Here is a 54,829-nt window from a genome sequence, read left to right on the forward strand (position 1 = left end):
TTGAAAATAATTTTTTCATAGTTTAGTTTAGTTAGTACAGAAACCTTCAGCTTCCCTCGCTGAAGGTTTTTGTTTTTATGAGAACTTTACCGATTTGGCTGGAGTAATTTTGGTAATAATAATTGACGGAATCAGCATCATCGCAACACAGAGTAACAACGTTCCTATATTTAAAAACAATACATGATAAAAAGTAAGATATACAGGTGCTACATGTACATAATAACTGTTAGGGTCTAAGGTTATCCACTCAAATTGATACTGTAAAAACAATAACAAAAGCCCCACTGCATTTCCAATCAACAAGCCTCTACCTACAATATAAGAAGCATTGTACAAAAATATTTTACGAATAGACCAACTGTTAGCTCCCAAAGTTTTCAACACCCCAATCAACTGTGTTCTCTCTAAAATCAAGACGAGTAAAGCCGTAATCATATTAATTCCCGCTACCACAATCATAATAATTACAATAATTGCAATGTTTCCATCAAACAAGCTCAGCCATTCAAAAATCTGAGGAAACTGCTCAAACAAGCTTCTACTATCTAAAGTAGAATCAATTTTTTGATAAATCTCTTTTGATTTAACATCTATCTGATCAAAATCTTCTATAAATACTTCAAAACCTCCTACCGCATCTGCTTCCCATTTGTTCAATCTTCTTACTTGATTGATATCTCCAATTATCAAACTTTTATCAAACTCATCAAAACCTGTATCAAAAACACCTACAACTTTAAAAATTCTTCTACTTGGCAACGCATTGCTATTTTCTTGCACAAAAAAAGTATCAAACTTATCTCCCAAGGTCAATTGCATTCTGTCCGAAATCTTTTTTGATATCAACACTTCACTAGACAATTCATTCCCATAAACAGGCAAATTTCCTATTTTTAAATATTCTTTAAAAAAAGACCAATCGTAATCTGTTCCAACTCCTTTTAAAATCACACCTTCAAAATCACTCTCTGTTCTAATGATTCCTGGTCTTGTTGCAAAAACCTGTATATGTTTAATTCCAGAAACGTCCTTAAATTCAGGATAAAAATTTTGTTGTAAATTTATTGGTGATTGTGTTGTCTTGGATTGGTTGTTGTCATAATTGCTAATAACCACATGTCCGTTGAAGCCTGCTACTTTTTCTCGAATTTTTTTTTGCAGCCCTACACCTGTTGCTATAGAAATCAACATCATAATCAACCCCAACGCAATAGCGCTAATTGCTATTTTTATTATTGGAGATGAAATACTATTTTTATACTCTTGAGACTTGGTTAATCTGGTCGCTATAAATAATTCAAAATTCAATTGCTTATGCACTTTAAATGGATGTTCAAAAATACATTTTTAATTCATGTATTTTTCTTATTGGCTGTTTTATCCTCGTGCAAGGCTCAAAATAACCCACAAACAAAAAATATTATAGTTGCTGCCAATAGAACCGAACTGTATTTACCTCTTTTACAAGCTAAAAAAGTGGGAATTGTGGCCAATCAAACTTCTGTGATATTTAAAAATACGGGATACACACATCTTATAGATTCCCTTTTGCAACGAAACATTTCCATTCAAAAAGTTTTTTCTCCAGAACACGGATTTAGAGGGACTGCTGATGCGGCCGAAAAAGTTAACAACAGTGTGGATGTAACAACTCAACTACCTATTGTATCTTTGTATGGAAAACACAAAAAACCTACTACTGAAGATTTGAAAGGCATTGACTTAATGATTTTTGACATTCAAGACGTTGGAGTTCGTTTTTACACCTATATTTCTACATTGCATTATGTGATGGAAGCTTGTGCTGAGAACCAAATTCCATTATTAGTTTTAGACAGACCAAACCCTAACGGACACTATGTAGATGGTCCTATGCTCAATCCAAAATACAGTTCTTTTGTAGGAAAACACCCTGTTCCTTTAGTCTACGGAATGACTATTGGTGAATACGCAACTATGATTAACGGTGAAAAATGGCTAGCAAATCAAATTCAGTGTGATTTGACTCTGATTCCTTTGTCTAATTACAATCACAACAGTAGCTACCACTTGCCTATTAGACCCTCTCCAAATTTGCCAAATGACAAAGCTATCAACCTATACCCGAGTCTAGGTTTTTTTGAAGGAACTCCTATAAATGCTGGTAGAGGAACAACGTATCAATTTCAACGTTACGGAAGTTCTTCTTTTCCAAAAACAAATTTTTACTACACACCCAAACCCAATTACGGTAGCAAATACCCTAAAGATGACGCTAAAATTTGTTATGGAGTAAATTTGACAAACACCCAAAAACTATCTAAAGTATCTATGGATTGGTTGGTAGATGCGTATCATAAATATCCTGACAAAACTGCTTTTTTTGGAAAAACCTTTACCATACATGCTGGAGATACTATTTTAGAATACCAATTAAAAAATGGGTTTACGGCAAAAGAAATAGAACAGAGTTGGCAAAGTAAAACCCAGATTTTTAAAAAGTTAAGAAAAAAATACTTGGTTTATTAAAACTCAAAGCTAAAAAAGTGTGTTTTTTGTACCAAAATCCAACTTTATTTATAACTTTAAACAAAAACAATCACCCCAGATTGTATGCTATACCCAAAACCCCATGAGTTCTAAAACGTCTATTTATACGTGCATCACTATTTTAGATGCTTATCATTTAAAAAATGCAATTCAAAGAGTGTCAGCTATTTCTGTTGTTATTGATAAAACAAATAATCAATATAAACTCTATGTAAGCAGTAGTAACTACACAAAAGCAACAGTTATTGTCCAGAACAATCTTAGAACCTTACCAAGCTTAAGATCCGTAACATTCTCTAGATAATTATAAATAATCACTTATATTTCAGTAGCTTAAAAAAGTAATTTTCAAAATTAACATTTGACACACACTAATTATACCAATCTAAGCACAAAACCCTTATAGGTTAGTTTTAGGTGTTTTACTGGATAAGAATGATTATTAACGCATAAGGTAATTTTAGTTACTTGTGAAAAATTTTGAATGGTAGCACTCAATTTTTTCTGTAAATACAAATCTTCAATTTCATAAAAAGTGAATTGAGTTGTTTTGTCTTCAATTTCATCCTTATCTAAGCCCTTCATCAACTCAAAAGACAATGTTAAAATATTTTGATGTATTTCTGCTTGAAACCTTTTTCCAAAGAACTGCAATTCAGAAACATCATCGGAATAACATGTCCCAAAAAATTTAGACAATTTTAGAATCATAATAAATTTTATAATTACCTAGACTTTCCTGCTAACGGAATTGCGGTTTTCAATGCTTCAATAATATGGTATGCAGCTGGACATATTTCAGCATTTTTCATGGTCAAATCAGTCAACTGAAAAAACTTTTTTCTATTGGTATGAGGATATTCAGAACACGCTTTAGGTCTAACGTCATAAATAACACAAGTATTATCTCTTTCGTCTAAAAAAGTACAGGGTGCTGATTTTAGCACATAGCAATCATCTGAATCTCTTTCTAGATACGTATCCATAAACTTTTGCTCTTTCATTTTTAAATGTTTTGCAATACGTTCTATATCTTTTTGAAAAAACATTGGACTTGTAGTTTTACAACAATTGGCACAAGTTAAGCAGTCTGTTCTCTCAAATTCTTGATCGTGTAAATCTTGCATTACATAATCTAAATTTTTAGGAATTCTTTTTTTCAACCTCTTAAAATAAGCAACATTTTCTTTCTTATCTTCAAAAGCTTTTTGAGGCAACGACTTTATTAATTCTTCCATTTTATCATTCATATTACAAAAGTAAGCATTCAAAATTTCATACTCTCATTTTATTTATCCCACTTCTATTCACCTAAAGCACTTATTATTTAAAAAAAACAGAAAACACATATGTATTCTTAAAATACTCATATGTTCAATCATAAAAGCTAAGATCCTCGTTGTTTTGTTCTATAACTTAAAACAATTTATTATGATAAAAAAAATACTTTTTTCTATTGCTTTTATAGCAACTACATTGACTTTTGGTCAAGTAAACACTATTACAATTTCAACATCTGCAGGTGCTGGGTTGACTGAATTAGTTGTCTCTGAAAATGGTTTCTTTTTAGATAGAACCGCACCAGATACATACGCTCAAGTAGACGTAATAATTACATCTACTGTGGTTTTTACAGGGTTAACAGAACCTGTTACTTACGATGATATTTATTTTCCTTTAAAGACAAAAGAAGATGATATTACCAACCCTAACAAACACGTATTTAGACCTGCTATAGGAAATTTAACCGACGAACTTAAAAGCTCTTCTGTACTAGTAGATGAAGTAAGAACTAGAACCTGGGTAATAGATCAACTAGAACTCAACCCTGTAGCTAGTGCGGTTCCTCCTGTTGTTGGAGAAACAATTGAATATTTAACTTCTGGAGGTGGTGTTGGAACCATTCAAGTACCTAGAACTCCTATTGTTATTGTTCCATCTTACACCATTCCATCCGACGAAAAACACGTGTATGAATTTAATAACGATGGTGATTTTGAAGACTTTACAAACAATACAGACTGTACAACTTCAGTATCAGGGGGATTCTTAACCATATCAAACACTACAGCAGACGTTTCTTCTTACGTTATCAAAAATTCTTTGACAACCTATGTAGATGCAGACACCTATAAATATGCTCACGTTTTTTACAGAAATACTTCAAAAAACACACAGTTTAGACTTGAATTTACATCTCCAACTGGAGCTAGTGGAAACCAAAACGCAATTATCGCAGAAATGGGAATATCAGATGCTTTAGAGGTTGTAAAAATTAATTTAGGAGCTAAAACAGAATGGGCAGGAAACGTAACAACATTAAAATTAATTCCAAGAGTAAATAATACAACTTCTTTTGCTGGTGATTTTTTTATTGATAGAATTGAATTTTCCGCTACAACAACCTTAAGTAGCTCTTCTCCTAGTTTTAAAAACATAACAGTGTATCCTAATCCAACCACTGGAATTATCAATATTTCAGACATTTCTAATATCAACGGAGACATCATGGTTTCTAATGTTTTAGGTCAAGTTGTAAAAACAATAGAAGCTAGCACAACTATAGACATTTCCGATTTGCCACAAGGAATTTATTTCTTACAAACAGAAAACTCATTGATTAAAAAAATAATCAAAAAATAAGCTATGGTATAACATACTATCAGTTTACTAATTTCTCAAAAGCCGTTAAATTCAATTTTAACGGCTTTTTTATGTCCGCTTGTGACAATTATCATTTTTCTATAGAGGGTTAGCTAATAATTTTGTTCTTAATCAATACCCAATCATACACATGGAAAAACATACCTTTCATATACCCGTTATGGGAATAGGTTATACAGCAGATAGCCCTTTAAAAGTTGCTCCTTATGGAATAGATTCTGTCATTTCATTGGTTGATGATATTTTATTAGAAAAACTTAGAAAATATTACACACAGTTAAACAATCTTAAATACACAGAAATCACCGATAAAACTATTGATTATAGAGCCATCAGAATTACTGCTTATCTAAATTTAGTGCACGATTTGGTTCAAGAAAAAATCAATAAGTTAAAAAACGTAACCACGTTAAAATGTCACACCCTGGCAGACTATATCAACCACCTACCTACTCCTTCCTATTTAAAACAGCAACTTCAAAACAGTAAAAATGTAGCAGAAGTACAACAATTGATTCGAGAAAATTTATATCAAGGAGCTATTGACGTTAATATTATGACCAAAGTAGACAAAACCAATTATGAAAACAGAGAGGTTTTGCCAATTGAGTTCAACGATGCACATGCTGCATTGAGAGGTTTTGCCAATTCCAAACTCAACTCATCTGTTGTTTTTTCCGCAGGAATGAATCCAAGACTGTACAATTACCTAGCTACACTTGAAGGTTTTTTCCCTGATGATTTTGGAAACTTTCCAAAGAAAATTATTTTAAAAGTGAGCGATTATCGTTCCGCAATTATTCAAGGTAAATATTTGGCTAAAAAAGGGTTGTGGGTTTCTGAATACAGAGTAGAATCTGGTTTGAATTGTGGAGGTCATGCCTTTGCTACCGATGGTTTTTTAATGGGACCTGTGTTAGAAGAATTTAAAGAAAATAGAGAACAGCTTTACAACGATACTTACGAGCTATTTTCCAATGCGCTTCGTTCTAAAAACAAAGAGGTCAGTCTTAACAAACCTGTTTTAAAAATATCAGCTCAAGGTGGTGTGGGTACTGCAGAAGAACATCAATTTTTATTAGAAACTTATCAATTGGATTCTATTGGTTGGGGATCTCCTTTTTTATTGGTTCCAGAAGCAACTACAGTAGATGACAACACACTACAACAATTAGCAACTGCCAAAGAAAAAGATGTTTATCTAAGTAATATTTCTCCGCTAGGTGTACGCTTTAACAACCTAATAGGAAACACCAAAGACGAAAAAAAACAAGAAAACATTTTAAAAAACAGACCTGGAAGCGCTTGTCCCAAAAGACATGTTGCTCTTAATCAAGAATTTAAGAAAGAAGGTCTTTGCATTGCTTCTAGGGAATATCAATATTTAAAAATAAAGCAACTTCAAGAAAATGAATCTTTAAGTCCTATTCAACTAAACAAAGAAATTAACAAAGTAACCGAAAAATCATGTATTTGTGTTGGTTTGGGAACTTCTGCCCTACTGGCTTACGGAATTTCAACCAAAATAGAAGGTACAGGAGTATCGGTATGTCCGGGTCCTAACATAGCTTATTTTGATAAAAAAGTAAGTCTATTAGAAATGATGAATCATATTTATGGAAAGAAGAATCTTTTACAAAATACCCAAAGACCTCATCTATTTGTCAAAGAATTGAACCTGTATTTAAACTATTTAGACGAGCAACTTGAATTGGCTAAAGAGGATCTAACGTTGCAACAAAACAAATACTTAAACCGATTTACAGAAAATTTACAAAAAGGGATTGTTTATTATCAGCAAATTTTTCAAGATCAATTCAACAATCTATTTCAATCGGCAACATTAAACAGGTTGAAAGCACAATTTGAAGAATTAAAAAAAATACAACAATTGCAATTACAAGAAATCTAAAAACTATTAGTTATGGACATCGATCTTATCAACAAATACAACGTACCTGGACCAAGATACACTAGTTACCCTACGGTACCTCATTGGAATGTACAAGACTTTAGATTGACAAAATGGAAAAAAAATCTTTTGGAATCTTATCATAAAAGCAACAAATCACAAGGAATCAGCTTATACATACATCTTCCTTTCTGTGATAGTATGTGTACTTTTTGTGGCTGTAACAAGAGGATTACTAAAAGACACGATGTAGAATCTCCTTATATAGATGCTGTATTAAAAGAATGGTCTATGTATTTGAATCTATTGGATGAAAAACCCGTTATTAAAGAATTACATATTGGAGGGGGAACTCCCACCTTTTTTAGCCCTGAAAATTTAAAAAGTTTGCTAAGTTGTATTATCAATACCTCAACACTTGCAGAAAATTATGAATTTAGTTTTGAAGGGCACCCAAACAACACTACCAAAGAACATTTACAGACCTTGTTTGATTTGGGTTTTAAAAGAGTTTCTTTTGGAGTACAAGACTACAACAAAACAGTACAAGCAGCCATCCATAGAATTCAACCTTTTGAAAACGTAAAAAAAGTAACAGAATGGGCAAGAGAAATAGGTTACACTTCTGTAGGTCATGATATTATTTATGGATTGCCATTTCAAACGCTTACAGATGTAGAAAACACACTAGAAAAAACCAAGAGTTTGGCTCCAGACAGAATTGCATTTTACAGTTACGCACATGTGCCTTGGTTAAAAGGAAATGGGCAAAGAGGTTACTCTGAAGAAAACTTGCCTCAAGGAATAGAAAAACTAATGATGTACGAAACTGGGAAAAAAATATTGAAAAACTACGGGTATTACAATATTGGTATGGATCACTTTTCATTACCTACCAACAGTCTGTACCAAGCCTTAAAAAATCATAAACTGCATAGAAACTTTATGGGGTATACACACGCAAAAACAGAGGTGATGATTGGTTTGGGTGTTTCCTCTATTGGAGATAGCTGGAATAGTTTCTATCAAAACGTAAAAAACATTGAAGAATATCAGGAATTGGTTAAAAACAATATTTTTCCAATTGCCAAAGGACATATTTCCTCTAAAGAAGACCTTATTATAAGACAGCATATTTTAAACCTAATGTGCCATTACGAAACCAAATGGGATGAAGAAACCTTAAAAAGTAAAACTCTAGAAAAAGCTCCATTAAAAATGTTTCCTTTACTAAATGATGGATTGATTTCTATTTCTAAGTCTCAAATTAAAGTAACTGATAAAGGAAAACCATTTATTCGAAACATTTGCATGGCTATAGACCAATATCTGGGAGATCAACCTCAGAATAAATTTTCAAAAACAGTATAAAAAAACTCCCTAAGTATAGGGAGTTTTTTTATATGCCATTTTCTTTTTTCTTATAAAAAACTACAACACCAACAACAACGTAAAAAACATTGATTTTATAAGGAGGCTTATTTGTCAAATAAAAGAATCCTTTTTTCAAAATCTTCCCTAAATAAACATTGTACTATGTAAATAAAAAATAAATGCATTTTTTAAACAAAAATCACAAAACAACAAACATTTACAACTTAAAAACAACATTCTGTTACATAGATTATCTTTTACTATAGTTTTTAGTTATTGCTATTTTAAAAAAAGGCAACAAAAAACTATACTTCATCTTTTCACACATCCAAAACCTATTAAAAGTCAATTTAGTTTGTGTAAAAACACGTTAACGCATAACTCTTCAAAATTATAATTTGGCGTTGTCTTAATTAAGTAATAATTAAGTTTCTATTAAGTCATCTATTTATTAACCCCAAAAACATACAACATCAATTTAAAACATTACTTATTTATCTCAAAAAAACATCAAAAACATTAAACTAAATTTAAACATCCAAGAGTATGAAATTAAAAACAATAAGAATTTTGTTACTATTAATTGTAACAACAGTGCAATTCTCATTTGCACAGGAAAAAATCATGGGAGTCGTAACTGATGACTCTGGACCAATACCCGGAGCAACAATTACTATTAAAGGTACTTCAAAGTCTACAATAACAGATTTTGATGGTAATTATTCCATTACTGCCAATCCAGGAGATATTCTTGCATTTAGTTATTTTGGAATGAAAACTGAAGAAAAAACGGTTGGAATAGATAAAACAATAAACGTAACCTTGTCCGAAGATGTAGAGTCTTTAAATGAAGTTGTAGTAACCGCAATGGGAATTTCCAAAAGAAAAAGAGCTGTTGGATACTCCATTGCAGAATTTAGTGGAGAAGACATCTCTAAAACACAAGCCATTAATCCTGTAACAGCTGTACAAGGTAAAGTAGCTGGTTTAGATATTTCCTCTCCTCCAACACCAGGAGGTACACAAAACGTAATTATTAGAGGGGTTTCTTCTTTTGGTAACGTACAACCCATGTATATAGTAGATGGAGTAGTACTTACTAACATACAAGAACGTGGTGGTAGTAGTTTAAACAACCAAGCAGACTTTGGTTCTGGATTAAATGCTGTTAACCCTGACGATATTGAAAACTTTACTATCTTAAAAGGTGCTGCTGCAACTGCATTGTATGGTTCTAGAGCTGCTAACGGTGTTGTATTAATTACAACAAAAAGTGGTAAAGACGGTAAATTAAAAGTAAACTTTAACAGTTCTGTTTCTGTAAACGTAGTAGGCTTTTTACCCGAAAGACAATCTCAATTTGGTCAAGGTTGGAGTGGAGATCGTGCTTTAGACGAAAACGGAAACTGGGGTGCTGCATATGATGGTGTGGACAGAGTTTGGGGTAATATTGTAGACAATAGTCAAAAAATTAAACCTTACGTATACTTAGAAAATAGTTTGAGAGATTTTTACGACGTAGGAGAAAGTTATAAAAACTCTATCTCTTTATCTGGAGGAGATGAAAAGAACACTTACTTCTTATCCGCATCTCAAAACAGTGTAGATGGTGTGATACCAACAGATAATGATTCTTATAAAAGATATACTTTATCTACCAAAGCATCTCACAAAACAAAAAAATTAAAATTAAGTTCAGCAATGAACTTTAGTAAGCAAACTATTAATGTTGTACCTTCAGGACAAGGGACATCTTTAAGTAGATCTTTAAATGAAATTGCTAATGATATATCTATTGTTGATTTAGAGGATTATAATGATAAATTTAACAACTTAGACAACTACTTTACTCCTTACGGTGTTAATCCATACTATATTTTAAACAACAACACTGCAAGCCAAGATAAATATAAGTTCTATGGTAAGTTTGAAGTTGAATATAACATACTAGACAACTTAAAATTGGATTACCGTTTTTCTGGAGATTATGAATCATCTACTGCTGAAGAAAAAACAGGAATTATTTCTTTTTCTGAAGACGCTATTAACGCAGGATCTAGTACTGCTACACCTGGAGCATATACACAAACAAAAAGAGAAAGAGTACAGTTAAGTCACGATGCAATGTTATTATACAACCAAGACTTTACCAAAGATTTATCTTTCAGTGCTATTTTAGGTTTAAATGTTAACGAAAGATCTAACAATTGGTTAGAAGGTAATATTTCTTCTATTGATGTTCCTGGATTTTACGATTTAGGAAATACTTTAACTCCTGCAACAGCAGACCAAGACAGAGACAAAAGAAGATTAATTGGTACATATGCTAGTGTAGATTTAGGGTTTAAAGATTATTTATTCTTAAATGCTACTATCAGAAATGACTGGTCTTCTACGCTACCTAAAGAAAATAATTCATATATGTATGGAGGAGTTACAGGTAGTTTTATCTTAAGTGAGTTATTAAAAAGCTTAGACTCTAAACCAGATTATTTAAGTTTCTCTAAATTTAGAGTAGCATACGGTTCTACAGGTAAAGATGCTGAACCTTATAAAGTTTATGACAGATATGTAGTAGGAACATCTGCTAATCCTGGTTTTCCAGATGTTGATGATTTAAGTTTTCCATTAGGAGGTGTTAATTCTTATACTGTATCAGATTTATTAGGAAACCAAGAATTAAAGCCAGAAATTACAAGAGAATTTGAAGTTGGTTTGGAAAACAGATTCTTTAGAAGTAGAATTGGTTTTGAATTGTCTTACTACAATAGATTTACAGAAGGTTTAATTGATACACTACCTATTGATTATTCATCTGGATATACTCAAGTTACTTCTAATTTAGGAGATGTTAGAAATAGTGGTATAGAATTAAACCTAAATTTTGTTCCAGTAAAAACCAAAGATTTTAGATGGGATATGGACTGGGCATACACTAAAAACAAAAACAAAATTGAAAAATTAGATGTAAGCGAAATCTACTTATCAGGTTTTAGTACTGTTAGTATTTATGCTGTAGAAGGAATGGCAATAGGTCAATTTAAATCTACTAAACCAAAAACAGTTATTGTTGATGGTGTAGAAAGTATTGTTGTAGATGGAGCAGGTAATCCTCAAGCAACTACTGATGCTGAATTGTTAGGAAAAGACGTTAACGAAAAATTCCGTTTAGGTTTAACAAACTCTTTCACTTACAAAGGATTTAGCTTAGCAGGTACATTAGACTTAAGGTATGGTGGTTACATCTACTCTGGTACTAAAGATTACATGCACTGGACAGGTAGTTCTCCTGAAAGTGTTTTAAATGATAGAAATACATTTATCATTCCTAACTCAGTAGTTGCAAATGCAGATGGTAGTTATTCTGAAAACTCTACACCAGTAGATCCTACAGCTTTACATACTTTTTATAGTACAGGTGGTATGGAAGGAGAATCTTATGCAGTAATCGATAAATCTTATTTAAAATTAAGAAATGTTACTTTAGGATATACAATTCCTAAATCATTCTGTGATAAAATCAATGTATCTAAAATTAACTTGTCATTAACAGCAACAAACTTCTTGTTATGGAAACACAAAGACAATCCTTATATAGATCCGGAGACTACTACTTTTGGTAACAATGTAGATGCAAAATTTGGAGAATACAACACTAATCCAACTCAACAAACATATACATTTGGAGTAAACATTCAATTATAAAAACAACCTAATATGAAGAAACATATATTAAATATAACAACTGTTTTCCTATTGATTTTCGCATCGAGTTGTGATAATTATTTAGACGTAAACAACGACCCAAATGTTTTGGGAGACACTGATGAACCTAAAATTCTTTTACCAACTACAGAAGTAGGCTTAGCCAATACTTTAATGGGATGGGATTTAGGTTTTGCTGGAGGATATTGGTCAGAATACTGGACACAAAGCTATACAGCATCTCAATTTAAAGTTTTGTGTGAATATGAAGATGGTTCTGTTACAAGTTTTGAAAACGCTTATGAAGAATTAACTTCTGGAGTATTAATAGATGCTAAAAGAATTAGTGAATTAGCAAGTGAAAATGGAGAAATAGGATATGCATACATCAGTGAAGCCATATCTATTTTTACATGGCAAGTAATGACAGATTTATGGGGTAATATTCCTTACACTGAAGCATTAAGTGGTAATGATGGTGTTAAATCTCCAAATTTTGATAATGCAGAAGATATTTATGCTGATTTAGAAGCTAGAATTGATGCTTTATTAGCTACGGATATTTCTACATTACCAGCAATAGATGTAGATTTTGATTTTATTTTTAATGGTGATTTAGAAAAATGGGAACAGTTTGCAAACTCATTAAAATTAAAATTAATGATGAGACAATCTGAAACTTCTAATTTTGATATTAATGAAGTAATTACTTTTATTGAAAGTGCAACTTTTTTAACAGAATCTGCTAAAATTGAAGGTTCAGAATACTGGAATGATTCTCAAGAAGGAGGAAGACATCCAATGAGAGAATTTGAAGCAGGTGGTGCTGGGTTTTTATCTACAAATGTAATTGGTTGTAAAACTTTTATTGATTATTTAAATAAAAATGATGACCCTAGAATAGATGTTTTATTTACAGCTACAGGAGACGATCATGAAGGTGCTTTCTTTGGAGATTTTGACTCAAAAGACGATTCTGATGCAGATGGAACAGATGATGAAGATGAAGATTATAGTGAAGCTCTATTTGCTGGAGATACTGACATAGTAATAATATCTTCTTGGGAAGTTAACTTTTTTATAGCCGAAGCTTATGCTAGAAATGGAGATCCTAACACTGCCAAAACATACTACGATTTAGGAGTAACTGCCTCTTTAGCACAAAATGACATCGTTGATACTTCTATTGTCACTACAGGTTATGCTACATGGGTTACCGGTACTCAAGAAGAAAACATCAAACAAATTGCTATGCAAAAATGGGTAGCCAATGCTAACTATCAACATATAGAATCATTTATTGATAGAAACAGAACTAAGTACCCAGCTGTCTCAGAAATCGATATCAAAGCAGACAGACAAGCTGCTGATCAAAACTTTCCGTTAGGTGACCTTACCATTTCTGTAAACGGTAGAGAAAAAACTAACGGTTACTTACCAGTCTCTCCTATTTACCCAACAGATGTTTTAAACAGAAATATTAATTCTCCAGGACAAAAAACTAATTTATTAGAGAAAATTTGGTGGGATCAAAAAACAGGTAAATAATTAGTTAGAACCTTAAAAACGTAAAAAAATGAAAAAAATTATAAATTATATAATTCCCATGATCACAGTACTTTTTCTAAGTTCATGTGAGCAAGATTTAGATACAGAGGATATCTCTAGAATTACCTATTACAATGAAATAGAATTAGTAGGAGATGAAATCTACGTAATTGAGCAAGGTTCAACATATGTAGAACCAGGAGCAATTGCTTTCGAAGATGAAGCAGATGTAACTGAAAACATTATTATTTCAGGGGATGTTGATACATCAACCCCAGGGCATTATCTTGTTAGTTACAATATTGTAAATGTTGATGGTTTTGCAAAAACTATTACTAGAAATGTATTTGTATTACCTACAGATAGAAAAATATCTGACGAGTATAGTGGTAGTTACACTGGTGAAAATTCTGCTGGATCTTTTACAGAAGCCTGTACAATATCTCATTTAGGAGATGGATTGTATTATTGTGATGATTTGATAGGAGGTAGATATAATATTGGTTATGATTACGGAGCTGCTTATAAAATACCTGGATACTTTTATATTACATCTGATGGTACTAGCTATGAAGCCTTACTAACAAGCTCTCCTTGGGGTCCATGGGGTGTTATCGATCCAATACTAGACGGTACTAAATTTAGCCATTATATGCAAAGTGGTACTTTTCAAACACCTAGTACTTTAATAAAAGAATAACTCAAATATAATAAATATGAAAAAAATTAATATTAAAAAATTATTAGGGTTGTTTACAATGGCAACCATTATGTCTCTTACATCTTGTAGTGAAGATGTAGATGTTTGGGATAGTGAAACTTTAGACTATTCTGGTACTTATTTCTTTGAACTATATGACGAAGACATGACCACTAAATACGAAAGCTATGACCATAGCGTTCAGTTAATGATTTACAATACTGCCGATAATATAGAAAACACTGTTTGGTTAGACGATGCAGAATCAATGTTTCCTTTAAAAAGTAAATTTTCATTTGCAGGTACTTCTGAATCATTTATGAGTGAAAATACAGATTTTGATGATTTAGATAATGATGTGCTAGCGATAGCAGCTCCTGAATCAAAACCTACAGGGTTAGGAGAAGAAATAACTGAAGAAAGATATAATATCAGAAACTTAGTTTTAGATGGTAAAATATTACCGAATGCAGGTACAACAGTAAGTGGTAATCCTGTAGACAGTATTTATATTAAAATTAAATTATTAAGTGGTAATGTTAAATTTACAAGCTACGAAGTAGATGAATCTTTAAGAGCCAACCCTGAAGTTGCTGAGTATGATTGGGAATATGATAGTGCTACTTACGATGACACATTAGATGAAACTTACGTAATTTCTGGTCACAGAAAAACTGGTTTTGAAGAAGATGATCATTAATAAAAAAGGATAGTATTTTGTAATAAGTTTATTTATAAGGTTCGCTTTCTCATTAGAGTTAGCGGACCTTTTTTATGAAATTTAATACAAGTACACCTCTACAATCTTATTGTAAAATTCCCATAATTTTATCTTGATATCTGCTTGTATAATTGTTACAGCTACAGTAATACTATCTGAGATATTTGCAAAACAGTAGAAAGGGAAATTAAATATACTAAAAACGGAAAGTGATTATCTAGCTCTAATAAAAAGTAGAACATTCTAAGGCTAACCTAAGAAAGCTTAATAGTTTAACAAATGTGTTGTAACAGTAGTAGTATTCGTAAACTTATATCAGAGAAAAGTTAATTTAGATAACTCTTAGAAAATTGTTAGAGTTTTTTAATGACAACCTACAGGAACCAAATGTATTTGCAAACTCAAGTCTGAAGGAGATACAAAAGCAATTCCTAAGCCCAAACCCCGTAAAACAAACATAACTCCAACAACCAACAACATTACAGGAACTGCTTTGTTAAAAACCGCTTTGAATTTAGCTGTGCTGATTAATTTGATTCCCATAAACAAAAACATTAATGGCAATGTACCCAAACCAAAAATAAACAAATACAAGCCTCCCTCCCATGCTGTTCCTAAAGCAATGGCTCCTATTAATGCCACGTATAAAGTTCCACATGGCAACAAACCATTGAGCATTCCCAAACTAAAAAAATTTAGTAAAGATTTAGATTTTGCCAATCTTTGGTAACCATTCTTAAACAAACTCAATACTTTAAATGTAGATTTTTGTTCCAAATAGCGTAAAACCTTTTTTTGAAATAAAGCAATAACAATCAATATAGCACCTGCTACAATAGACAATGTTTGTTGCAATCCTGCCAACACAAATGCTCTTCCAAACAAACCAAACACAACTCCAATAGTTGCATAAGTAAACAACCTTCCCAAATGATAGGCAGAAATTTTAAACCATTTTTCACGAGCAGTTCCCTTGTGTACTGGCAAAGCAAAAGCAATGGGTCCGCACATACCAACGCAGTGCAGACTACTTAACAAACCAAAAATAAAAGCGGAAGCAAACATTAAAAATAAAATTGTTCTTTTTGATAATAAGTCTTTTTAGGCTCTTTTGCATAATGCCAGGTAATAACAGCATTCCACCTCCCTTTGACCAATTCATTATCCGTTATTTTAATCTCATCGTTGTAAATTGCTTTGACAAAATCTAATTTGTCGTTAGAAGGTCTATAAAACTGAATTTCACCAACAATTCCATCCTCATTTAAATTCGGAATTTTTACAGTCAATACATCATTCACTAATTCAAAAATTACTTTTTGAGACAAATCTTTTGCATTGATAGATTGATTGATGGTGCTCTGAAAATTCAACTCCTCTTGGTAATATTCTTCAGAAACCAAATTGTAATCGTATTCTTTTTGCGTAAACGTTTTAACTACAAAATACAGTATAAATGTTATAAAAGCGACAAATGTAATGACGATACTTGTTCCCCAATTGATTTTCATATTCTTGTTTCTTTAGACTTTTGCAACTGACGGTTGTCTATGCAGATTTAATTATTTTTTGGTAACTAGTTTAAATAGAGAGTACTTAAAGATACAATCTCCCTAACACAAAAACATAGATTACCATTTATTTTTAGGGCTTAAAAAATGTGTTTTAGTACTTGTAATTTCTTTATCACTCTGGTAAATTCCAAGTTCAACCGTTTCATTACTGTCCGTCAAATCTGACTCTGGAATTTCTATAAATACCGTTCCTTCGTAAATTGCTTGTTCTTTTAATAGCAAATGATCTGTTCCTACCAATTTTACTTTTCCATTAGGATGAGACAACAACTGAAAGGATAATGAATCTATTTCTTCACTAGTTTTGTTCACCAATTTGTAGGTGTACACATTGCTAATCACTCTATTTTCCTTTACCTGATACAATTCCCCTGGCACTCTAAAAAAGTTAGCCTGTACATGACTTCTCACCGTTAATAAACTTATCAAAACAACAACCAATACAGTTAAAATAGCAGTGTAAGCTTTAATTCTAACAGTAAATTCAAAAGGTTCGTTTTTCTCAATATTTTCTTCTGAAGCATAACGAATCAGTCCTTGAGGTTGGTTTGTTTTGAGCATCATAAAATCACAAGCATCCATACAAGCGGTACAGTTTACACACTCCAACTGCGTTCCATTTCTAATGTCAATTCCTGTTGGACAAACTTCTACACACTGATCACAATCAATACAATTTCCTTTTCCTACATCTTCTCTATTTTCATTTTTTCTGAACTTTGCTCTTCCTTTTTTTCCTTCTCCTCTAATGTAATCGTAAGCTACAATAATAGATTTATTGTCTAACAAAACTCCTTGTAAACGTCCGTAAGGACAAGCAATAATACATACTTGTTCTCTAAACCACGAAAAAATAAAGTAAAATACTCCAGTAAAAATCCAAATACTAACAAAACCACCTATGTGTTCGGACACTGGTTCTGTGATGATTTTTAACAAACGATCACTACTAATAATATAAGCCAAAAACACATTAGAAATCACAAAAGAAATGAGCAAATACAATGCGTGCTTAAAAACTCTTTTCTTTATTTTTTCAGCATTCCAATCTTGTTTTGCCAACCTTATTTGTGCTCCTTTATCTCCTTCTATCCAATAATCTATTTTGCGAAACACCATTTCTAAAAAAATAGTTTGAGGACAAATCCATCCGCAAAAAACACGTCCATAAATCACTGTAAATAAAATGATAAATACCACACCGACCAACATAGACAGTACTAACAAATAAAAATCTTGTGGCCAAAAAGGGAATCCTAAAATGTGAAACTTTCTTTCTACAACATTGAACAAAAAAAGCTGATTCCCATTGATTTTTAAAAATGGAGCAGACAATAAAAATGCCAACAAAGCCATACTAACCCACGTTCTATATCTGTAAAACCTCCCCTTTGGTTTTTTAGGATATATCCACGAACGCTTTCCTTTCTCATCTATTGTTGAAATAGAATCTCTAAAGACTTCTTTATTATCTGCATCCATCATAACAAAACAACTACTTTTTTTCTACTTTGTATATTTCTCCTTGTGGTTCTTTAGGAGCTTCTGGAGTGGTTCCTTGCAAACTAACTACGTATGCAGCAAGTTGTTGTAATTTTTGTGGACTGAAACTATTTTTCCAAGCAATCATTCCTTTTCCAGGTCTTCCTCCTTCGGCAATGGTATTGTATACATTCTCAATACCTCCTCCTAAAATCCAATAATCATCTGTTAAATTAGGTCCTATTTTTCCACCTCCATCAACAGCATGACACACAGCACAGTTACGTTTGAACAATTTTTTTCCTTCTTCATTACTTCCTGTATCCAAAGCGGTCAAATCCACCTTTTCTTGTGTAGCTTCATAAGCTGCTATTTCTTTTTTTGCCTGAGCTACTTCTGCCAAATATTCATCTTTTTGAGTATCTCCATCCAACACGTGGTAATACACAATGTATCCAAATGCAAATACAATCGTCATGTAAAAACCGTACAACCACCATGGTGGTAAATTGTTGTCCAATTCACGAATTCCATCGTAATCGTGGTTCAAAATAATTTCTTCTTCTTCTTCAATAGGTTTTGCATCAGACAAACTTTTTACAATGCTTTTCCAATCTGACCAATCTATTTTTTTAGCTTCTTGTTTTTCCAAAAAGGCTTCTTTCTCTTCTTCTGTAGACAAAGACAAATACAAGTTGTTCATTTTGTTTACCACATACCTTGCGCTAAACAACGCACCTACAAAAATTAAGTACAAGGTAATTTTTAAAGGAAGTAAAGCGCTGTATCCATTTCCAGATGGCAACATCCATTCTATGATAAGACCCACCACCACACTTAAGATGACAAAGCCGACTATTTGTTTGTTTTTTTGATTCATATTTTTGTCTTTTTATTCAAAAGGTAAATTGCTAACTTTCTTTAAATACTCTTTTTTTGCTTTGAACACCCAAAAAAATAAGAGCGTAAAAAACACAAAGAATATTGACAATGAGATGATAGGATAAATTTCAATCCCATCAATGGTAACCATGTGATTTTTAATAAATTTCAGCATCTTATTTTGTTTTTATATCGGTTCCTAATCTTTGTAAATAAGCTATCAAGGCTACTATTTCTCTTTCTTGAATAGGTACAAATTCCTTTCCTGAAGCTTTTGCTTCTGTTTGAGCACTTTCGTAACTTTCTACAAAAGAAGGATCTTGTCTTAAATTCTCTGCAATAATATCTGCCTGAGCACTCATACTTTTCTGAGCATTGTCTATTTCATATTCGGTATAAGGAACTCCTAAAGAAACCATTGTTTTTAATTTGTCTTCTGTAGCACTCTTATCCAAGGTATTTTTTAACAACCAAGCGTAAGGTGGCATGATAGAACCTGGAGACGTACTTTGTGGATCTAACATATGGTTGAAATGCCAACTGTCTGAATATTTCATCCCCACTCTGTGCAAGTCTGGCCCAGTACGTTTGGATCCCCACAAAAATGGATGATCATACACAAACTCTCCTGCTTTAGAATATTCTCCATAACGCTCAACTTCTGAACGGAACGGACGAACCATTTGAGAGTGACAGCCCACACAACCTTCACGTATGTACAAATCTCTACCTTCTAATTCTAAAGGAGTATAAGGTTTAACACTGCTAATGGTTGGTATGTTAGATTCTACCATCAACGTGGGAACAATTTGCACAATTCCCCCTATCAAAATAGCAATGGTTGCAAAAATGGTCAACTGCACAGGTCTTCTTTCCAATTGCTGGTGCCAAGTTTCTCCTGCCAATCTTCCTTTTCTAATTCTTTGCAATGGAGCTGCTTCTGCCAAAGTATCCTCTACTTCAGATCCTTTTTTGATGGTTGCTACCATGTTGAACAACATAACAATTGCCCCAGAAATATACATAGTCCCTCCAATAGCACGCATCCAATACATAGGTATAATTTGTGTTACTGTTTCTAAAAAGTTACCGTATACCAATGTTCCATCTGGGTTGAATTGTTTCCACATAGATGCTTGTACAAACCCTGCAATGTACATTGGAAACGCGTATAAAATTATCCCTAGAGTCCCCAACCAAAAGTGGACGTTTGCCATTTTGGTAGAATGCAATTTGGTTTTAAACATAATTGGAACCAACCAATAAATCATCCCAAAAGTCATAAAACCATTCCATGCCAAAGCTCCTACGTGTACATGAGCAATAATCCAATCTGAGAAGTGTGCAATAGCATTTACACTCTTTAAAGACAACATAGGTCCTTCAAACGTAGCCATACCATATCCTGTAATGGCAACCACCATAAATTTTAAAACAGGATCTGTTCTTACCTTGTCCCAAGCACCTCTTAAGGTCAACAATCCATTGATCATTCCTCCCCAAGATGGAGCAATTAACATTACAGAAAAAGCAACTCCTAAATTCTGAGCCCAATCTGGCAACGCAGTATACAATAAGTGGTGAGGTCCTGCCCAGATGTAGATAAAAATCAACGACCAAAAGTGAACAATAGACAATCTGTAAGAATACACAGGTCTGTTTGCTGCTTTAGGCACGTAATAATACATCAACCCTAAAAACGGAGTGGTTAAGAAAAAAGCCACCGCATTGTGTCCGTACCACCATTGCACCAAAGCATCTTGCACTCCTGCATATACTGAATAACTTTTGGTAAAAGACACCGGCAATGCCAAACTGTTAAAAATGTGCAATACCGCTACCGTAACAAATGTTCCTAAATAAAACCAAATAGCTACGTACAAATGACGTTCTCTACGTTTTAAAATAGTTCCAATCATGTTGATACCAAACACTACCCAAATCAGTGCAATTGCAATATCTATTGGCCATTCCAACTCAGCATATTCTTTACTTGTAGAATATCCTAAAGGCAACGTTATAGCTGCTGCAACTATAATAGCTTGCCAACCCCAGAAGTTGATATTACTTAACAAATCATTAAACATTCTCGCTTTTAGCAATCGTTGTAATGAGTAATACACCCCAGCAAAAATTGCGTTACCTACAAAAGCAAAAATAACCGCATTGGTGTGTAAGGGTCTCAATCTACCAAAACTCAACCAAGAAATACCTTGTGTAAGCTCTGGAAAGATGAACATAAAAGCTAATAATAGTCCCACGGACATCCCTATGAGTCCCCAAAACATTGTTGCGTAAATAAATTTCTTTACGACCTTATTATCGTAATAAAATTGCTCTTTTTCCATAAATTAATTATTCGATTATTGTTTCTGTTTTATTCTCTTTTTTCTGAACACTCAACGTATCGTTAAACAAAATTCTCATGGCTGGAGTTTCATGATCTTCAAACTGACCATTTTTAACCGCAAGAAAAAATACCGCCAAAAAAATGATGGCCACAAAAAGACTTACAATGATTAAAATATAAATAACTCCCATGCTGAATTGTTTACAACAAAAGTATTGGGAAGGCTTTCTCTAAAAAATGACTATTATCATAGTTTGATTTTTTATGCCTTGAAAGGTTGTAAAACCTATTAAAAGAAGCGTTTTAGTCTGAAAAACGCCACTCTCTAGGTTTCAAAAAAAGGGAGATTCTAAAGGATTGAAACTTATAAAAATGACATCTAAATAAAAACTAACAATTCTTAGTTTTATTCTAAAACAGCGTTAAAGCTCAATAAAAAACAATACTTTTAGATTTGATAAAAAAGCTAAAATGATGTCGTCCGTGAATGTTGATGGGATGACATTAAGTAACGATGTAAGGGGTTGGCTGTAAAATAAAAAAATGAAACTGAATTTTGATTCTATATTAAAGGGAATAATTAGCAATGTGATAAATGCACAAGAATTAATAGATGAATCGGAATTACTTTTTAAAAATGACAAATTTGCAAGAGCATATTTATTAAGTCATTTTGCAATTGAAGAAGCTTCTAAATGTGCAATGCTACTAAAATTATTATCATTTATTGTCTGGGAAGAAAAAATTGACGAGGTAGTTGTTCGTAAAAGATATCACAACCATAAAGAAAAAATTCAAAACTTTAAACTATTAAACATATTCAACACTGATAAAGAAATTGATGTGAATATAATGAACAACCTAAAAAATCAATCAACATACGTTACTTGGAATAATGAAAATAACTTTAAGTTACCATCTGAATGTATTAATGAAGAGGATGCTAAAGAATTATTTGAAATGACTTTAAAGTATGTGAAAATTTTCACAAAAATTACCATTCAATTTTCTAATGATAAAGAGAAAAGTATTGATTATATTAAAAACAATAAGGATAATCCTTTTATAAAAGACATTATAGATTACGAAAAAAATAGAACTAGCAGAAAAATTAAATTTGGGTAAAAAATTCTACAGCTAACACTGGCTAAAATTAATACGGGTTTGGTTTCTTGCTCAAATTTTGTATATGTTTACTAAGTTGCCAAATACTTGATATCATTCCAATAACTACTTTTAAAATATTGTAACAACATTAGATTTAATATGTAAACGTTGAGTTTTGAATTCTTGAGATCTTCTGAAGGAATTTCACATAGCTGAAACACAATCAATCGACCAATAAATTAGCAGTCCTTTTAATTAAAAAACTGTAGTTACTTTACTAGAATGAGTTAATAGGTTTGTGACTTATAGTAATAAAAATCAGTTAACTATAACTTTTAGTCGTCTGGTTATTTTTTCTTTTTCAAACTCAATAAAATAAAAACCTGATTTGACATTTATAGCTAAATGGTCATTAAAAAAGTTTTGGGATGTAGATATAACTTTCCCATTAACATCTATTATTCTTATTGCATCTAGCTTGATTGTTTGGTTAAATTTTAGAACATTGTCTATAACTGGATTTGTGATTCTAATATTATTGATCTCGTATTGTACAATGCTTAATGTTGCACAAGCACTAGAAATGGAATTTTCATTTTCAATAATACCTTTAGGAGTTAAGTCTTTTCCAGAAAAACCAATATAATTGCTAGGGTATTTTTCAGCTCTAAAAATAGAATTAGAATAGGGTGAAAAAGTTTCAAATTGATTAAATATGCTATTTCCTGAAGGATTTTTATAAGTCCATAGGTGCTCACCCATTTTTGTAATTTCAGAAACTTGTCCTAAAGAACTTTCGCATATTATAAAGTTACCATTAGGAAGACTATGTGTTCCAGATTTTATTTCTTCATACATGGTTTTTTCTAATATAGAGCCACCCCAAGACCAGTTAAAATTTAATGGTTTAAATGTATTGTTCTCTTTAATATAAGTATTACCAGAAATCTCAGGATCTAATAAATGAACCGTGCTGTAGGCTCTAGTTTCAGTACTTCCATTGTTAAAAACAGAAATTTTACCTTCATCTAAATATCCTGATTCTACCCATTTTACATCATGCTGTGAAAATAATTTTTGGTTTTCAACCCCTCCTTGCTTATAAACTCGGGGATTTCCCCATCTCCATAAAACATCTCCTCCAAGATTTGAATTACCTCCTGTATGACCTAAAGCTTCAGCAGTTGTGGTACTGTGATCAATAATATAAATTTCATTTAAGTTTCTTGCAGAGATCATAATTTGGTCAAGATTTGCATTATAATCAATACCATTTACATGCGTATAACCTCTTTCGAGATTTTCAATATCAGAATCTATATAGTTTATATCCATAAGTTCAGGGTGATTTTCAACAATACCAAAATTTGGTTTTGTATTGTCATAATCTTGAATTATATGGTCTATAAATTTCCATTCCCAAACAATTTCTGCATCGTTCGTTCCAATCGGTTTCAATTCAACTATTTTATCAAGGTCAATAACTTGATCAACTGTAAGTGGGTTCTTACCTTGAGCAATAATCTCTGTATTGGTATAACTATCTCTAACTATGCATAAAATATTTCCATTTGGAAGCGGCTCAATATCATGGTGTTGATTTAATTCATTAGCATTCATTTCATAGTTCCAAAGTACTGTATTGTCCCAATCTCTAATTTCTAACATATTTCTTCCTGCCCTTAGTAAAGTTCCATTTTCTAAAAGATAGCAGGTTGCTCCTGGCAACTCCGTAAAAGTCCATTCATTTACTTTTTCACCACAATTGTTAATTAAATATACGCTATTGTTTACCTCTGGAGTAAATAGCGTGTATCCTTCCGAAACGTTGTCATCTGAAAAAATCAATCCAACTGTTGGAGTTTGTGACCTAACGATAGAAACAGTTAAAATAAGTATGAATGTTATGTTTTTAATCAAAATTTTTTTCAGTATTAGTTCAATAAACAAACTCAAAAATAGAGAATTAAAAACAAAAATACAAACGTTTGCATAACCGATTGACTTATCTATGCAATAGCTAAAATTTTATCCATCATTCAAATATTCCTACTCAACAAAAGCTTACATGACTACATCGTGTGAGGATCCTAGCTTATCATATAAATCGGGAGTTTATTTATTTTAAAGAACTAAATATCAGATAAATAACTGATAAAATAAAAAACCTAAATCTATAAAAATTATTAGTTTTAAAATTCAAAAACAAATCTTTGTAAATGAACTCAAATTTGTAGCTTAGAGTCAACTTAAAATTCAGAAAACAATATTACGTTTTAACATTGATTACCGATCTATAAATGAATTATCAAACATTTCAGCCTCATCCAGATTTAAAATTAATTATTAGCTGTTATTGGACTTTAGAAGTTCCTGCTGATCATGATTCTAAAAAACAACGAATTGTTCCTGACGGTTGTATTGAAATGGCTTTTATTCTTGGAGACAATATAAAACGATACACATCAGAAGATGAATTTATCTTACAACCTCGTGCAATGGTAATTGGGCACATCAGTAAACCTTTTTATATAGAACCAACGGGGGATGTAAATACGTTTGCCGTTCGATTTTATCCATACGGGTTTTCAAATTTCATAAAAAAACCTCTAAAAAACCTAGCAAATACTGAAACCCCAATAGAATTGTTGTTTGAAAAAAAAATGGCTAAGGAATTAGAAGAAAAAATAATATTAGCCAAAAACGTGAAACAACGAATAGAAATTATTGAAAAATTTTTTCTAGAAAGGTTAAACGAAAAAGTAACTATTGAGAATATTGTAAAAACAACCATTGACTCTCTTTTATCAACAAATGGCAACGCATCCATAAAAACGATTCTTAAAGGTGATTTATCCAAAAGAAGACAACTTGAGAGAAAATTTGCCAAACAAATTGGAGTGAGCCCAAAGCAATTGGGTAAATTAATTCGACTTCAAACCGCATTAAAAATGTTGCTCAACAATGAGACCGAAAGCCTAACAAATATTGCTTACAAAAGTGACTATTATGATCAAGCACACTTTATAAAAGACTTTAAGGAGTTTACAGGAACCAATCCAAAAGAATTTTTAGGAAATGAAAACATGACCATTTCTACTCTTTTTTACAAGTAGATGGAGTGTCGCATTTTTACAATTTTAACACTATAATATCTGCTAATTTTAGATTGTTAATTAAACGTATAACCATGAAAAGAATTTTACTAAACATTACTACAATTTTTATTTTTAGCCTTGTGGCATGTAACAATCAAAATAAATCTAAGTCAGAAGTTCAAAAAACAGATTTGAATCAGAAGCAAACAACCAATGATATGAACAGTTTTATTTCACTTTTTGAAATTCCAGCAACAGATCTTTCAAGAGCAGTCAGTTTTTATCAAGCAATTTTAGAGATTAATATTGAAGAAATGAAAATACCTGGAATGGAAATGGGAATTTTTCCTTATAAAAACCAAGCAGTTACAGGAGTTATAGTAAAAGGAGAAGGATACAAACCTAGTTCCAATGGAGTAACTATTTATTTAAACGGTGGTAACAATCTTCAGACTATTCTAGATAAGGTAGAAAAAAATGGAGGAAAAATTATTGTTCCAAAAACAGCTCATGCTGATGAAAGTGGATTTTTTGCTTTGTTTTTAGATACAGAAGGAAATAAACTTGGTCTAAATTCACCAAACTAAAGCACAAATACAAGATTCCCTCCTTGCTCAAAGTTTTATACTTCTTTACGATGTTCGCTTAAACTTATTTGATTATTTTTAAGTCAATTAAGATTTATACGAAATGTCAATAACAAAAGAATCCGAATTGATCGGAATGAAAAAAATTAGTGAGATTGTTGGAACAACTCTTAAACTAATGAGTGCGTATGCCAAAGTTGGAATGTCTACTAAAGAATTAGATGATTACGGAAGTGAAATTCTAAAAAGTTACGGAGCCAAATCAGCACCCTATGAAACTTATGGATTTCCTGGTTATGCGTGTATAAGCGTAAATGAAGAAGTTGCACATGGAATTCCGTCTGAAAATAAAATACTCAAAGAAGGTGATTTAATTAATATTGATGTTTCGGCGGAATTGAATGGTTTCTGGTCTGACAACGGAAATTCTTTTGTAATTGGTAAAGATATTCACAACCATCAACCTCTTGTAAATGCTTCTAAACATATTTTACACAAAGCCATTAACAATATAAAAGGAGGTGTAAAAATAGCAGATATAGGACTCCTAATAGAAACCGAAGCTAAAAAGCAGGGATTTAAAGTCATTAAAAATTTAGCTGGGCACGGGGTTGGAAAAAGCTTGCACGAAGAACCTGAAAATATTTTGAATTATAGAGTAAAAACAAATCGAGAACGATTTAAAAAAAATACAACCGTTGCTATTGAGACTTTTATCTCAACAAAGTCAACCATTGCTGTTGAATTAAATGACGGTTGGACTCTAGTAGGAAATAAAGGTGGATATGTTACTCAGCATGAGCAAACAATATTGGTAACAGATAATTCTCCTGTCATTCTAACAGAATCTAATGGTATTTGGAATTAAAAAATCTAGCTAACAAAGATTCAATCTAATAAATACTGTTTTTAAGATTCATAAAACAACTTATTCAGAAAGTGATGTTATTCACAAACGTTGACTGAAGAATATTTTGTTTGTGTGGTACAGACATCTAAAAAAGGTGACAATCCAAGATAAAGAATTTGATCATAGAAATATAAACTCCATCTAAATCAAAAAATGAAAATTTGCATTGCACAAACAAAATCTTTAAAAGGAAAGGTTCAAGAAAACATTCAAAATCACTTGAGAATGGTTGAATCTGCAATCCAAATAAATTCAGATTTGATCATATTTCCTGAATTGTCTATAACCAATTACGAACCAGATTTAGCTAAAAAACTTGCAACTGACATAAAAAACAGCATTTTCACCCCATTTCAAGAACTGTCTGATAAAAATGAAATTACAATTGGAATAGGAATGCCTACAAAAACAACCAGCGGAATACAGATTAGTATGCTCATTTTTCAGCCAAAAGAAAAAAGCATCGTGTATTCCAAACAAATGCTACATTCAGACGAATTGCCTTATTTTGTTTGTGGAAATAAACAAACAATTTTAACCATTAAAAAGAAAAAAATTGCCTTAGGAATTTGTTATGAAACTTTACAACGAGAACATTTTCTAAATGCCTCTCAAAACAATATCGATTTTTATATTGCAAGTGTTGCAAAATCAAAAGATGGTGTGGAAAAAGCATACAAACACTTTTCAAAAACTGCAAAAGAATTTAAAACTCCCGTTTTAATGTCTAACTGTATAGGTTTTTGCGACAACTTTATGAGTGCTGGACAAAGTGCAATTTGGAACAAACATGGAGTCTTAATTGAACACCTTAACAGTAAAGATCAAGGAATTTTAATTTATGACACCGAATTAAAAACCACAGAAATCAATCAATTAAAAATAACAAAAGGACAACTAGGCGATTTAAAAGAAATATTTCAAATTTATCTAAACGGTAAAATTAATTTAGAAAAAAGTAAAATCTATCAATGGACAGCTACCTATCCAACAATCTCAATTATTGAAAATGATTTAAGAAAACATCTTCTTTATACACTAAAAAACAATACCGAAATAATTGGAGCCATACATATAAGTGAAGAACAGGAAAGCGAATATGAATTGATTCCTTGGGAATTTGATCCTACAAAAGTATTAGTCATTCATAGACTTATAATTGAGCCAAAACATCAGAGAAATGGCTATGCTAAAAAATTGATGGATTATGCAGAAAACTATGCAAAAGAAAACAACTACACTTCTATCAGATTAGATGCTTACAGCAAAAATAAAAGCGTTGTTGAATTTTATAAAAAACGAAATTATTGTATACGTGGTAACGTACATTTTCCCGAAAGAGAATACCCATTTTATTGCATGGAAAAAGAAATAATAGCTATCAAAAGCTAACAATTCTTAATTTTACTCTAAAACCAATGTATAAACTCACTAAAAAACAATACTTTTAGAACTGATAAAATCTATACAAAGTCATGCTGTCTATGAATGTTGGTAGGGTGACATGAACTTTTAATAGGTGTGTAAAGAAGCTGTAGATAATTGAAAAACTGTCGTTCAAGTATATTATGACTAAGAAAAAAAAGACCTTAATAATCAGAATTATTTTGTTCGTTGGAACGGCAATTTCCATGTTGTTTGTTCCATGGATTTTGGTTAAAGCCTGGATTTTACCTCTACCTGACACTATTCAAGAACAAGTAGATGAAGCTATTGGACATGATTTTGACGGCATGATTGTTTATGTGGACCAAGCAGGAAAACCTCCAGAATATTACACTGGTGGTTGGAAAGATAGAAAAAATAAAATACCAACAGACCCAAAATCATTGTTCAAAATTGGCAGTATTAGTAAATTATACTCCGCTCTAGCAGCTACTAAACTGGTCAAAGAGAAGCTTTTGTCTTTTGATAAAACGCTCGCTGATTATCTTCCCGAACTTAGAGGTAGGATTGAAAATGCTGAAGAAATTACCGTGAGGATGATGATTCAGCACCGTTCTGGTATTCCAAATTTCACAGATAATCCAGCGTATTGGGAAAACGAACAGAAAAATGGCAAAAATGCCTTGAATTATGCTCTGGACCTGCCCGCCAGTTTTGAACCGAATAAAGGATATCAATATTCAAACACAAATTACTTATTGCTTCGCAGCATTATGGACAGTGTTTTAGGGTATAATCACAATCAGTATATCAAAGAGAAAATATTGATTCCACTAGAGCTAGAAAACACTTTTTTTTCGATTACTGAAGTCGATTTAGATAATGTCATGAGTGGATATTATGTGGGATATGAGGAAGACTTTAAAGCACGTGAATATGGAATGTTGGCTACAGCAGAAGATGTGGGTATATTTTTGCGAGCTTTAAACGATGGTTCGGTATTTGACGAAGGAGAAAAGGAAATCTATCCTTATGAATACAATCATGGAGGTTTGGTTGTCGGCTATCAAAGTCTTGCCGAATACCACGAAGATCTAGATGCGGTAGTGGTTCAATTCATCAATACCACAGATTTTAATGGTTATGAATGGAATTTATCGGAAATCACAATTAACCGAATTGTAAAAATCTTAAAAAATAAAAACTAGCCACAACAATTTGCATAAATAATATGCAGTTTAATTGATCAAAAGACCATATACACAACTTTGCTCAAAGTTGTGTATATAATGACTACTAAATCGTAAAATTTAATTGACTATTAGTAAACTAACACACGATACTCTTAAATTTTCCCTTGATAAGTATATAATTGATGATAACGACCTTCCGCAGCAATCAATTCATCATGATTTCCTCTTTCAGCTATTTTCCCTCCTTCTATCACTAAAATTTGATCTGCTTTGCGAATGGTACTCAAACGGTGGGCAATCACAATCGTAGTTCGGTTTTCTGTCAACTGTGCCAAACTTTTCTGAATCAATACCTCACTTTCGGTATCTAAATTAGAAGTTGCTTCGTCTAAAATAATAATTTTGGGATCTGCCAAAATAGCTCTTGCAATGGCTATTCGCTGTCTCTGACCTCCAGACAACTTTACCCCTCTTTCTCCTATCAAAGTATCCAAACCTTCTTCAAAACGATCTGTAAATTCATTAACATAAGCAGCATCCACTGCATTTTGCAATTGTTCTTCCGTAGCATTGGGTCTAGGAAAAAGAATGTTTTCTCTAATGGTTCCTTCAAACAAAAACTCATCTTGCAACACCACTCCCAAATGTTTTCTAAAACTGTTTAATTTTACTTTAGACAAATCTTGATTGTCAATCGTTATGGTTCCAGATTTTGGATTTAAAAACGTGGCAGACAAGCCCGCAATGGTAGATTTTCCTGAACCAGAACTTCCCACCAACGCAATTACAGAGCCAGAAGGAGCACTAAAACTAATATCGTGCAATACCTCTTTATCTTCTTCATAAGCAAACGAAACCTGGTTGAACTCCAAATCTCCTTTCAAAGTTTCTAGCTCAATATTTCTATTTTCATCCTCATCTTCTGCTTTCATATTCATCAATTCTTCGGTACGATCCAATCCTGCCAAAGCTTCTGTCAACTGACTTCCAATATTACTCATTTGTACAATGGGTGCAATCATAAATCCTAAAAGCAATGTAAACGACAAGAAATCTCCCGTTGTCAATTCTCCTACCATAATTTTATAACCACCAATCCCCATAATTCCCGTAGAAGCTATTCCTAATAAAAAAGTAGATGTACTGGTCATTAAAGCAGTAGCTGTCAAACTTTTTTTCACGTTCTGAAACAACAAATCCACTCCTTTTTCAAACGTTTTGTTTTCTTGTTCCTCTGCATTAAAAGCTTTTATAACGCGCACACCTGCCAAGGTTTCTGTCAATCGCCCCGTAACATCAGCATTTATTTTTCCACGAACTCTAAAAATCGGACGGATGTAGGCAAAAGCTTTTAGAGCAACTACTCCAAAAATTCCTACTGGCAACAACACAAACAATGTCATAGACCAACTTATTTTGATCAATAAAATCAATGAAATTACAGCAGTAATGGTTCCTCCAACCAATTGTACCAAGCCCGTTCCAATCAAATTTCGGACTCCTTCTACATCGGTCATAATTCTAGACACCAAAACTCCAGATTTGGTATTGTCAAAAAAGCTAATTGGCAGTGATAACACTTTTTTTTGTACTTGTGCTCTCAATTCAGAAATTAAATATTGAGCTTGAACACTTAAAATTTTAGTCAATAAAAAAGACGTTACTGCCTGTATTAAAATGGCTCCTGCTACCAGTATCAACAAATTGTACAATTCGTCAAAGTTTTTGTTCGGAATCACATCGTCTAACAACACTTTGGTTTTCCATGGCAATACAAGACTTGACAAACGACTGAAAACAATCAAGATCAATCCGATAAACACCAAATTTCGTCTCGGCCAAATAATACTCTTAAAAGCCGAAGCTAATGTAATCTTAGACTTTTTATTTTTTTTATCCTTAGGGTTATTTTGGTACGATTGCATGTTGATTTATTTTGTACCCAAAGATAGGGTACTGATTGTTTATAATTGACATTGTACAATTAGAATTGGTGAACTGAAATATGATGATACATCCATCTCTGTAATTTGTTAACGAATGGTTAGTCTGGTAAATCTTGCAACAAAACGCCATTACTGTCCAACAGATTTTTAAAAGACGTTGCTGTTAGACTTTCAGTCGTTTCTACCCTAAGTACGCAATCTATATCTTCCAAATCTACAGACCAATCCAAAATACCTTCTAAATTGTTCAAAAGAGGTTCTACTCTTTTTACATGTGCTTGTGATTTGATATCAGATTTAAATATCAACAATTCCATATTTTCTAAAATTATTCGGTTGCTTATTCTCTGTTAAGTGTTTCTTTTTGCTCTGTTTGTTTTGCTACAAATTCTTGAAAATGAGCATCTCCTTCTTCTTTCCAAAACTGATCGTAGTATTTCCATTTAGAAAATTCTGTTTTTGAATTATTTTTACAATCCCAATCGTGTTTTTTGGATCTTTTTTTGGAACCTCCACCTCCACCACACATGCCTCCTAACAAGCATTTAGACAAAGCGAACAGTCCCACTGCTTGCCAATAAGACAACATAGGCAAACCAAAAATAGTTGGCATTAGCCAGTTCCACAACCACATAATTACAAAGCCAAATAAGATCATCAATCCTACAACAGCTATTATTCCTAAAATTACCATTCCCACAATTTGCACAGGAGATTTTCCTCTAAACTTGTGCTTTAAAGATTTTTTCATCATCAACCTTATTTTAAATTATTAATTTCTATTTCTACCTTTTTACTCAAAATCCCGATGGCTCTATGCCTTCTAGACATCAATGTTCCTTGAGAAATTCCTGTTTGTTTGGAAATTTCTTTGTATGAGTATCCTTCAATATCTACTGCTATAATGATGTCTTTGTATGCTGGCTTTAGTTCATCAATACATTTTTTTAGCAGTGTTATTTCTTCTGCTAGAAAACCTGAATCTTCTGTATTGACCAAACTCTCAGACAATTTTACCCAACCTTCATCATGCACAATATTTGTAGGGGCTTGAACACGCATAACGTCTATAATTTTATTTTTGATAGAACGATACACAAAACCTGCAACATTATTTATAGGAGCATACCTATCAGCACCTGAAAACAAACTCAAAGCAACGTCCTGAAGAATATCTTCAGCATCTCTGCTAGCAGTATCCCTAATTTTACTACTTATATAAGCCCGAAGTGACTGGTATTCTTTACCAAAAAACTCCTGTAGCTTTTTATTATTTTCTGATTCTGATTTCATTCTGAGACCTTTTTCAAGAGGCTTTGTTATAAAAGACGTAGATTTTAAAATCTATTGCATTTTTTTGAAAAAATTGTTAAAAATATTTCTTCTGATTTTTTAAATATTTTAATTCTTACAAACAGTTTCATTTATTAATTTTTATATTTTAGTGACAAACCTTGAAACAATACTGACATGATAACAAATTATAAATAAGCAAGATAAACAAAGTACTAATTGGGGTTGTATTCATAATTATTATTGGAGTATATTTTTTAGCATTTCCCAAAATAGCAAATACTATATTATCTTCGGAACCTAGAAAACCTAAACTTGAGATTGCAGAAATAAGTAATATTAGATAGTAATCTTACCAAGAGTCTGTAAAAAAACACAAATAAAAAGAAGCTTGAAATGAATTTATATACCGATTGTAAATCTTGTAAAAAAGAAGTCCGAATAAAATCATATGCAGTAACCAGACCTGATTTACAAATGGAAAAAGGAGATGATTTTAACATCAATTGCAAAAATTGTGGAACATTTGAAAAAAAACACGTTAACGATATCAAAGCAAAACCAAACAACTTTGTTATTCTTATTGGAATTGTAATTGGTATAGTAGTAACCTTTTTTTTATGGACTATCTTTGGAGCTATCGGTACCATAGGTGCTGTAATTCCTATTCTGTTTTGGCAACAAGAGATGAAAGCAACTAAATCTTTTAATTCCTACACAATTAAAAGAAAATAGATATTGACTAAAAAACAAGATGTAAAAAAATACACATAAAAAAAACTCGAAATAGTAATTTACTATTTCGAGTTTTTTTGAATTTTCAGCACCTTAAGCACCTAAATTTATTTCCTTATTTGGCTACATTCACAGCTCTTGTCTCACGGATTACCGTAATTTTTACTTGACCTGGATACGTCATTTCTGTTTGAATTTTTTGAGAGATGTTGAATGACAAATCTACTGCTGCTTCATCAGAAACTTTTTCGCTTTCTACCAAAACTCTTAATTCACGTCCTGCTTGAATTGCATATGCTTTTTGAACTCCTTTAAAACCAAAAGCCAAATCTTCTAAATCTTTCAAACGTTGAATATATGAATCCAATACTTGACGTCTTGCTCCTGGTCTTGCCCCAGAAATAGCATCACAAACTTGCACAATAGGTGCAATCATTGTTTTCATTTCTATTTCGTCGTGGTGTGCTCCAATAGCATTACACACATCTGGTTTTTCTCCATATTTCTCAGCCCACTGCATTCCTAAAATAGCGTGAGGCAATTCGCTTTCTGTATCTGGTACTTTTCCAATATCATGTAACAAACCAGCTCTCTTAGCCGTTTTCACATTCAATCCTAATTCTGCAGCCATCAATCCACACAAATTGGCAACTTCTCTAGAGTGTTGTAACAAGTTTTGTCCGTAAGAAGAACGGAACTTCATACGTCCAATTGTTTTGATCAATTCTGGATGCAATCCATGAATTCCCAAATCTATAACTGTACGCTTACCAACCTCAATAATTTCTTGATTGATTTGTTTCTCTGTCTTTTCTACAACTTCTTCAATTCTTGCTGGGTGAATACGACCATCTGTTACTAATTTGTGTAAAGACAAACGAGCAATTTCTCTACGAACAGGATCAAAACAAGATAAAATAATAGCTTCTGGAGTATCATCTACAATAATTTCAACTCCTGTAGCAGCCTCAATCGCTCTAATATTTCTTCCTTCACGACCAATGATACGACCTTTTACATCGTCAGATTCAATATTAAACACAGACACACAGTTTTCTATAGATTGCTCTACTCCTACTCTTTGAATGGTGTTTAAAATAACCTTTCTAGCATCTTGTTCTGCTGTCAATTTAGCTTCTTCTAATGTATCACGAATATACCCCATGGCATCCGTTTTAGCTTCTGCTTTTAAAGAATCTATCAACTGAACCTTTGCATCATCCGCAGACAAACCAGAAATAGACTCTAACATGTCTACCTGTTTTTTGTGCATTTTGTCAAGTTCAGACTGTTTCTTTTCTAAAATTTCTAAACGATAGGTATAATCTGCTTCTTTTTCTTCCAAAGATTTTGACAACTTTCGTTCTTTTTCAATCTCTTTGTTCAACTGAGTCTCTTTATCTTTGACTCTTTTTTCAGCATCCGATATTTTTTTATCTCTTGCCAAAATCACTTTCTCGTGTTCTGCTTTTAGCTCAATAAATTTCTCTTTTGCTTGTAATATTTTGTCCTTTTTTAAGGCTTCTGCAGTAAGTTTAGCTTCTTTTATGATAGAGTTAGACTCTTTTTCAACGTCTTTCAATATTTTTGAAGCTTTGAACTTCTCCAATATTTTAGCCAAAATATAGCCTAATAAAATTGCTCCTGCAGCAATCAGTATAATTGTAGTGTTATTCATTAGTATTGATAAAATTTGATATATAAAAAAACCTACTAAGGTTAGTTTTATAAACTCCAAAAAAAACATTTTTTAGGACTAACAGTGTGATCAAGTATCTGTTCTAAGACAGCTCGCTTTAGCACACTAGACTTATCCTTTTTAAAGATATAGTGTTGAGTTTATCAAACGAAAACCAAAGTAGGCAGTGTTTTTATTTCTATGTAAAGAACTTCTAAGTATCTAAATACGACTCTAATTTAGCATTTAATTTTGATATTTTAGTCATCATTGCTTCATTTTCTTCCTGTTTGATTACTTTATTTACTTCTATAAAAGAAGCAAATTGCAACGCACACATCGCCAACACATCTTGTTTATCGTTTACTGCATAATTACTTTCGTAATCTGAAATCAACTTATTGATGTTATTTGCAGCTGCTCTTACCCCTTGTTCTTCTTCTGTAGATTTTACAGAAACAGGGTAATTTCTCCCTCCAATAACAACATTAATTTTATATGTATCAGCCATAAAGAACCTATGTATTTAATTCTTTAATACAATGATCTATTTCTGCAATTAAAAAATCAATTTTAGCCCTCGTATCTCTCTTATATCCTTCACTGCCTTCTAATGTTTTAGCAATTTTTAACGTTTGGAGCTGTTCATGATAAAAAGAAATTTCATCTTTTTGCGATTTGTTTTCTTGTTGTAACAAGAAATTTCTATTCGCCAAAATATCATTCTCCTTTTGTAAAAACTCATAACGTTCAAGAAGCTTTTCAATATTAGCCTCTAAACTGGCTATCATTTTTTGTTCACTTCCCATAATTACCATCGCTAAAACAATACTTACAAAAATAGCATTGTTATTTTTAAATGCAATTTTTTGAGCCTCTAATTATTAAATTCATTATTAAGTTTGTTTATCAGACTTTTATAGGTTCGTTTTTAAGATATTGTATATTTTTGTAAGCCTATTAAATTCTATTTTCTTGAAAAAATCAATCATTTTCTTACTTTTCATCAATATTTGCTCCTCTTTTGCGCAAAAAAACTATCCTCAAAATCAATTTAGAAATCCTTTGGACATTCCTATTGTTCTTGCAGGGACATTTGGAGAATTAAGAACCAATCATTTTCATTCAGGAATTGACATCAAAACAAATGGAGTTTCGGGTAAAAAAGTATATGCAGCCCATCAGGGTTATGTTTCTAGAATTAAAATTTCTTTGTGGGGTTATGGAAAAGCAATTTATGTAACCCACCCTAATGGTTACACCACCGTATATGCGCATTTGAAAAAATTTAGTGATAAGATTGAAAATTATATCAAAGCAAAACAATACCAAAAAAAATCGTTTGAAATTCAACTCTTTCCAGGAAAGGGAGAACTGCCAATTGAAACAGATGAAATAATAGCCTATTCTGGAAACACAGGAGGCTCTACAGCTCCACATTTGCATTTTGAAATTAGAGATACTAAAACAGAAAAAATCATCAACCCTCTACTTTTTGGTTACGATGTAAAAGACAACATACATCCAACGGTTTTAGGTTTGAGAATAAGCCCTTTGGGTAAAAAATCAGCCATCAATAATTTGCCTGTAGCACAAGAAATTCCTTTGACAAAAATCAATGCTAAAACCTACGTATCTAAAACCATAAAAGCTACAGGGAAAATTGGAATTTCCATAAGAACACATGATTTACTCAACTACGCACCTAATAAAAATGGAGTTTACAGCATTGAAACTTATGTGAACGATACACTAAAATACCATCATGATTTAGAAACATTTTCTTTTGATGAAAGCAAATACATCAATTTGTTGATTGATTATGCTTACTATGCTACAAAGTCTAGAAAATTTCAGAAAACATATGTTGAACCTTTTAACAAATTGTCTATTTATAAAAACACTGTTAAGAAAGGGTATCTCAACATTTCAGATCAAAAACAATACACTGTACTCATCAAAATAAGCGACTTTGCCAAAAATGTGACAACAGTAAAAATTCCAATCCAAAGAGACTCTATCATCACTCCTGTTTTAAAAGAAGCAACTAAAACACCTTATTACATTCCCACAAATCAGTATTGTGTGTTTAAAAACAAAAACGTGGAATTACGATTTCCAAAAGCTACTTTTTACGAAAACATGTATTTAGATTTTAATGTAGAAGACGATCATATTCACGTTCACAAACCAACACTTCCTTTGTCTAAAAACTATACCATTGCCTATTTTATGGACAGTATTAGTCCTAAACAACAAAAACATGCTTATTTAGCTCTTAAATATAGAAACAATTACAATTATGTTTCCAGCGATAAGAAAGGCAATAAGCTGTATGCAAACACAAAAAGTCTGGGTGATTTTACTGTAAAATATGATAGTATAGCACCAAAAATTGAACATTTAAGTTTTTATAAAAATCAAAATTTAGCAAACCATAAAAGTATTAGTGTTGTAATTAAGGATTTGCAAACCGACATCAAAAGCTATTATGCAACCATAGACAATGAATGGATTTTGATGGAGTACGAACCTAAAAAAAATCTCCTTACTTTTGACTTAAATGACCTGAAAACCCAAAATAAAAAACATATATTTCAGCTAAAGATTGAAGACCTTCTAGGGAATACAAATTCTTTAACGATTGATTTTACAAAATAAACCTTTCTATTGAAAACACTTATCTATCTCTTTAGCTTTTTACACTGCCTGATTGTTTTTTCTCAAAAAACATACTTAAAAGGTAAGGTTACCAATAAGGACAAAGAACCTATTGTAGGTGTGAGCATTAGCTACTTAGAAAAAGGGACTGTTACCAATAAAGACGGAAATTATCTTTTGGAAATTCCTGAAAATGAAAAAATTCTTGTAAAATTCTCTTATTTAGGCTACGGATCTGTGATCAAATCTATCAAAGGACGAAAAAACAAAACCATCAACTATTCTCCAATTTTGCAAGTACAAACAGAAGAGATAGAAACAGTTACGCTTAAAAGTTATCAAGCTGCACAAGAAGGTTTGGTAAAAATGAAAGCAGAAAAATACAAACGAATTCCGGGTGCCAATGCAGGAATAGAAAACCTGTTAATGACACAACCTGGAGTAAACAACAGCAACGAATTGAGCACACAATACAGCGTGCGTGGTGGTAATTTTGATGAAAACTTGGTTTATGTAAATGGAATTGAAATTTACAGACCTTTTCTGATTCGTTCTGGACAACAAGAAGGGTTGAGCTTTTTAAACACAGACATGACGGAAAATATCAATTTTTCTGCTGGGGGATTTGAAGCCAAGTATGGAGATAGGCTTTCTTCCGTTTTAAACATTCACTACAAAAAACCTACTCAAGAGCAAACAACTTTTAACGCTAGTTTGTTGGGAGCAAGTTTAACGTATGAAAATCTTTTTCTCAACAAAAAATTATCTACATTGATTGGAGCCCGTTATCGAAACAATCAACTGTTGGTAAACTCTAAAGACACACAAACCAATTTCAAACCGATATTTGCAGACATTCAATCTTATCTTTCATATCAAATCAATACCAAAAGTAGTTTAGATTTTTTAGGAAATATTTCTGTCAACAACTATAATTTCACACCTATTTCTAGAGTCACCAAATTTGGAGGATTGGTACAACCTAGAGAGTTGACTGTTTTTTATGAAGGGAACGAACAAGATGATTTTAAAACTTATTTTGGAGCTTTGAGCTACAAATACAAAATCAATCCAAAAACTTCTTTAGACCTTACCACTTCTATGTTCAACACACAAGAACAAGAATATTACGATATTTTTGGAGCGTATAGCATTGCTGAAATAGATCCTGTAAGTGGAGAAGATTTGTATGTTTCTGGTGTAGGAAGTGAATTGAATCACGCAAGAAATGATTTGGATATTCTCATTCAAAATATAAAAATTTCTGTACAACACCGGGTTAATAAACATCATTTTGATATAGGAGCCAAATTTCAAAAAGAAAATATTCGAGACCGAATCAACCAATGGACAACGGTTGATGACAATGGTATTACATTAAGAGCCCCTGATGATAATGTAGAAAACAACCAACCCGAAACTCCATTTGTAGCAGCCATCACCCCCTTTTACAGTGTTAAAAGTCAGAACGATGCCGATATTTATCGATTTTCTGGATATTTTCAATGGAACAAAAAATGGCACGTAGGAAATCATATCCTTTGGCACCATGTGGGGGTAAGGACTCAAACCTGGTGGTTAAAAAATAATTTCAATTCTTTCAAATCAGAAACCAAACAAGTCATTAGTCCTAGGTTTAGACTTTCTCTAAAACCAGATTGGGAAGATACAGACATGGTGTTCCGTTTGGCTGCTGGTTATTACCACCAACCACCATCTTACAAGGAACTGAGAAATCCGCAAGGGAATTTGGTTTACAACCTAGATGCACAAGAAGCTATTCACTATGTTTTTTCTAACGAATACAGTTTTGAACTATGGAAACGTCCTTTTAAAATGACTTCGGAAATCTATTTCAAACAACTAAACAACGTAAACGCTTATAGTTTAGACAATGTTAGAATTCGTTACGACGCCAACAACCAAACACAAGCCTACGCTACAGGATTGGATTTAAGAATGAGCGGTGAATTTGTTCCAGGAAAAGAAAGCTGGATCAGTTTGGGGTTTCTAAAAACTGAAGAAAACACCAACAACAGAGGCTACATAGCCAGACCTACCGATCAACGTTTTAAATTTGCGATGTTGTTTCAAGACTATGTACCTAGTAACCCAAATTTTAAAGTCTATTTAAACTTGGTACTAAACGCTCCACTACCAGGAGGTTCTCCAATCAATGCAAGTGCAGATTCAAATGCTGCTGTTGATCGATACGATTTTCAAACACGTTTAAGACCTTACCGAAGAGCAGATTTAGGAGCTTCATATATTGTTGTTGATAAAAGTAAACAATACACTTCTGGATTTTTTAGCCTTTTTAAAGAATTGGATTTAGGTGTAGAGCTTTTCAATATTTTTGACATACAAAATACCACAACCAATACTTGGATTTACGATGTAGACAGCAAACGTTACAACAGTGTACCCAATATTTTAACAGGGAGAATTTTAAACTTTAAACTAGGAATGGTCTTTTAATAGCAACTGTACTTCGCTACTTTTTATCAACCATTTATCTTTCTAAAAAACGAATTGTTTTGCCTTTCTTGTTTCTTAAAACACTAGTCTCCTATTCTATATTATTTTTCCTAAAAAAATAATCTTCAAAAAAGTGACAGAGAGTAAACCTCTAGCAATTACACGTTTTAAAAAAAATAAATGTTTCATGTAAGACATTTGTTACAGGCTAAAAATCATTTGTTTTTAACTAGCTCAGTCTAAATTAAGACATTTACTCTAGTTAAATAACATATCAATTCATGAAACATTTCTATTACATTTTAGCTTTACTTTTCTTTTCCATAAGTTGTACAAATGCTACAACAAACAAAAAAAACAAACCAAACGTAATATTGGTAATGACAGACGATCAAGGTTACGGAGATGTTGGTGCTTTGGGAAATCAAATCATCAAAACACCTAATATTGACTCTTTTTACAAAGAAAGCGTTCATTTAACAGATTTTCATGTTGGACCTACTTGTGCTCCAACACGTTCTGCTTTAATGACTGGAAGGTACGCTAATAGCGTTGGTGTGTGGCATACCGTTGGAGGTTGGTCTTTATTAAGGGAAAGAGAAAAAACTTTGGCAGATATGTTTAGTGAGAACGGTTACAAAACTGGAGGATTTGGAAAATGGCACTTGGGTGACAACCATTCTTTTAGACCCGAAAACAGAGGTTTTCAAGAAACCGTAATGCACGGTGGTGGTGGTGTACAACAAACACCTGACTATTGGGGAAACACATATTTTAACGATACTTACTTCAAAAATGGAAAGCCTCAAAAATACGAAGGTTATTGTACTGACATCTTTTTTGGAGAAGCTCTAAATTTTATAAAAGAGCACAAAGATGAGCCGTTTTTTTGCTACTTAGCTCCCAATGCTCCTCATGGTCCTTACAACGTACCTCCTGAATACTACAATATGTACAAAGACGTTAGCAAAGACAAACTAACGGACAAACAAAAAAGATTTTACGGAATGATTACCAATATTGATGATAATTTTGGAAAATTAAGAAAAACTTTAGAAGACTTAAAAATTGCAGACAACACCATTTTGATTTTTATGACCGACAATGGTACTGCTGCTGGAGTTGCTTACAAAAACGGAAAAGTATTAGGAAATACTGCCGGAATGAAAGGCCACAAAGGAAGTCATTACGAAGGTGGACATAGAGTTCCTTTCTTTATTCACTGGAAAAACGGAAAGTTATCCAAAGCAAAAGACATTCAACAATTGACTGCTCAAATAGATATCATGCCTACTTTGGCTGAACTGTGTCAAATCAATTTACCCAAAAACCACATGCCTTTAGATGGTAAAAGTATTGTGCCTTTCTTAAAAGATACATCTAAAAAAGATGATAGAATGGTGGTTACGGATTCTCAACGTATTCAGCATCCTGAAAAGTGGAGAGGTTCTGCTGTTATGCAAAACACATGGAGATTGATCAACGGAAAGGAATTATACAACATAGAAAATGACAAAGGTCAAAAAAATGACATAGCAAGTAGTCATCCAGAAAAAGTAGCTGAAATGCGTGTTTTTTATGAAAAATGGTGGACAAAAGTATCTGCTGATTTTGACAAAGAAGTATACATTAAAGTTGGAATTCCACAAGAAAATCCCGTAACATTAACGGCACATGATGTTCATGCACCTAATGGAAATCAACCATGGAACCAAGTATACATCCGAAAAGGAAGCAAAGGTTATGGTTATTGGACTTTGGATATTACCGAAAATGCTAAATACAAAGTTTCTTTAAGAAGATATCCTATAGAATCTGGTTTAAAAATCAACACAACAACTCCTGCTATTACAAAACAAGAAGTTCCTGGCTTGGAAGAAAACATTCCAGCAGGTGTCAACTTACACTACCAAAAAGCAATCATTCAATTTGGAGACAATTCCGCAGTAGAGACTCGTATTGAAAACAATGCAATGTCTGCTGATTTCACCCTTAACTTGGCAAAAGGAAAAACAAATCTAACAGCTAAATTTATAGATGATAAAGGAGAAGAAAATGTAGCATACTACGTTTACATTCAAAAACTTAATTAGAGATTTTATCGCCTTTTGTTATTCCCCATTAAGAACTAAGGTGATTTTTTAAAACAATAGATTATGACAACAACCTACACCAAACTTGTGAAAAAAAGCATTCTTTTTCTTGCTACGCTTGCCCTTTTTTCATGCAATTCTTCTATAGAAAAAAACACTTCTATAGCCGATTTAGATTTTAACAAAAACTGGTTGTTCATAAAAGACACTTTAAACGGTGAGAAAATAGACTTAGACGAAAGTCAATGGAGAAAACTAGACCTACCTCATGATTGGGCGATAGAAGGTCCTTTTAGCAATACAAACAATGCTCGAACCGGAGGTTTGCCTGTTACAGGAGAAGCTTGGTATAGAAAACATTTTACGATTGATAAAAAACATCAAAATAAAGTTATTTCTATTGAATTTGATGGAGCCATGAACAATGCAAAAGTCTGGTTAAATGGAGATTATATTGGTGAAAGACCTTACGGATATATTGGTTTTGAATTCAATTTAAGCCATTATATAAATTTTGGAAAAGACAATGTTATAGCTGTACAATTGTCTCCAAAAGACTTGTCTGCAAGATGGTATCCTGGAGCTGGAATTTATAGAAATGTTCGTTTAAAAATCAACGATGGCATACACATTCCACAATGGGGGACTTATGTTACCACTCCAAAAATCAACAAAGAAAAAGCTAAAATCAACATAGAGACTAAAATCATTAATAGCTACAACACCACTTCTTCTGTTGTATTAAAAACAAACATCATTGCTCCAAATGGAAACATTGTTCATCAACAAGAACAAGATGTCACTATTAACAAAAAAACGGTTTCTAAAGTAAACGTGACTGCTGAAATTGAAAATCCATCATTATGGGATTTAAAAACACCACAAATGTACACTGCTGAAAGTACACTTATTGTGGACGGAAATATTACTGATGTTTACGAGACTTCTTTTGGTATTAGAACTATTAAAGTAGATAAAGAAACTGGTTTTACCCTAAACGGAAAACATATCAAATTTCAAGGAGTTTGTATGCATCATGATCAAGGTCCTTTAGGAGCCGCTATTAATTTTAGAGCCAAGCAAAGACAATTAGAAATTATGAAATCTATGGGAGTTAATGCCCTTAGAACAAGTCACAACCCTCCTTCTCCAGAAATTTTAAAAGTTTGTGATGAATTAGGAATTGTAGTTATTGTAGAAGCTTTTGACGAATGGAAATTAGGTAAAGTAGAAAATGGATATCACTTATATTTTGACAAATGGCACGAAAAAGATTTACGTGACATGATCAAAAGAGATCGTAATCACCCTTCTGTAATTATGTGGAGTATTGGAAATGAAATTTTAGAACAATCTAGAAAAGATGGGTGGAAAATTACCAAAGAACTAAATGATATTTGCCACGATGAAGATCCTACAAGACCCACAACTATTGGTTTTAATTACTTCCCTGCCCCTTTTAAAAACAAATTAGCTAATTATGTTGATGTAGTGGGAATGAATTACTGGCCAGAAGAATACGGTAATATTTTAAGAGACCATCCTGATATGATTGTGTATGGATCAGAAACATCATCATTAACAAGTAGTAGAGGTGTTTATCATTTACCTATCGATTATCATCAACAACACCATACCAATCATGTGTCTAGCTACGATGTTATTGTAGGGCCACCTTGGGCTTATGCTCCTGATGTTGAATTTGATGCTTTAGCAAAAGAACCTCGTGCCTTAGGTGAATTTATCTGGACAGGTTTTGATTATTTAGGAGAGCCTACTCCTTATGGAGGTAGAGACAATTCTACCAATGGATATTGGAATGACGATTGGCCATCACGCTCATCATATTTTGCTCCTGTTGATTTGTGTGGTTTTCCAAAAGACAGGTATTATTTATACCAAAGTCAATGGACTACAGAACCAATGGTACACGTATTACCACATTGGAATTGGAAAGGACAAGAAGGTGAAAACATTCCTGTAATTGCTTATACCAATTGTGATGAAGTAGAATTGTTTGTAAATGGTAAATCTTTTGGTAAAAAAATTAAAGGAAAAGATGTAACAGAAATTCCGTCGGAATATCATGGGTTTAAAAAAGGAATGTATAAATCTAAATATAGATTAAGTTGGAATGTTCCTTACCAACCAGGAAACATTAAAGTAGTTGCTTATAAAAACGGTAAAGAAGCTGCTAGCAAACAACTATTTACAGCTGGTAAACCTGCTAAAATTGGATTAATTGCAGATAGAAGTCAAATCAAAGCCAACGGAGTAGACTTGTCTTATGTTACGGTAAGAGTAGAAGATAAAGATGGAAATTTATGTCCTAATGCAAACAACACAATCAATTTTAGTGTAGAAGGAGCAGCTACATTGGCAGCTGTTGGAAATGGAGATCAAACTTCTTTGGCTTCTTTTCAGGCTAATCAAAGAAAAGCATTTAATGGATTGTGCTTGGCGGTGTTAAAATCAACTGAAAAATCAGGTAAAATTACACTAACAGCTACCTCTAAAGAATTAGAATCAGCCACAATAACGATTAGTACAAAATAAAAAACATGTCTATTAAAAAAACATTATTTATACTCTCTTTTTTAGCCATTGCTAATTTTAGTACAGCACAAGAAAAATACAGCCCCAACTGGGAAAGTTTAAAAAAACACAAAGCTGTACCCGATTGGTTTGCTGATGCTAAACTAGGAATTTACTTTCATTGGGGAGTTTATTCCGTTCCTGCACACGGAGGAGAGTGGTACGGACGTTGGATGTATACACCTGACAGAATTGGTTGGGGAAGCACCATTTACAAACAACACAAAAAGGATTATGGAGAAAATTTTGAGTATCACGATTTTATTCCAATGTGGAAAGCTCCAAAATTTGATGCCAAAGAATGGGTCGATCTATTCCAAGGAATGGGAGCTAAATTTATTGGTTCTATTGCAGAACACCACGATGGATTTTCTTTATGGGACAGTAAGGTAAACCAATGGAACTCTGTAAACATGGGACCCGGTGTAAACGTGGTAAAGGCCATTGCAGAGGAAACAAAAAAAAGAGATTTAAAGTTTATGGCTACTTTTCATCATGGTTTCCACAACTTGTTTTTCGCAAAACAAGAAGGTTCCGTGTTACGTCCTGCTAGTAGACATTTGTTGAGTTATGAAAGTGTAGAAACACCACAAGAAGAACGTTTAAAAAAACTATATGGAAATTTATCTTACGAAGCCGAAAACAACATTTGGTTAGCTAAATTAAATGAAGTAGTAGATGAGTTTTTACCCGATTATATTTGGATGGATTTTGGACAGCGTTATATTGATGAAGCTCACAGAAAACAATTCTTAGCTCACTATTTTAACAAGGCACAACAAAACAACAAAGAAGTCGTGGTAAATACCAAAGGAGACTTCTTCCCTACCGAGCTATCCGTAGTAAATGTAGAAAGAGCTACCATGGAAGATATTACTCCAGAAGTTTGGATTACCGATTTTATTCTAGGAAGCGCATGGTGTTATGACAAAACCAAACGTACAGCTATAGACCCTAAAAAAGCCATTAGAATGTTAGCTGAAGTAGTTAGTAAAAATGGAGTTATGTTATTGTCTGCGGGTCCTATGGCTGATGGAACCATGCCTATAGAACAAGTACAAGCCATGGAAAAAATTGGAGCTTGGATGAAACTTTATGGTGAAGCTATTTATAACACTCGCCCATTTATTAAATTTGGAGAAGGACCTACCGTTTTAAAAAGAGATGAAAGTGATGCCTGGAATGCTTACGGAGCCATTAAAAAAGGATTAGGAAATTTAAACAGTAAAGACATTAGATATACAACCAAAGGAAAAACTGTATATGCTTTACAATTAGGTTGGGATGCTAAAGATGGAGAACGTACTTTATCTGTTTTTACTAAAAAAAACCAAGTAAAGGTAAAATCTGTAACAGTTTTAGGAAGTACCGAAAAAATAAAATGGAAACAAAACTCTAAGGGGTTAACAGTCCATCAACCTAACAAAAAACCACTAGAAGCTGATGCTGCTTTGGTTTATAAAATAACATTAAAATAAATTTATAATCACAAAATGAGAAATACATTCAAAGCAATTGCTGTATGTTGTAGTCTATTTTTTATAGCTGCCAAAGCACAAGAACAACCTAATATTGTTTTTGTTCTTACAGATGATCAATCTTACAACTTATTAGGTTGTACAGGAAATGAAATTGTAGAAACTCCTAACATAGACAAACTTGCCAAAGAAGGAGTTCTATTTACCAACGCACACGTATCTAGTGCTATTTGCACACCTAGTAGAGTTTCTATCTTACTAGGTCAATACGAACGTAAACACGGTGTAAATTTTAACTCTGGTACATCTGTATCAGACAAAGCCTGGGAAAAATCATACCCAATGGTAATGCGTAAAGCAGGGTACTATACAGGTTGGATAGGTAAAAATCACGCTCCCATAGGTGAAGGAGGTTATGAAAGTGGTCTTATGGAAAAAAGTTTTGACTATTGGTATGCAGGTCACGGACATTTAGGATTTTATCCAAAAGCAAGGCACAAAATTTTTAACGATGCTATTGCCAATACACAACCAGAAGTAATTAATGAGGGGGTTGATGAATTTTTAGATCCTAATGCTCGTAAATTAAAAGGAGCTATTAAGTTTTTAGAATCAAGACCTTTAGACAAGCCTTTTATGTTGTCTATCAACTTTAACTTACCACATAGTGCTAGTACAAGTACTATGAAATTAAAACCTACAGATGATGCTTTGTACAGAACCAAATACAGAGACATAGACATTCCGTTACCAGATAATTTTATTGCTAAAAAAGACATTAAAACTCCTAAATTACCAGCAGATTTATTAAGAGCTGAAGATAGACAAGCCGGATACAATTACTCTGATACTCCAGAAGGCTTTAAAGAAAGATACATTCGTCAGTTAGAGGCTATGACTGGGATTGACAGATTGGTTGGTAATTTAAGACAAAAATTAAAAGACTTAAAAATCAATAAAAAAACCATCATCATCTTTACTTCTGATCATGGATTATTTATGGGAGAACAAGGTTTAGGTGGTAAAGCATTGTGTTATGAAAAAACAACTCATGTACCTATTATAGTCTTAGATCCTAATGCGAAAAGAAAAACTAGAGGAATAAAAAGTGATGCCTTAGTACAAACTATAGACATTGCTCCTACTATGTTAGCGTTGGCTGGAATTGATATTCCTAAAGAAATGCAAGGAAAAGATATTTCTAACCTAATTAAAGGAGGAAACAAAGAAGTAAGAGACTATACCTACACAGAAAATTTATGGTCTACTCATTTTGGAAATCCTAAATGTGAAGCAGTGCAAGATAAAGAGTGGAAGTACATTCGTTATTACAAAAATACCAACAGATCTGCAACACAAGAAATTAAAACAGCTAAAGCTATGGGAATTCCTGTAAACAAAATGTTATATGCTGTTCACGATCCAGATATTGCTTACTACAGACATTTAGTAGAGTCTTCTTTACAAGGGGAACAACCTGTTTATGAAGAATTATACAATCTCAAAAAAGACCCTAATGAATTGCATAATTTAATCAATAATAGAGAACATAGTGCTGTTCTTACAAGATTAAAAGCAGCTTGGAAAACAGAAATAAAAAACGCAAGAGGAACAGAAAAACCAGCTGTGTTTAGATATACAAATGATAGTCATCCTGATGGAGGGCATTAAGAACAGTTATTTTAAAGACTTTCAACATCATTACCCCTATATTAACACATATGTATTCTTTTATGTCTATATATATTGATAATGTAATGAAAGTGTTTTTATATTTTTGATAACATCAAATATTTATTAAAGCTATGTTTATAAAACAAATTCTATTCATCTCTTTAAGTTTAGCTTTGGCTAGCTGTGGTGGTAAAGACAACAAAAAGAAAGAACAAAAAGAGAAACCAAATATTGTTTTCATTTTTACAGATGATCAAACCTACACTTCTATTCACGCATTAGGGAATAATGAAATTATTACCCCTAACATGGATAAACTAGTACATAATGGAACCACACTAACCCATACCTACAACATGGGTTCTTGGAGTGGAGCTGTTTGTTTAGCTTCTAGAGCCATGATGAATACAGGTAGATCTGTTTGGAATGCAGAAAAATTCACTCACAAAATTAATAAAGAAGACAATCCAAATAAAACTTGGTCTAAGTTATTACAATCTGGAGGATATGAAACTTACATGACAGGTAAATGGCACGTACATGTAAATGCAGAAAAAGTATTTAACCATACGGCACATGTAAGAGGTGGAATGCCTAAAGACAATTGGGATCACTTTAAAATGGTGACTAAATTTGACTCTATTTCAAAAATAAAAGGAGCCAACCCTGATGATATTATGCCTATTGGATATAATAGACCTCAAAATGAAAATGACCATTCTTGGGATCCTACCGATCCTAAATTTGGAGGATTCTGGCAAGGAGGTAAACACTGGAGTGATGTTGTAAAAGATGATGCACTTTCTTTTATAGACCAAGCAAAATCATCAGAAAAACCATTCTTTATGTACTTGGCTTTTAACGCACCTCATGATCCTAGACAAGCTCCACAAGAATATCAAGATTTATACGATGTGAATAAAATTTCTGTTCCAAAAAGTTACCTTCCTGAATACCCTTTTAGAAAATCTATTGGTAACGGAAATAATTTAAGAGACGAAGCTTTAGCTCCATTCCCAAGAACAGAATATGCTATTAAAACACATACAAAAGAATACTACGCTAGTATTACATATGCAGATAAGCAAATAGGGTTGATTTTAGATGCTTTAAAAAAGTCTGGAAAAATGGACAATACTTACATTATTTTTACTGCAGATCATGGTTTGGCTATGGGGAGACATGGTTTGTTAGGAAAACAAAACTTATTTGATCATAGTATGAGACCTCCAATGGTTATTGTTGGACCAGAAATTCCAAAAAACAAAAAAGTAGATACAGATGTTTATTTACAAGATGCTATGGCTACTGCTTTAGACATTGCTGGAGTAGAAAAACCAACTTATATAGACTTTAATAGCTTCTTAAACATAGCTAAAGGAAAAGAAACCAAAAGCTACTACCCTGCCATATATGGTGCTTATTTAGATGTACAACGTGCCATTAGAAAAAATGGATATAAATTATTGGTGTATCCAGAAATAAAAAAAGTGTTGTTGTTTGATTTAAATAATGATCCTGAAGAAATGCACGATATTGCAACAAAACCCGAACAAAAAGAAAGGGTACAAAAATTATTCAAAGATTTATTACAATTGCAAAAAGACATGAACGATCCTTTGGATATATCTGCTATATATCAGCAACTATAATTTAGCTCATATTTAGTTTTAAAAATCCCTAAGTGCATTACTTAGGGATTTTTTATTATGTATACACTGTTCCAATCAAAATAACATTACAAAAACATTATTTTGGTTTGTTATTTGCACCAATATTATAAGCACGATATTGTGTCTATACAATTGTGATGAGAATTTGATAGCCGTAGTCGCTAATTTTATTCTTCAAAGAAATCTCATCTTAAAAACAAATCACTTTATGAAAGTATTAATCATAGGAGCTAACGGAAACATTGGAACTATACTTGCTAAGAAATTAAAAAAATCGAATCACCAGCCTGTTGCTATGCTAAGAAAAACATCTCAACAACCAACTTTTCACAACAAAGGCATCAAGACTGTTATAGCAGATTTAGAAGAAAATTTTGAACACGCTTACCAAGGTATAGATGCTGTTGTTTTTACAGCAGGTAGTGGTGGAAACACAAGTGATGAAAAAACGCATTTGATAGATAGACAAGGAGCCAAAAAAGCGATTGATTTAGCCATTAAAAATAAAGTCAATCGTTTTGTAATGGTAAGTTCTATGGGATCCGGAAAAACACAAGATCAATGGCCTAAAGAATTAGTTCCTTATTTACAAGCCAAAACAGATGCTGATGAACATTTACTACAAAGTGGTTTAAATTATACCATTTTAATGCCTGGAACGCTAACCAATAATTTGGGAACCAATAATATTACTATAGATACTCAATTAAACGGGGCTACTATCCCTCGTACCGATGTAGCTACCGTAATAGAGAAAGTTTTGGATCACCCCAATGCTTATGAAAAAAGTTTTGAATTTGTGGGTGGAACAACTCCTGTTGACACAGCTATTGAGTCACTTTCTTAATCCCTACTGATATCCCCGTATAAATACGGAGAAAACAACCACATTACGGTTGTTTTTATCAAAACTTTCAACATTTGAAGTACAATAAAAAACAACCGTAACAAGCTTTAATTTAAATATCAACTATATTCGTCTGCAGAAATTCATCCTACAGATATAATGAAAAAAATTTTAGTTCTTATTTGTGCTGTATTAAGTTTACACACCGCTCAAGCACAACAAAATGATTGGGAAAACCCACATGTAAATCAAATTAACAAATTACCTGCTCGTAGTACGTTTTCTGTGTACGACAATGAACAACAAGCTTTACAAGGAAATAGAGAAACTTCTTCTCTGTTTACTTCTTTAAACGGAGATTGGAAATTTAATTGGGTAGCTAAATCTGCTGATGAAATTAAAAACTTTGAAAAAACAGATTTTAGCACCAAAAACTGGAAAACTATTGATGTACCCTCTAACTGGGAAATGAGAGGCTACGGAACTCCAATTTACACCAACTCTACGTATCCTTTTTTTAGTGATTACCCTCACATCAATCATAATGACAACCCTGTTGGGCATTATGTAAAAAACATCAATTTTAATCCTTCTTGGGCAGATAAAGACATCATTCTACATTTTGGAGGAGTATCTTCTGCATTTTATGTATGGGTAAATGGTGAATTTGTTGGATACAGTGAAGACACTCGTTTACCTTCTGAATTTGACATTACAAAACACCTTAAAAAAGGGAACAACAAAATTGCTGTAAAAGTATACCGTTGGGCAGATGGTAGCTATTTAGAAGCACAAGACCATTGGAGAATGAGCGGAATTGAACGTGAAGTATACATACAAGCAGTTCCTAAAGTTCGTTTGTCAGATTTTACCATTCGTACTGATTTTGATGAAAATTATGAAAATGCTCTGTTACAAGTTAGACCTAAGTTTGTCATTAACAAAGCAGATAAATATATTGAAAAAGTAGGTCACTTTGGAAATGCTCCTTTAAAAACTAATTACGACAACTGGACATTAACGACCACGTTGGTAGATACTGATGGAAATACAGTAGATACACAAAATATGAAATTAGGAAAGTACTTTGGAGAATTTTATCCACAAAGAGACAATGTTTATTTTGGAATGATAGAGTCTGAAATTAAACAACCTAAACAATGGTCTTCAGACAATCCTTACTTATATACTTTATTATTTACCGTAAAAGATGAAAAAGGAAATACAACACAATTTTCTAGCACTAAAGTTGGTTTTAGAGAAGTAGAAATAGATACTAAAGGAAGATTTTTAGTCAACGGAAATTCTGTAAAAATGATTGGAGTTAACAGACACGATCATAGCATGACTAACGGAAAAGCAGTGTCTAGAGCCGATATGGAAGCTGATGTTAAACTGTTAAAGCAATTTAATTTTAATGCTGTTAGAACATCTCACTACCCTAACGACCCTTATTTTTATGAATTATGTGATCGTTACGGAATTTATGTAATGGATGAAGCAAATTTAGAATCTCACGGAGTTAGAGGGCAGTTGTCTAACGAAGCTGAATGGGGAAGTGCTTATTTAGAAAGAGCCATTAGAATGGTACAAAGAGATAAAAATCACCCATCTGTAGTAATGTGGTCTTTGGGTAACGAATCTGGAATGGGACCTAACCATGCTGGAATGGCAGGTTGGATTAAAGAATTTGATCCTACTCGTTACATTCATTACGAAGGTGCACAAGGACAACCTGCACACCCAGACTACAAAAAGAAATATTTTAATATTGGAAAAGGAAACCCTACAGATCCTAAATGGGTAGACATGATTAGTAGAATGTATCCTAACCCAGCAGCTTTACAGAGTTTAATAGATGATACTGCTCCTATTGATAATAGACCCGTAATTATGTGTGAATATGCACACGCAATGGGAAATTCTGTAGGAAACATGCAAGAATACTGGGATGTTATTTACAAAAACGACAGAGCTATTGGAGGTTATATTTGGGATTGGATTGATCAGGGAATTTTAACCAAAACTAAAAACGGAACGGAGTATTTAGCTTATGGTGGAGATTTTGGAGACATTCCTAATGATGGTACTTTTTGTGTAAACGGAATTATTGCTGCTGATAGAACTCCAAAACCAGAGATTTATGAATGTAAAAAAGTAAATCAGCCTGTTGTTATTACTGCTGTAAATGCGTTAAAAGGTGAATTTAAAATTTTAAATCGTCATCATGCAGTAAGTTTATCTAAGTATAATTTAACTTGGGAATTGTTGAAAAACGGAAAAATCATCAAAACAGGTACTTTAGAAAGTTTAACCACTGCTCCTACTCAATCAGAGAATATCCACATCAACTTTAAAAAGCCAAAAGCAAAGGCTGTTGATGAATTTTTCATCAACATTAAAGGTCATTTAAAAGAAGATACACTTTGGGAACAAAAAGGATATACTGTTTTTATGGAACAATTTAAATTGGACTACACTGCTAAAACGGTAAAAAACATTAAAGTACCTTCAAAAGAACTAAACGTTTCTCAAGATAATCATCAGATTAAAATTACCGCTAAAAACAATACTGTTATTGTTAATAAAACAACAGGATTGATTAAAAATTATACAGCAAATGGAACTTCTTTATTAGCATCGCCATTAGCCTTAAACTTTTGGAGAGCGCAAACAGAAAATGATCAAGCTTACAGACGTGCTAAAAAACAACAAAATGAGTTGGATTGGATGCAAGCAGGACAACGTATGATAGTTCAAAACACCATTGTAAACAGTACCAAAGGGAAAGTAATAGTAGAAGTTAACGGAACCATTGCCAATCCTAAAACCGATGTGAATTTAACTTATACCATCCTAGCTAACGGATATGTGAAGGTAGATTACAAAGTAGTGATTGATAAAAATGCTCCTAACGTACCAAGAATAGGAATGTCTTTTGATATTGCTAAAAAATATGAACAAGTGGCATATTATGGTAAAGGACCTCAAGCTAATTATGCAGACAGAAATACAGGTGCCTTTGTAGGTTTGTACAAAACCAATGCTAACAACATGAACTACGAATACATTTATCCGGAAGAAAACGGAAACCGTATGGATACTCGTTGGTTTACATTAAGTAACAAAGCCAATAAAGGAATTTTAGTAACAGGTGCGCAGCCTATCAACTTTAGTGTATCTCCTTACAGCTTAGAAAACTTAGAAAGGGCAAAACATACCTACGAGCTAAAACAACGAGACGTATTTACTGTAAATGTAGATTTAAAACAAATGGGTGTAGGTGGAGACAATACTTGGTCTGCTATTGCCGAACCACACAAAGAGTATTTAATTACACCTGGAACTTATGAGTATAGTTTTTATATTACACCATTGACAGGTAAAAAAGTAAATGCAAAAGAAATCAAGTTTTAATATTTAAATCATTTTATTTTAAAAAGTCTCACTAACTTCTTTTGTTAGTGAGCTTTTTTAAAATAAAAGTATCTAATTAAATTTCCCCACATTCTTTCAAGAATTTCTTCTTTATACAATTTAAACTCTAATCTAAGTCGAAATAACTACTTATCTTATACCTAAACACTTAACATAATAAAACAAACATTGATAGTTTATACATAAGTGCTATTATACAATCTAACAATAATACATCCCTAAAAGTCTAAGTCAAGTACTATACTCATAATAAGATGTAGTCTCCATTTTAATAAATTTCACCCTCAAAATGTTGAAATAAATAACAAGCACAAATCTTATCCAACACAACTCATCCAGCAGTTTGTACTGAACCTAGTCGAAGTAAATTCGGGATGGATTTCAGTAAAGGCATTTTATATACCGCTAATGATTTCTATAAAAGTTGAGAGGTAATATTGGATCAAGCCCAAAAGTTGTGTGTGAATTAGGATAGCATTAATTTAGGAGTTTTTAAACTGACTTATATTGGAATT

43 protein-coding genes and 1 other RNA gene are annotated in these 54,829 nt (G+C 32.6%); 25 read left to right on the forward strand and 19 right to left on the reverse strand.

Annotation, left to right across the window (positions count from 1 at the left end; translation table 11 throughout):
* Positions 1-75: 75 nt before the first annotated feature.
* Entirely contained in the window at positions 76-1,311 is a 1,236-nt protein-coding gene (locus tag Q4548_RS13755) for an ABC transporter permease (protein ID WP_303455964.1), read from the reverse strand.
* A 21-nt stretch (positions 1,312-1,332) separates the two neighbouring features.
* Here Q4548_RS13755 and Q4548_RS13760 point away from each other — a divergent pair, with 21 nt between their 5' ends.
* Positions 1,333-2,511, forward strand: a complete 1,179-nt coding sequence (locus Q4548_RS13760) for a DUF1343 domain-containing protein (RefSeq protein WP_303455965.1) — start codon at positions 1,333-1,335, stop codon at positions 2,509-2,511.
* A gap of 103 nt (positions 2,512-2,614) precedes the next feature.
* The gene (locus Q4548_RS13765; RefSeq protein ID WP_303455966.1) at positions 2,615-2,836 is read left to right on the forward strand and encodes a hypothetical protein; all 222 of its coding nucleotides are present in this window, start codon (positions 2,615-2,617) and stop codon (positions 2,834-2,836) included.
* Between the two features lie 71 nt (positions 2,837-2,907).
* Here the strand turns inward: Q4548_RS13765 and Q4548_RS13770 are convergent, their stop codons facing one another.
* Together Q4548_RS13770 and Q4548_RS13775 are read right to left on the reverse strand one after the other, a co-directional pair.
* The gene (locus Q4548_RS13770; RefSeq protein WP_303455967.1) at positions 2,908-3,243 is read right to left on the reverse strand and encodes a hypothetical protein; all 336 of its coding nucleotides are present in this window, start codon (positions 3,241-3,243) and stop codon (positions 2,908-2,910) included.
* A gap of 14 nt (positions 3,244-3,257) precedes the next feature.
* Positions 3,258-3,770: a YkgJ family cysteine cluster protein gene (locus tag Q4548_RS13775; RefSeq protein ID WP_303455968.1), complete on the reverse strand. Its 513-nt coding sequence runs from the start codon at positions 3,768-3,770 to the stop codon at positions 3,258-3,260.
* A 193-nt stretch (positions 3,771-3,963) separates the two neighbouring features.
* Here Q4548_RS13775 and Q4548_RS13780 point away from each other — a divergent pair, with 193 nt between their 5' ends.
* The 7 genes from Q4548_RS13780 (at position 3,964) to Q4548_RS13810 (ending at position 15,135) form a co-directional block, all read left to right on the forward strand.
* Complete coding sequence (locus Q4548_RS13780) at positions 3,964-5,175, forward strand: T9SS type A sorting domain-containing protein (protein ID WP_303455970.1); 1,212 nt, start codon at positions 3,964-3,966, stop codon at positions 5,173-5,175.
* 151 nt (positions 5,176-5,326) lie between these two features.
* Entirely contained in the window at positions 5,327-7,108 is a 1,782-nt protein-coding gene (locus tag Q4548_RS13785; protein WP_303455971.1) for a hypothetical protein, read from the forward strand.
* Positions 7,109-7,120: 12 nt separating this feature from the next.
* Positions 7,121-8,479: an oxygen-independent coproporphyrinogen III oxidase gene (gene hemN, locus Q4548_RS13790; RefSeq protein ID WP_303455972.1), complete on the forward strand. Its 1,359-nt coding sequence runs from the start codon at positions 7,121-7,123 to the stop codon at positions 8,477-8,479.
* Between the two features lie 549 nt (positions 8,480-9,028).
* Entirely contained in the window at positions 9,029-12,187 is a 3,159-nt protein-coding gene (locus Q4548_RS13795; RefSeq protein WP_303455973.1) for a SusC/RagA family TonB-linked outer membrane protein, read from the forward strand.
* A gap of 12 nt (positions 12,188-12,199) precedes the next feature.
* Positions 12,200-13,735 (forward strand): SusD/RagB family nutrient-binding outer membrane lipoprotein, encoded by a 1,536-nt coding sequence (locus Q4548_RS13800; RefSeq protein ID WP_303455975.1) that lies wholly within the window; start codon positions 12,200-12,202, stop codon positions 13,733-13,735.
* Positions 13,736-13,763: 28 nt separating this feature from the next.
* Entirely contained in the window at positions 13,764-14,435 is a 672-nt protein-coding gene (locus tag Q4548_RS13805) for an immunoglobulin-like domain-containing protein (RefSeq protein ID WP_303455977.1), read from the forward strand.
* A 16-nt stretch (positions 14,436-14,451) separates the two neighbouring features.
* Positions 14,452-15,135, forward strand: a complete 684-nt coding sequence (locus tag Q4548_RS13810) for a lipid-binding protein (protein WP_303455978.1) — start codon at positions 14,452-14,454, stop codon at positions 15,133-15,135.
* Between the two features lie 384 nt (positions 15,136-15,519).
* Here the strand turns inward: Q4548_RS13810 and Q4548_RS13815 are convergent, their stop codons facing one another.
* The 7 genes from Q4548_RS13815 to ccoS form a co-directional block, all read right to left on the reverse strand.
* Positions 15,520-16,221 (reverse strand): sulfite exporter TauE/SafE family protein, encoded by a 702-nt coding sequence (locus Q4548_RS13815; protein WP_303455979.1) that lies wholly within the window; start codon positions 16,219-16,221, stop codon positions 15,520-15,522.
* Positions 16,221-16,667, reverse strand: coding sequence for a FixH family protein (locus Q4548_RS13820; RefSeq protein ID WP_303455980.1), 447 nt, complete (start codon positions 16,665-16,667; stop codon positions 16,221-16,223). The genes Q4548_RS13815 and Q4548_RS13820 overlap by 1 nt, the downstream gene beginning before the upstream one ends.
* A gap of 120 nt (positions 16,668-16,787) precedes the next feature.
* Complete coding sequence (ccoG, locus tag Q4548_RS13825; RefSeq protein ID WP_303456020.1) at positions 16,788-18,212, reverse strand: cytochrome c oxidase accessory protein CcoG; 1,425 nt, start codon at positions 18,210-18,212, stop codon at positions 16,788-16,790.
* Positions 18,213-18,225: 13 nt separating this feature from the next.
* Entirely contained in the window at positions 18,226-19,092 is an 867-nt protein-coding gene (locus Q4548_RS13830; protein WP_303455982.1) for a cbb3-type cytochrome c oxidase N-terminal domain-containing protein, read from the reverse strand.
* 12 nt (positions 19,093-19,104) lie between these two features.
* Positions 19,105-19,269 (reverse strand): CcoQ/FixQ family Cbb3-type cytochrome c oxidase assembly chaperone, encoded by a 165-nt coding sequence (locus Q4548_RS13835; RefSeq protein ID WP_303455984.1) that lies wholly within the window; start codon positions 19,267-19,269, stop codon positions 19,105-19,107.
* Between the two features lies 1 nt (position 19,270).
* Positions 19,271-21,442: a cytochrome-c oxidase, cbb3-type subunit I gene (gene ccoN / locus Q4548_RS13840; protein WP_303455985.1), complete on the reverse strand. Its 2,172-nt coding sequence runs from the start codon at positions 21,440-21,442 to the stop codon at positions 19,271-19,273.
* 7 nt (positions 21,443-21,449) lie between these two features.
* Entirely contained in the window at positions 21,450-21,635 is a 186-nt protein-coding gene (ccoS, locus tag Q4548_RS13845) for a cbb3-type cytochrome oxidase assembly protein CcoS (protein ID WP_303455986.1), read from the reverse strand.
* A 352-nt stretch (positions 21,636-21,987) separates the two neighbouring features.
* Between ccoS and Q4548_RS13850 the strand changes: the two genes are divergently transcribed.
* On the forward strand, positions 21,988-22,569 hold the full coding sequence (locus Q4548_RS13850; RefSeq protein WP_303455989.1) for an AbiV family abortive infection protein: 582 nt from the start codon (positions 21,988-21,990) through the stop codon (positions 22,567-22,569).
* A gap of 300 nt (positions 22,570-22,869) precedes the next feature.
* Here the strand turns inward: Q4548_RS13850 and Q4548_RS13855 are convergent, their stop codons facing one another.
* Positions 22,870-24,471 carry an aryl-sulfate sulfotransferase gene (locus Q4548_RS13855; RefSeq protein ID WP_303455991.1) on the reverse strand — a complete coding sequence of 534 codons (1,602 nt, stop codon included), beginning with the start codon at positions 24,469-24,471 and terminating at the stop codon, positions 22,870-22,872.
* Between the two features lie 380 nt (positions 24,472-24,851).
* Here Q4548_RS13855 and Q4548_RS13860 point away from each other — a divergent pair, with 380 nt between their 5' ends.
* The 5 genes from Q4548_RS13860 to Q4548_RS13880 all read left to right on the forward strand — a co-directional run bounded on the left by Q4548_RS13860 (position 24,852) and on the right by Q4548_RS13880 (position 29,740).
* Positions 24,852-25,667 (forward strand): helix-turn-helix domain-containing protein, encoded by an 816-nt coding sequence (locus Q4548_RS13860; RefSeq protein ID WP_303455992.1) that lies wholly within the window; start codon positions 24,852-24,854, stop codon positions 25,665-25,667.
* 74 nt (positions 25,668-25,741) lie between these two features.
* Positions 25,742-26,236, forward strand: a complete 495-nt coding sequence (locus Q4548_RS13865; RefSeq protein ID WP_303455994.1) for a VOC family protein — start codon at positions 25,742-25,744, stop codon at positions 26,234-26,236.
* 103 nt (positions 26,237-26,339) lie between these two features.
* Positions 26,340-27,104: a type I methionyl aminopeptidase gene (map, locus tag Q4548_RS13870; protein WP_303455995.1), complete on the forward strand. Its 765-nt coding sequence runs from the start codon at positions 26,340-26,342 to the stop codon at positions 27,102-27,104.
* Between the two features lie 195 nt (positions 27,105-27,299).
* A complete protein-coding gene (locus tag Q4548_RS13875; protein ID WP_303455996.1) occupies positions 27,300-28,538 on the forward strand; it encodes a GNAT family N-acetyltransferase in 1,239 nt (412 codons plus the stop codon).
* 176 nt (positions 28,539-28,714) lie between these two features.
* A complete protein-coding gene (locus Q4548_RS13880; protein ID WP_303455998.1) occupies positions 28,715-29,740 on the forward strand; it encodes a serine hydrolase in 1,026 nt (341 codons plus the stop codon).
* A 137-nt stretch (positions 29,741-29,877) separates the two neighbouring features.
* Here Q4548_RS13880 and Q4548_RS13885 read toward each other — a convergent pair whose 3' ends face one another.
* From Q4548_RS13885 to Q4548_RS13900, 4 genes are all read right to left on the reverse strand, one after another.
* Entirely contained in the window at positions 29,878-31,650 is a 1,773-nt protein-coding gene (locus Q4548_RS13885; protein ID WP_303455999.1) for an ABC transporter ATP-binding protein, read from the reverse strand.
* Positions 31,651-31,769: 119 nt separating this feature from the next.
* A complete protein-coding gene (locus Q4548_RS13890; protein ID WP_303456000.1) occupies positions 31,770-31,988 on the reverse strand; it encodes a hypothetical protein in 219 nt (72 codons plus the stop codon).
* 23 nt (positions 31,989-32,011) lie between these two features.
* Positions 32,012-32,425 carry a hypothetical protein gene (locus Q4548_RS13895; RefSeq protein WP_303456001.1) on the reverse strand — a complete coding sequence of 138 codons (414 nt, stop codon included), beginning with the start codon at positions 32,423-32,425 and terminating at the stop codon, positions 32,012-32,014.
* A 5-nt stretch (positions 32,426-32,430) separates the two neighbouring features.
* Positions 32,431-32,964, reverse strand: a complete 534-nt coding sequence (locus tag Q4548_RS13900) for an RNA polymerase sigma factor (RefSeq protein WP_303456002.1) — start codon at positions 32,962-32,964, stop codon at positions 32,431-32,433.
* Between the two features lie 396 nt (positions 32,965-33,360).
* Here Q4548_RS13900 and Q4548_RS13905 point away from each other — a divergent pair, with 396 nt between their 5' ends.
* Entirely contained in the window at positions 33,361-33,699 is a 339-nt protein-coding gene (locus Q4548_RS13905) for a hypothetical protein (RefSeq protein WP_303456003.1), read from the forward strand.
* Positions 33,700-33,814: 115 nt separating this feature from the next.
* Here Q4548_RS13905 and rny read toward each other — a convergent pair whose 3' ends face one another.
* The 4 genes from rny to Q4548_RS13925 form a co-directional block, all read right to left on the reverse strand.
* Positions 33,815-35,377: a ribonuclease Y gene (rny, locus tag Q4548_RS13910; RefSeq protein WP_303456004.1), complete on the reverse strand. Its 1,563-nt coding sequence runs from the start codon at positions 35,375-35,377 to the stop codon at positions 33,815-33,817.
* 51 nt (positions 35,378-35,428) lie between these two features.
* Positions 35,429-35,538: non-coding RNA, 6S RNA (gene ssrS, locus Q4548_RS13915), on the reverse strand.
* Between the two features lie 53 nt (positions 35,539-35,591).
* On the reverse strand, positions 35,592-35,888 hold the full coding sequence (locus tag Q4548_RS13920) for a cell division protein ZapA (RefSeq protein WP_303456005.1): 297 nt from the start codon (positions 35,886-35,888) through the stop codon (positions 35,592-35,594).
* 7 nt (positions 35,889-35,895) lie between these two features.
* Positions 35,896-36,186 (reverse strand): hypothetical protein, encoded by a 291-nt coding sequence (locus Q4548_RS13925; RefSeq protein ID WP_303456006.1) that lies wholly within the window; start codon positions 36,184-36,186, stop codon positions 35,896-35,898.
* A 166-nt stretch (positions 36,187-36,352) separates the two neighbouring features.
* Here Q4548_RS13925 and Q4548_RS13930 point away from each other — a divergent pair, with 166 nt between their 5' ends.
* The 9 genes from Q4548_RS13930 (at position 36,353) to Q4548_RS13970 (ending at position 54,293) form a co-directional block, all read left to right on the forward strand.
* A complete protein-coding gene (locus tag Q4548_RS13930) occupies positions 36,353-38,038 on the forward strand; it encodes a M23 family metallopeptidase (RefSeq protein WP_303456007.1) in 1,686 nt (561 codons plus the stop codon).
* A 9-nt stretch (positions 38,039-38,047) separates the two neighbouring features.
* Positions 38,048-40,516, forward strand: coding sequence for a TonB-dependent receptor (locus Q4548_RS13935; protein ID WP_303456008.1), 2,469 nt, complete (start codon positions 38,048-38,050; stop codon positions 40,514-40,516).
* Between the two features lie 281 nt (positions 40,517-40,797).
* A complete protein-coding gene (locus tag Q4548_RS13940) occupies positions 40,798-42,609 on the forward strand; it encodes an arylsulfatase (RefSeq protein WP_303456010.1) in 1,812 nt (603 codons plus the stop codon).
* Between the two features lie 63 nt (positions 42,610-42,672).
* Complete coding sequence (galB, locus tag Q4548_RS13945; protein ID WP_303456012.1) at positions 42,673-45,165, forward strand: beta-galactosidase GalB; 2,493 nt, start codon at positions 42,673-42,675, stop codon at positions 45,163-45,165.
* 5 nt (positions 45,166-45,170) lie between these two features.
* The gene (locus tag Q4548_RS13950; RefSeq protein WP_303456013.1) at positions 45,171-46,682 is read left to right on the forward strand and encodes an alpha-L-fucosidase; all 1,512 of its coding nucleotides are present in this window, start codon (positions 45,171-45,173) and stop codon (positions 46,680-46,682) included.
* Positions 46,683-46,697: 15 nt separating this feature from the next.
* Positions 46,698-48,353 (forward strand): sulfatase-like hydrolase/transferase, encoded by a 1,656-nt coding sequence (locus Q4548_RS13955; protein WP_303456014.1) that lies wholly within the window; start codon positions 46,698-46,700, stop codon positions 48,351-48,353.
* A 134-nt stretch (positions 48,354-48,487) separates the two neighbouring features.
* Positions 48,488-50,008, forward strand: coding sequence for a sulfatase-like hydrolase/transferase (locus Q4548_RS13960; RefSeq protein ID WP_303456015.1), 1,521 nt, complete (start codon positions 48,488-48,490; stop codon positions 50,006-50,008).
* Between the two features lie 229 nt (positions 50,009-50,237).
* Positions 50,238-50,876 carry an SDR family oxidoreductase gene (locus Q4548_RS13965; RefSeq protein WP_303456016.1) on the forward strand — a complete coding sequence of 213 codons (639 nt, stop codon included), beginning with the start codon at positions 50,238-50,240 and terminating at the stop codon, positions 50,874-50,876.
* A 159-nt stretch (positions 50,877-51,035) separates the two neighbouring features.
* Positions 51,036-54,293, forward strand: coding sequence for a glycoside hydrolase family 2 TIM barrel-domain containing protein (locus Q4548_RS13970; RefSeq protein ID WP_303456018.1), 3,258 nt, complete (start codon positions 51,036-51,038; stop codon positions 54,291-54,293).
* Positions 54,294-54,829 lie beyond the last annotated feature (536 nt).

The organism is Wenyingzhuangia sp. 2_MG-2023 (assembly GCF_030548295.1).
Taxonomy (GTDB): domain Bacteria; phylum Bacteroidota; class Bacteroidia; order Flavobacteriales; family Flavobacteriaceae; genus Wenyingzhuangia.

Bases quoted from the DNA above. Each gene is read 5' to 3' on its own strand.
- Q4548_RS13960 (WP_303456015.1), top strand. From the start codon at position 48,488: ATGTTTATAAAACAAATTCTATTCATCTCTTTAAGTTTAGCTTTGGCT.
- ccoG (WP_303456020.1), bottom strand. From the start codon at position 18,212: ATGGATGCAGATAATAAAGAAGTCTTTAGAGATTCTATTTCAACAATA.
- map (WP_303455995.1), top strand. From the start codon at position 26,340: ATGTCAATAACAAAAGAATCCGAATTGATCGGAATGAAAAAAATTAGT.
- rny (WP_303456004.1), bottom strand. From the start codon at position 35,377: ATGAATAACACTACAATTATACTGATTGCTGCAGGAGCAATTTTATTA.
- Q4548_RS13860 (WP_303455992.1), top strand. From the start codon at position 24,852: ATGAATTATCAAACATTTCAGCCTCATCCAGATTTAAAATTAATTATT.
- Q4548_RS13780 (WP_303455970.1), top strand. From the start codon at position 3,964: ATGATAAAAAAAATACTTTTTTCTATTGCTTTTATAGCAACTACATTG.
- ccoN (WP_303455985.1), bottom strand. From the start codon at position 21,442: ATGGAAAAAGAGCAATTTTATTACGATAATAAGGTCGTAAAGAAATTT.
- Q4548_RS13800 (WP_303455975.1), top strand. From the start codon at position 12,200: ATGAAGAAACATATATTAAATATAACAACTGTTTTCCTATTGATTTTC.
- Q4548_RS13970 (WP_303456018.1), top strand. From the start codon at position 51,036: ATGAAAAAAATTTTAGTTCTTATTTGTGCTGTATTAAGTTTACACACC.
- galB (WP_303456012.1), top strand. From the start codon at position 42,673: ATGACAACAACCTACACCAAACTTGTGAAAAAAAGCATTCTTTTTCTT.
- Q4548_RS13835 (WP_303455984.1), bottom strand. From the start codon at position 19,269: ATGCTGAAATTTATTAAAAATCACATGGTTACCATTGATGGGATTGAA.
- Q4548_RS13830 (WP_303455982.1), bottom strand. From the start codon at position 19,092: ATGAATCAAAAAAACAAACAAATAGTCGGCTTTGTCATCTTAAGTGTG.
- Q4548_RS13760 (WP_303455965.1), top strand. From the start codon at position 1,333: ATGTTCAAAAATACATTTTTAATTCATGTATTTTTCTTATTGGCTGTT.
- Q4548_RS13875 (WP_303455996.1), top strand. From the start codon at position 27,300: ATGAAAATTTGCATTGCACAAACAAAATCTTTAAAAGGAAAGGTTCAA.
- Q4548_RS13890 (WP_303456000.1), bottom strand. From the start codon at position 31,988: ATGGAATTGTTGATATTTAAATCTGATATCAAATCACAAGCACATGTA.
- Q4548_RS13905 (WP_303456003.1), top strand. From the start codon at position 33,361: ATGAATTTATATACCGATTGTAAATCTTGTAAAAAAGAAGTCCGAATA.
- Q4548_RS13885 (WP_303455999.1), bottom strand. From the start codon at position 31,650: ATGCAATCGTACCAAAATAACCCTAAGGATAAAAAAAATAAAAAGTCT.
- Q4548_RS13765 (WP_303455966.1), top strand. From the start codon at position 2,615: ATGAGTTCTAAAACGTCTATTTATACGTGCATCACTATTTTAGATGCT.
- Q4548_RS13895 (WP_303456001.1), bottom strand. From the start codon at position 32,425: ATGATGAAAAAATCTTTAAAGCACAAGTTTAGAGGAAAATCTCCTGTG.
- Q4548_RS13795 (WP_303455973.1), top strand. From the start codon at position 9,029: ATGAAATTAAAAACAATAAGAATTTTGTTACTATTAATTGTAACAACA.
- ccoS (WP_303455986.1), bottom strand. From the start codon at position 21,635: ATGGGAGTTATTTATATTTTAATCATTGTAAGTCTTTTTGTGGCCATC.
- Q4548_RS13770 (WP_303455967.1), bottom strand. From the start codon at position 3,243: ATGATTCTAAAATTGTCTAAATTTTTTGGGACATGTTATTCCGATGAT.
- Q4548_RS13775 (WP_303455968.1), bottom strand. From the start codon at position 3,770: ATGGAAGAATTAATAAAGTCGTTGCCTCAAAAAGCTTTTGAAGATAAG.
- Q4548_RS13920 (WP_303456005.1), bottom strand. From the start codon at position 35,888: ATGGCTGATACATATAAAATTAATGTTGTTATTGGAGGGAGAAATTAC.
- Q4548_RS13880 (WP_303455998.1), top strand. From the start codon at position 28,715: ATGACTAAGAAAAAAAAGACCTTAATAATCAGAATTATTTTGTTCGTT.
- Q4548_RS13940 (WP_303456010.1), top strand. From the start codon at position 40,798: ATGAAACATTTCTATTACATTTTAGCTTTACTTTTCTTTTCCATAAGT.
- hemN (WP_303455972.1), top strand. From the start codon at position 7,121: ATGGACATCGATCTTATCAACAAATACAACGTACCTGGACCAAGATAC.
- Q4548_RS13925 (WP_303456006.1), bottom strand. From the start codon at position 36,186: ATGGGAAGTGAACAAAAAATGATAGCCAGTTTAGAGGCTAATATTGAA.
- Q4548_RS13965 (WP_303456016.1), top strand. From the start codon at position 50,238: ATGAAAGTATTAATCATAGGAGCTAACGGAAACATTGGAACTATACTT.
- Q4548_RS13955 (WP_303456014.1), top strand. From the start codon at position 46,698: ATGAGAAATACATTCAAAGCAATTGCTGTATGTTGTAGTCTATTTTTT.
- Q4548_RS13865 (WP_303455994.1), top strand. From the start codon at position 25,742: ATGAAAAGAATTTTACTAAACATTACTACAATTTTTATTTTTAGCCTT.
- Q4548_RS13820 (WP_303455980.1), bottom strand. From the start codon at position 16,667: ATGAAAATCAATTGGGGAACAAGTATCGTCATTACATTTGTCGCTTTT.
- Q4548_RS13805 (WP_303455977.1), top strand. From the start codon at position 13,764: ATGAAAAAAATTATAAATTATATAATTCCCATGATCACAGTACTTTTT.
- Q4548_RS13950 (WP_303456013.1), top strand. From the start codon at position 45,171: ATGTCTATTAAAAAAACATTATTTATACTCTCTTTTTTAGCCATTGCT.
- Q4548_RS13810 (WP_303455978.1), top strand. From the start codon at position 14,452: ATGAAAAAAATTAATATTAAAAAATTATTAGGGTTGTTTACAATGGCA.
- Q4548_RS13850 (WP_303455989.1), top strand. From the start codon at position 21,988: ATGAAACTGAATTTTGATTCTATATTAAAGGGAATAATTAGCAATGTG.
- Q4548_RS13785 (WP_303455971.1), top strand. From the start codon at position 5,327: ATGGAAAAACATACCTTTCATATACCCGTTATGGGAATAGGTTATACA.
- Q4548_RS13900 (WP_303456002.1), bottom strand. From the start codon at position 32,964: ATGAAATCAGAATCAGAAAATAATAAAAAGCTACAGGAGTTTTTTGGT.
- Q4548_RS13815 (WP_303455979.1), bottom strand. From the start codon at position 16,221: ATGTTTGCTTCCGCTTTTATTTTTGGTTTGTTAAGTAGTCTGCACTGC.